Origin of the sequence: Bacteroides sp. AR29 (assembly GCF_900217715.1) — a bacterium.
In the GTDB taxonomy this organism is placed as follows: domain Bacteria; phylum Bacteroidota; class Bacteroidia; order Bacteroidales; family Bacteroidaceae; genus Bacteroides; species Bacteroides uniformis.
This window is the reverse complement of record NZ_OBMS01000030.1, coordinates 1-44,305: the sequence shown is the minus strand read 5'-3', so window position 1 is coordinate 44,305 and position 44,305 is coordinate 1. Positions and strand designations below refer to the sequence as shown.

Sequence of the window (44,305 nt, the reverse complement as noted above, 5' to 3'; positions counted from 1 at the left end):
AAAAATACAGCTTATCTTTGCGTTCATTAAACGAACGTTTATTGGACACTTTTATGAGTCTAATATCTTCTTTAATAGCTTATTATCATTGCAAAAGTGTACAATACGGTTTGGGTGGGAAAATGTCTCGTTCAAACCGCGAAGCGCACCCGGAACTGAGCTAATTCATTCGAAAGAAAATTTCTAAGTGACTGAACAACAGAAATATTGGTTTGCGGCTCGCACCCGTGACAAGCAGGAATTCACAGTCCGGAAATCTTTGGACCGACTTAAATCGGAAGAGCATTTGGAGCTTGACTATTATCTTCCCACGCGCTTTGTCATTTCTCAATTGAAGTATCGTCGTAAGCGTAGCGAAGTTCCGGTAATCCGCAATTTGGTATTTGTTCATTCCACCAAGCAGACAGCCTGCGATATTTCCAACATTTATAATGTCCCCCTTTTTTATATGAAGGATCTTGCCACGCATTCCATGCTAGTAGTACCGGATAAGCAAATGGAGGATTTTATGTTCGTGATGGATCTGAATCCTGACGGTGTCAGCCTTAATAGCGAAATTCTTACTGTTGGGCATAAAGTAAAAGTTATCAAAGGCGAACTCAGCGGTATTGAAGGTGAGGTTGCCATCGAAGCCAATAAAACATACGTCGTTATTCATATTAAAGACCTTTTGACGGCAAGTGTAAAGGTCCCCAAGTCCTACTTGAAAATCATAAAAGATAAATAGTTTTTTTGCCATCCTGAGCTTGTCGAAGGATATCCTCTCTTTGTCTATAAATAATAAAAACTTACTATAAAGATGAATTCTTTACTTTCCCGTGCTCTCGAGCTACAACATGCAGCCCGTGAGTTGATGTATTCTGGTGTGGACGGTAAGTCGGTCTATTCCGACACTTTTTGCCGGTTGAACAAAGAAATCCTCGTCAAGTGCGATTCTCTTTTTTTGACTCAGAGTTCCGATGTTGAGGAGGAAGCGAATTTGTGTCTCGCTCTTTTGATGGGGTATAATGCCACTATCTATAACGATGGTGATAAAGAGCAGAAGAAGCAAGCAGTACTGGACCGGATTTATCCTATTTTGGAACAACTTCCTGCCTCTTTGCTAAAGGCTCGTCTGCTGACTTATACGTATGGGGAGGTTTATGAGGAATCTTTGTTGAAGGAAGTTCATGCCATTGTAGATGGTTGGGATAAGTCAACCTTAATTGCAGAACAGCTGGAAGCCATGGAGGAACTGAAGAATATAGAGGAAAATCCTTATCCGTTTGAGGAGATATCTTAAAAAAATCTGCTTGAAGAAAGACGTATTTCGTCTGCATAAAAAGATTGAGCGTTAGCTGATTTCTAAAGTTGAGGTTTACGGATGTAGTGTTGAGGTTTAGAAATGTTGTATAGAGGATTATCAGGAGGTGCTGTACCAATGTTGGGGAAAGTTTCATTCTGGATTAGTTTAACTAACTATGACATGTTTTAATTAATGCTATATTAAGTACTTACCCTCTAATAAGTGTTCCCCCATCTTCTAAATAATATATTATTCGAATAATTACACAACCTTGTTATAATGAAGATTTTAGTTACTGGTGTTGCAGGTTTTATAGGTTCTTACGTGTGTAAACGGCTGCTAAATCGTGGAGATGAAGTTGTTGGGATAGATAATATAAATGCGTATTATGATGTAAAATTAAAATATGGTCGTCTTAGAATATTGGGTATTGAGAAGGAAGCTGTAGACTGGTATAGATTTGTGCAAAGCATTCTCTTTGAGAACTTTCGTTTTATACGTATGGATTTGAAAGACAAACAAGCCATGCAGATGCTTTTTGCCAATGAATATTTTGATAAGGTCATAAATCTTGCGGCTCAAGCTGGAGTACGTTATTCCATAGAGAATCCGTATGCTTATGTGGAAAGTAATATAGATGGTTTCTTGAATATATTGGAAGGTTGTCGTCATTACCAGGTGAAACACTTGGTTTATGCCAGTTCCAGTAGTGTTTATGGATTGAATGGAAAAGTTCCTTTTTCTGAAAAAGATAGTATCGCACATCCTGTAAGCCTTTATGCTGCGACGAAGAAATCCAATGAATTGATGGCTCATACTTATAGCCATTTGTATGGTATCCCTTCTACTGGCTTGCGTTTTTTTACAGTCTATGGTCCTTGGGGACGACCGGATATGTCACCTTTTCTTTTTGCGGATGCCATGTTGCGTGGTCGTCCGATAAAGGTTTTTAATAATGGTGATATGTTACGTGATTTTACCTATATTGATGATATTGTTGAGGGAGTTCTTCGTGTAATAGACCATATTCCTACTTCTGATATTAATTGGAATGCCCAAACTCCTAACCCTAGTTCTTCTATCGCTCCCTATAAGATATACAATATAGGCAATTCTCATCCAGTGAAACTTATGGATTTTATCCAAGCTATTGAGGAAGTAATAGGTCGTTCAGCTGAGAAAGTGTACCTACCAATGCAGCCGGGCGATGTTTATCAGACTAATGCGGATACTACGGCTTTGCAGAATGAATTAGGATTTAAGCCCAGTAAACAGATTAAAGAGGGAGTTAAGGAAACGATAGATTGGTATCGTTCTTTTTATCACTTATAATCAAAAGTATACAAAAGTAATATGAAAATAGCAATCGTTGGTACTGGTTATGTTGGTTTGGTGACAGGCACTTGTTTTTCAGAAATGGGCATTGATGTGACTTGTGTGGATGTACAGGAAGGTAAGATAGAAAATCTGAAGAAAGGCATTATTCCCATTTATGAACCAGGTCTGGAAGATATGGTACACCGTAATTATGCTGCCGGTCGTCTGAAGTTTACAACAGACTTGCAGGAATGTCTGGATGATGTAGAGGCTGTATTCAGTGCAGTCGGAACCCCTCCTGACGAGGATGGTAGCGCTGATTTGAAATATGTGTTGGAAGTCGCTCGGACCATTGGCCGTAACATGAATAAGTATCTACTGGTTGTGACAAAGAGTACGGTTCCTGTGGGTACTGCAAAAAAAGTAAAGTCTGTCATTCAAGAAGAATTGAACAACCGTAATGTAACGATAGAGTTTGATGTGGCTTCCAATCCAGAATTCTTAAAAGAGGGAGATGCAGTAGATGATTTCATGAAGCCCGATCGTGTAGTAGTAGGTGTAGAATCAGAAAAGGCAAAGATTATAATGGAACGTCTTTATAAGCCTTTTATGATGAATAACTATCGGTTGATATTTACAGACATTCCCAGTGCTGAGATGATAAAGTATGCTGCCAATTCTATGTTAGCTACACGAATTAGTTTCATGAATGATATTGCTAACCTTTGTGAATTGGTTGGTGCTGATGTAAATATGGTCCGTAAAGGTATTGGTGCAGATAGTCGTATTGGTAGTAAGTTTTTATACCCTGGCTGTGGATATGGTGGCTCTTGTTTTCCGAAGGATGTGAAGGCGTTGATAAAGACTGCAGAGAAGAGTGGCTATTCGATGCGTGTATTGAAAGCTGTTGAAGAAGTGAATGAGAGTCAGAAGAGTATTCTCTTTGAGAAGTTGTTGAAACATTATAATGGAGATTTGAAAGACAAGCAAATTGCTTTATGGGGTTTGGCTTTCAAGCCCGAAACGGATGATATGAGAGAGGCTCCTTCATTAGTGCTGATTGATAAATTGATAGAGGCTGGCGCAAATATAAAGGCTTATGACCCGATTGCGATGGATGAATGCAAACGTAGGATAGGGGATAGGATTGCTTATGCTACGGATATGTATGATGCAGTGTTGGATGCGGATGCATTGTTGCTGGTGACGGAGTGGAAAGAGTTCAGGATGCCGAGTTGGTCTATATTAGGGAAAACAATGAAAGATTGTGTTGTATTGGATGGTCGTAATATCTACAATGGAGAGGAATTGAGAGGGATGGATTTTATATATTATAAAATAGGATAAACCAAAGGAATAGATATAAATTATGGTTTTTATTCCTTTTTTCTACTTTTTACTTTTGTTTTTTTACATAATGAGACAGAATGGATGGGATGTTTGTGCTTATGTGGCTTTTCTATATGTTCTAACGTCCTTATTTTCTGTTTTAATTCATATTCTTGATTATCAGATTGTTGTAATGTATGAAGAGTCTCTGATTCCTACTATTATTTATTGTACTCTATTGACAGTTGCAATTCTCCCATTATATTTTTTTAAAAGTAATCGGATTGAAAAAGTAACATGCCGTAGTTCTTTATTTATTGATTGTTTGGTTTATTTTTACTTTATATCGTTTTTAGTTATGCTTTTAGCTTATAAAAATGATATCATTTTTCGTTTTACTTATGGAAATTTGAGAGAATTACGGGCACTTACATATCAAGGCGAAGGACTTGGATTTACTTCTTATCCAAAGTATATAGAATTATTTCTAATCCCGATGAGGACTTTTGCAAATATGTCTTATGTAATGATTTTTATTTTTTTCTTTAGTATTACATATCTGCAAAAATCAAGATATTATAATCTTATGGCTATAATAGGTTCATTGCCTTGTATATTAATAGGTATTATAGGAATTGACCGTTCTAGGACATTCTATTGGATTCTTTTTTTCGGTTTAGCTGGCAGTTTGTTTTGGAAAAATATGAGTAAAAAAACAAAAAAAATAGCTGTATCTATGACTGCCGTTTTTTTCCTTTTAATAGTTTCGTATATGGCAATTGTGACAATATCACGTTTTGGAGATACTGGTTTAGGAGGTGCAAGTAGTATAATTGAATATGCGGGGCAGGCTTATATTCATTTTTGCTATTTTTGGGACAGATATGATTCGCCAGAGGGATTTACAACGAAATATTTATTCCCTGCAATTCATCATTTTATTATAGGTGATTATGATGGCGGAACTGCATATCAGCAAGAGATGACCAGCAAGTCTCATATGGAATGTGGTGTCTTTTATACATATCTTGGGAATTTTATTATTAGTTCAGGGAAGATAGGACCTTTTATGATAACGTTTGTTTACTTATTTCTCTGTTCATTAGTAATGAGACGAAGAAGTTCTGTAGTTTCATTTGAAACTCTTTTGAAATGCTTTTTTGTAATGTTTATACCTGTAGCGGGTTGTATATCATATATATATACTTCATATAATGCTACGATGTGTGCTATTCTCTTAATTGTTGGAATGAATGTATTAAGGAGTAGGAAGCGTGTATATATAAAAAACCAGTAATTATTGCAGGTGCTAATTAGGTATGTTATTGCATTGATTATGAAAGTGGCAATTATAGGGTGTAGTTATTTTGGAAAGGAATTGAATGAGTTAGGAATTGCAACTCCTAATCCATATATAAATAGTGCTGTTTATAGAAAAATAATATTATTATTCTGTAGACTTGGTTTGCCATTTTCTTCATTTCTTTATAAGAAAAGATGGATTGAAGATTATGTGGATTATGATATGATAATTCTTTTTGACTCTATGTTGAATTCTGATAAAGTCGCAAGGCAGATAGAAGCTGGAGCAAATAGTACTTCACGGCTTATTTATTACTATTGGAATACAATTGATAAAACTAATTGTGCTCATTTGAAACTTGACACAAGATGGGAATGCTGGACTTTTGATGAAGCGGATGCGAAAAAATATAATCTAAAGTTTGCTAATACTTTTTATTTCCCTTCTTTGGCTCAATTGTCTGTTGATGAATGTTTTGATATCTTCTTTATAGGTTTGGATAAAAATAGAGGAAATGTATTAGATGAAATATCTATGGTATTATCTTGTACAGAACTGTGTACTTACATAAAGTGTGTGAAAAAAAATATTTTTGGGCAATATAGAAAAATTCCATATCATGAACTTTGTAAGTATGTAGCTCAATCGAAAGCTCTACTTGATATTCCTAAGATTGGGCAAGAGGGTTTAACCCTTAGAGTAATGGAAGCTTTATTCTACAAAAAAAAAATAATAACGAATAATGGAAATATAAAAAAGTATCCTTTCTATTCTCCAAACAATGTTTTTATATTGAATGATACTTTAGATAAGACAGCTATTTGTGATTTTCTGGCTACTCCAAGTGTTACTATACCTATGAAATTGATAGAACACTATGATTTTGAGCAGTGGTTAAATCGATTGATTCACTCTGTGGAAGCTCCATTGTAAAAGATATGAAAGGAATCATTAAGAATGCTTTTTATGCTACGTCTGCAAACTCTTTAAGCATGTTGGCAAGTGTTTTACTTTCATTTGTCTTACCTAAATTTGTTTCAATTGTAGATTATGGTTATTGGCAATTTTTTATATTATATTCAGGATATGTTGGTTTCCTTCATTTAGGTTTTTGCGATGGGCTGTATCTCAGATATGGAGGGAAAAAAAATGATTCTATAAATTTTCATGAATTGTCTATAATGTTTTCTTATTATTTGATATTCCAGATTTTAGTTTCTGCTATAATAATATTAATTGCTATTCTGTCAAAGTTGGATTTTGTATATAAAATTGTCTTAATGAGTATTGGGCTATATGCATTTATTGCAAATACAAATTCTTTTTTTACCAGTTTACTTTTGTCAACTAATAGAATTTTATTGTATAGTAGGGCTTTAGGCTTATCGAAAATATTGCTGATAGTTTATTCATGTATAATAATGTTTATTCCTATTGAGAATAAATTCTTATATATTATTGGAGGGTATTTGTTTACCTCAATTATTTCTGTTCTGCTTTTATTACCTAATTTTAAAGGCGTATTGTTTAATTTTGAGGGTTTTAGTGACGATAATAGAAGAAGTATAAAAACTATGAAATCACTTGTTTTTGTCGGATTTGTTTTAATGCTATCTAATGTGCTTTCTCATTTTATATTAGGTAGTGGACGTATGATTGTTGAATATGTATGGGATGTTGAAGCTTTTGCCAAACTATCTTTTGCTGTTTCTATTTCAATGTTCTTTTTGGCATTTGTATCGCAATTAGGAATGGTACTTTTCCCTTTATTGAAAAACATGAATAGCGAAACAGTGGTACGTGTTTTAAATAATGGTGACTTTTTGATTGGGTATATTATGATGTGGGGGTATTTTATGATTATACCAATCTCTTTTTTTATATATATGGTACTTCCCGCTTATGTAGAAAGTGTAAATTATATCTTAATATTGTTACCAACGAGCTTGTATATTATTAAATCTCAAATTTTGTATACAACCTATTTGAAAAGCATAAATATGCAAAATAAATTGTTGCTCATAAATATGCTTTCTGTACTTATTGCAGTAAGTTTGTATATATTGTCAGCACTATTTAGAAGTCTACAAGGTATGGCAATAGCCATGCTTGTCGGTTCATTTATGCAATATATACTTCAAAAGAGTGTAACAGATAACATATTGAAAATACATCATTGGAAGAATGTTCTTTTTGAGGCGTTTTTCTCTCTCTTTTTTATTGGTATATATATGAATACTTCTTTGACATTATTTATCATATTAATGTCAGTTACTATTTTAATCTACACATATTATAATAGATATATTATTTATGCTTCAATAAAAAAAGCATACTAATCTTTTATACTCATCTGCTTGTCATTAGATAGGTGAATTATTATTCTTAATTTATAGGTTGATGGTGAATGTAATTTTATTAGCTCCCTTGTACGGAAATGGTGGTATCGCTTCGTGGACAAAAAAGTATATAGATACCTTTCCGACAGAAGAATTTAGATTAATCCCTATTTCTTCTGTATTGTCATCAAAAAATATGCAAGCTCCAATTTATGAAAGATTAAGAAAAGGGGGACAGGAGGTAGGCTCTATAATTAAACAATTAAAAAAAAATATAGTAGAAAATGATGTAAAGATACTACATACTACAACAAGTGGGTCTTTAGGAACTTTCAGGGATTATCAAGTAGGAAAATTGTGTAAAAAATATGGTGTTAAAACAATTATGCATTGCCGGTATGGCTGTATTCCTGATATATTGGAGCATAATAATTTCATGAGATGGGCTTTGTTGCAAACAATGAAATATTACGATCAAATATGGGTTTTGGATAAATATTCTTTTAATGCTTTATCTGCAATACCGGACATTTGCGATAAAGTGAGATTAACTCCTAATAGCATAGAAGTAGATAGATTGGATTGTATTGCATCTAAAAGTTATACGAATTTTATTTTTATGGCGAATGTGTTACCTACTAAGGGCATTTTTGAATTAATAGAGGCTGTGAAAAAGGTGAAGTATAATATTCAGTTGCATATTGTAGGACCTGCAACGGAAAAGATGTTCTTTTTACTAAAAGAGTATGCTGCCAATCTGTGGGAGCAAAAAATATTTTATTATGGTAAATTGGAAAATCAACAAGCAGTACGGTTCTTGAAAGAGATGGATACTCTTATTTTACCGACATATTTTCCGGGTGAGGCCTTTCCTATATCAATATTAGAAGCTATGAGTTATGGAAAACTTGTAATAGCAACTCCTAGAGCGGCAATAGCGGATATGTTAACTGCATTAGATGGTACGCATTGTGGTATACTAATTCATGAAAAATCAGTAGAAAATATTGTAAAGTCTATTGAATGGGCTATAGAAAATAAAATATTGGCTGACGAAATGTGTATAAAAGCTTACGAAAAAGTGTGGAGTTCTTATAGGACTGATGTTGTATATGAATTATATCGTAATCATTATAGATCACTTCTATAAATAGTTTCTATATAGGTAATATAAATATTTATAATTATGTCTGTTTTTAATGACAAAGTTTTATTGATTACTGGCGGAACAGGTTCTTTCGGTAACGCGGTATTGCGTCGCTTTCTTAATAGCGGAATCAAGGAAATTCGCATCTTTAGCCGTGATGAGAAGAAGCAAGACGATATGCGGCATGCCTTGCAAAATCCGAAAATAAAATTCTATATCGGTAACGTGCGTGATCGCCAGTCCGTTGATGGTGCTATGGTAGGAGTGGATTATGTGTTTTCTGCCGCCGCCTTGAAGCAGGTTCCCAGTTGCGAGTTCTTCCCGTTGCAGGCTGTGCAGACCAATGTGATCGGCACGGACAATGTACTGGAATCTGCCATAGCGCATGGTGTAAAGAATGTGGTGGTGCTTTCTACCGACAAGGCCGCCTATCCCATCAATGCCATGGGTATCAGCAAGGCCATGATGGAGAAGGTTGCCATAGCCAAGGGCCGTGCGTTGGGTGAGGAGGCAGGAACGACCATCTGTTGCACCCGTTACGGCAATGTGATGGCAAGTCGCGGTTCTGTGATTCCCTTGTGGGTGGAGCAGATAAAGAACGGCAGGCCCATTACGGTAACGGACCCCAACATGACCCGCTTCATGATGACGCTGGACGATGCCGTGGATCTGGTAATCTATGCGTTTGAGCACGGGCATAACGGTGACCTGTTCGTGCAGAAGGCTCCTGCCGCCACCTTGGATGTACTGGCGCAGGCCTTGAAGGAAACATACGCGCAGGTTGATCCGAAATACGGTGAGACGGAGGTGAAGACCATCGGCACGCGCCACGGCGAGAAACTGTATGAGACACTGGTAACCCGCGAAGAGATGGCAAAGGCTGTCGACATGGGCGACTACTACCGCATCCCCTGCGACACCCGTGACTTGAACTATGACAAGTTCTTCACGGAAGGCAATGAGGATATTGCCCGTATAGAGGACTATCACAGCCATAACACCGCCCGCCTGGATGTGGAGGGCATGAAAAAGCTTCTTTTGAAACTCCGCTTCATCCGCGAAGACCTCGGGATGGAGGAAAAGGCGAAGAGCGCGGAAATCAAGAGCGAATAGTATAGCCATTGTTAACTTTTCCATCCTATCCAATCCCATTAGTTTATGAAAATCTTAGTGACCGGCTCCCGAGGGTTTGTCGGCCGGAACCTTGTATCCCAGCTGCACAACATCCGTGACGGGAAAGCCCGCAATTACGGCATTGCAGGTGAAGAACTTACCATTTACGAATATGACATGGACAGTGACCCTGCCGAACTGGATGTCTATTGCAGACAAGCTGACTTTGTCTTCAATCTGGCAGGCGTGAACCGTCCCCAGGATGCGTCTGAGTTTATGAAAGGGAACTTCGGCTTCGCCTCCACCTTGCTTGATACATTGAAGAAGCACGGCAATACCAGTCCGGTAATGATTTCCTCTTCCACGCAGGCCGCACTCGACAACCCTTACGGTGAATCGAAGCGGGCAGGGGAGCAACTGTTGTTCGAGTACTCCAGGGAAACGGATGCAAAGGTACTGGTGTACCGCTTCCCGAATGTTTTCGGCAAATGGTGCCGCCCCAACTATAACAGCGCGGTGGCCACTTTCTGCAACAACATTGCCCATGACTTGCCCATCCGGGTGAACGACCCTTCGGTGGTGATGCATCTGGTTTACATAGACGATGTGGTGGACGAGCTTATCTCTGCCCTGGGCGGCAGGGAACACCGCAACGGGGATTATTGCGAAGTACCCGTGGTGCATACCATTACCTTGGGCGGCATTGTGGAACTGATAAGGTCTTTCAGGCAAATGCCCGGTACCTTGTCCGTTGCCAGTTTATAAATGTATTATTGAAGTTTCGTAAATATACCTACTGATAAATGGGAATTTATCGCACAGAACGCAAGTGAAATAAAAGCCCACTTCCATAACCTATGGAGAGAGTGAAAGCCCATGGATTTCTATCTAAAACACAAGCATTACTTTACTTTTCGCCCTTTGTTTGTCCACTGTTGCATAGGGAATTAATAACGCCTAACGGCCATGAACAGCTCTGCTAATGGCCATGAAGCAATCGTTTAACGACCATAAGCAGGGTTGTTCATGGCCGTTAGGCGTCACTAACTCCAAGGCTTTTACAGATGAAGTACGTAGCCCGCGCCTATTGCGCACAAGGCACAAACGTATTGTACAGCAACTTAAAAGACATCAGACTCCACTATTCATAGTCGGGCAAACTCGAAAATGCAGGAAAACTACACTGACCGATTTATGTAACCCACGCGCGATATTATATTAAAGAATAATAAGTTACGACAAAACTCAGACGTTTTCGGCAGGTGGAAGCAAATTTTGCTTCCACCTTTTCAGGTTGCTTCCACCGCAGGGTAAATGCCGATGGATAGGGAGATACAGGAGGTGGGTGGAAGTGTGGAAGCAAAGCAGATGCAAATTTATGTTTCAGCAACACACCTCAAGTTTTAAAAAAGATGTAGTACAAAGGTATAAAATATAATAAGTGTTACAAATACACACTTTATGCCCCGACACTCTTGCAAATGTCGAAAAAGTCCGTACATTTGCAATGTGTTTTTCATAGTATTAGATTTAAGGTTAACAAAGGTTGGAGTACAGCGGTACTCCTTTTTTTATGCCCATACGTACCGTCCCGGTTCTCCAATAAAATTTTCACGTAAAATGCAAGGCAACTTTTTATATCCATTTAGTTTTTGGCTATCTTTGCACTGCTTTCGGCGGGCATAGGCACGCATAAAGCAGCTTAACTAACAATAAATCAATAATTAAAAACAGAAAATTATGGCAATGCATACATGGTTTGAATGTAAGATCCGTTACGAGAAAACAATGGAAAATGGAATGAACAAGAAGGTGACCGAACCGTACCTGGTGGATGCCCTCAGTTTTACGGAAGCGGAAGCACGCATCATCGAAGAGATGACGCCGTTCATTTCGGGAGAGTTCACCGTATCGGACATCAAACGTGCCAACTATAGCGAATTGTTCCCCAGCGAAGAGGAAGCTGCCGACCGCTGGTTTAAATGTAAACTGGTTTTCATCACACTGGACGAGAAAAGCGGTGCGGAAAAGAAAACCTCTACCCAGGTATTGGTGCAGGCTGCCGACCTGCGTGATGCAGTGAAGAAACTGGATGAGGGCATGAAAGGCACAATGGCCGACTATCAGATAGCATCTGTAGCGGAAACCGCCATTATGGATGTATATCCGTACAGTGCAGAGCCCGACGACAAACCGGAAGTTTAATTTGAGTGATGAGTTATAAGTTATGGGTCGCAATAATAACTCATAACTTATAACTCATCACTCATAACTCAAAAAAACGATGATTGCAGAGAATTTAAAACAAGTACTGAGCGAACTGCCTGAAAAGGTACGGCTGGTGGCTGTTTCCAAATTTCACCCCAACGAGGCGATAGAAGAAGCGTATCGTGCCGGCCAGCGTGTGTTCGGAGAAAGTAAGGTGCAGGAAATGACTGCCAAATACGAAAGTCTGCCCAAAGACATAGAATGGCATTTCATCGGGCATCTGCAAACAAACAAAATAAAATATATCGTTCCTTACGTAGCGCTGATTCATGGCATAGACTCCTACAAGCTGTTGGCCGAAGTGAACAAGCAGGCTGCCAAAGCCGAAAAAACTGTCAACTGCCTGCTGCAGCTGCACATTGCCCGGGAAGAGACCAAGTTTGGATTCAGCTTTGACGAATGCCGGGAAATGCTGGCAGCCGGTGAATGGAGAAAGCTCAATCATATCCGGATATGCGGATTGATGGGCATGGCCACGAATACGGACAATGACGAACAAATCAAAACTGAGTTTTGTTCTTTAAGTAGCTTCTTCAATGAAGTGAAAGCCAAGTGGTTTGCCGATGCAGAGTCATTCCGGGAACTGTCCATGGGAATGTCTCACGATTACCACGAGGCCATTGCAGCCGGGAGCACCTTGATACGTGTAGGAAGCAAGATTTTTGGAGAAAGAAACTATTAACCATAAAAAATCATTATCATGGCAACATTAGAAACTACTTTTGCAGGGCTGAAACTCAAAAACCCCATTATTGTCAGTAGCTCCGGACTGACGGACAGCACCGCCAAGAACCAGAAACTATCTGAGGCCGGCGCAGGTGCCATTGTGCTAAAATCACTCTTTGAAGAGCAAATCATGATGGAGGCTGACTGGATGGGAGACCCGAACATGTACCCCGAAGGCAGTGACTACCTTGTAGGATATATCCGCGAACATAAGCTGGGTGAATATCTGAACCTGATTAAGGAAAGCAAAAAGGTTTGCAATATCCCCATCATAGCCAGCATCAACTGCTATCAGAATGCCGACTGGGTGGAATTTGCCACCAAAATAGAAGAAGCTGGTGCAGACGCACTGGAAATCAATATCCTTGCACTGCAGACGGATGTACAGTATACATATGGAACCTTCGAGCAACGCCACATCGACATTCTGAGCCACATCAAGAAGACGGTCAAGATACCCGTCATCATGAAGCTGGGCGACAACCTGACCAATCCGATAGCTCTGATAGACCAACTGTACGCCAACGGCGCCGCCGCAGTAGTGCTGTTCAACCGCTTCTACCAGCCGGACATCAACATTGAGAAAATGATACAAGTATCCGGCAACGTATTCAGCAATGAAGCCGATTTGTCTAAAGCCCTGCGCTGGATAGGCATCGCTTCGGCAGCCGTAAACAAGCTGGACTATGCCGCTTCCGGTGGTATCCACTCGCCCGAAGGCGTTGTCAAGGCAATATTAGCAGGTGCTTCGGCCGTAGAGATATGCAGTGTGCTTTATCAGAATTCAGCTACCATCATTGAAGAATACATCCGCTTCCTCAACTTGTGGATGGACCGCAAAGGTATGGAAACCATCAGCCAGTTCAAAGGTATTCTGAACGTAAACGACCCGAAGGGAGTCAATACTTTCGAACGTACACAGTTCTTGAAATACTTCTCTTCACATGAATGAGACAAAAGGCTGACAAGAAGACAATAAAATTGAAAGGGTGATAACACTACAATGACGTTATCACCCTTTCATTTTATACTATACCGCTATCTTTTTATTTCTTCTTATCCAGCGCCTCAAAGCAGGAATTCTTGCTCACGAATTCCGGAACAATATCCTTCATGGCAGCAACAATTTTCATCTGGTCATAGGTGTAACTTACATCAATCAGCTTCTGGATACGCTCCTTCACCTCGTCATAGTCATACTCACGCACCGTAGCAATCATAATCTTCTCATGATAGGTGGGCTTTGTAAGCTCCTTCACATTCAAGAGTTCTTCGTAGAGCTTCTCGCCATGACGGAGACCGGTAAATTCAATCTTCACATCCGTACGTCCAGAAAGGCTGATCATACGCTTGGCAAGGTCCACAATCTTCACCGGCTTACCCATGTCGAAGATGTAGATTTCACCGCCGTTGCCCATACTGCCGGCCTCAAGAACAAGGCGGCAAGCTTCGGGAATGGTCATGAAGTAACGGATTATCTCAGGATGGGTCACCGTCACCGGACCGCCACGCTGAATCTGGTCGCGGAAACGGGGAATGACAGAACCGTTGGAACCCAGCACATTGCCGAAACGCGTAGTGATGAACTGAGTGGCATGGCCTCCCTCCTTCTGCAACTTCTTCGCAAGAGACTGCACATAAATCTCGCAAATACGCTTGGAACAGCCCATCACGTTTGTAGGGTTAACAGCCTTGTCCGTAGAAATCATCACAAACTTCTCGGCACCGTATTTCACGGCAAGATCGGCAACGGTGCGCGTGCCGAATACGTTCACCTGGATGGACTCGGAAACGTTGTCCTCCATCATCGGCACATGCTTGTAGGCGGCCGCATGGAAAATATACTGGGGCTTGAACTCCCTGAAGATATCCTCCATGCGCGTGGCATTGGAGATGTCGGCTATGATGGTCTCGGCATCGATGTCGCGCCAACGGTCCTGAAGTTCCAGACGGATGTCGTGCAGAGGGGTCTCGGCCTGGTCCACTAAAATAAGTTTATAGGGATTGAACGAAGCCACCTGGCGCATGATTTCACTGCCGATGGAGCCGGCGGCGCCCGTAATCATCACACGCTTGCCCTCCAGATGAGAGGCAACCTTATGGATATCTATCTCGATAGGATTGCGCTGAAGCAGGTCCTCAATCTGAATTTCCTTCAACTGTGTGCGGCTCAGCGCCTGACCGTTCCACTCGCTCAAAGGAGGCGCAGTCATCAGTTTGATGTTGTGCACCAGCAGGCGGTCAGCCATGTCGGACTTCTTCAGTTCCTCCATCTTGGCAGGAGAAATGATGATGGTCTGCACATCGCGGTCGTTCAGCACATCAATCAGCGTATCATCGTTGGGGAACACCCTGACACCCATCATCACCTTGTTGATAAGCTCAGGTTCGTCCGCAATGAATCCGCGCAGACGGTAGTGGTTGCGCAGATTGACACGCAATGCCTTGGCAATGTTGACCCCGGCTTCCTTGGCACCGTAAATGAACACATTGGCACTATGGGTGCCGTCGAAGTTCAGCGCCTCGAAGAAAGTCTTGACAATCACACGGGAGCATGCCATCATGGCAAAGCTGATGATATAAGACATGAACAGCACGCTGACCGGAGCCAGGTTGAACTCCAAATAGCTTTCCGTCAGGACGCTCGTTATCATCAGCAGTGCATACGACACCGTCAATGACACAAAAATGCGCATGATATCCACAAAGGAGGAAAAGCGCAACACATTGGAATACGTACGGAAAACACGGAAGAAAATCAAGTTGACAACAACCGTCCATAAAATGGTCTTGTCAATGGTAGAGGATTCCAAAAAAATGCTTCTGAAATCATATCGGAGAGCATAGGCCAACAGACTGGATATGACGATGATAAATACGTCAATTAATAGAATAGTCCATATCGGAAGCACTTTCGCGGAAAGATACCGATGAAAAAAATTTCGCTTCATTTCGCTTGACAGTTTTGTTTTAGGCGAGGCAAAGATACACTATTTTAGTCAAAACGGACAAGAAATCGATAAAAAAATATTATAATAATTATTTATCGTCTATAAAGAAACTATCCCGCCACCCTCGTTTTAACAGTTGGAAAGCGGGATGGAAATAATTTTACCCCAGAAAATGCGGTATCCGCTACATCAGATTACTTGCCAACTCGCTCAACTGGCTACGCTCCCCTTTCACCAGATTGACATGGGCAAACAAATTCTGGTCCCTCATGCGGTCTATCATATAAACAAGCCCATTGGACTGACTGTCCAGATAGGGTTGGTCTATCTGCTGAATATCACCGGTAAACACCATTTTTGTGCCTTCACCGGCACGGGTGATGATGGTCTTAATCTCATGCGGAGTCAGGTTTTGGGCTTCATCAATAATACAGTAGGTCTCGCTCAAACTGCGCCCGCGGATAAAGGCTAATGCCTCGATGACCAATTGTTCACTTTTTTGCATATCCTCCAAGCGTTTCACTTCAGAGGAATTGGCAGCGAACTGATGCTTGATTACATTCAAATTATCGAACAAAGGCTGCATGTAAGGAGCCACTTTCTCATTGGCATCACCGGGAAGGAATCCAAGGTCTTTATTGGATAGGGCCACGATGGGACGTGCCAGGAGAATCTGCTTGTAGTCGGTAAGTTTTCCCAATGCGGCGGCCAATGCCAGCAGGGTCTTGCCGGTTCCCGCCTTGCCGGTCAGGGCAACCAACTTGATGTTCGGGTCGTTCAGCACCTCAAAAGCAAAGCTCTGCTCGGCATTGCGCGGCTCAATGCCATAATTCTTTGTCTTGTGGACCCGGCAAATCGAATGGGCAAAGGGATTATAACGCGCAAGCACACTGCTGCGGTCACTCTTCAGCACAAAACATTCGTTGGGACGAATGATGTCCTTAAAATCGAACTCGTTGATGTCCAGTCCTTCTTTGGAAGAATAAATGCGATCTATCAGCGCAGGGTCAATACCCTCGAACACTTCATTCGACTTTTCGAATATATCCACATTGATTACCTTATCATTGATGTAGTCTTCGCACAGCAGACCGATGGAACGCGCCTTCATGCGCAGATTCACGTCTTTCGTGACAAGGATGGTTTTCATTTTAGGCTTTTTGGTGGAAAGCCAGTCCACTACCGACAGAATCTGATGGTCGGGGATGCGTTCGGGAAAGGAATCACGTACTCGGGGAGAGTCCACCATGCCTGCCACCACAAACAGACGGCCTAAGCCCTCTCCCAATGGCGCCCCTTTGGTGAACAGATTATCATCGGTAATCAAATCAAGCTCACGGACGAACTCACGCGCATTGAAATTAATCTGCTCATTACCTTTCTTGAATTTGTCCAGTTCTTCAAGGACTACGATGGGAAGATAAATGTCATTCTCTTGAAAATTCTTCAAACAGTTATAATCGTGAAGAATCACATTCGTATCAATCACAAAATTTTTCTTAGCTCCCATACACGTTAGATTTAAATTGTTAATACCTTTGCATAAGCTTAAGATAAGCTACACTGCAAGCAATTTCAAGCAAGCTTGATTGCGTTCGGTCTGCATTATCTTTGTCGCTTTTAAAGATAACAAATTAATAGGGAGAAAGGATTGCTTCTCCGTTAAATATTATAAAAGATGGATTATCAGGACACTTTAACTTACTTATATAACAGTGTGCCCATGTTTCAGCAAGTGGGCGGCTCAGCATACAAGGAAGGATTGGAAAACACTCTGACCCTGGACGCACACTTCGAACATCCCCACCGCAGTTTCCGCAGCATTCATGTGGCCGGTACCAATGGAAAGGGTTCCTGCTCGCATACGCTTGCCGCCATACTGCAAGAGGCAGGATACAGGGTCGGGCTCTATACCTCGCCCCATCTGGTGGATTTCCGGGAGCGCATCCGGATTAACGGACAGCCTATACCCGAGGAATACGTCATCCGTTTTGTAGAGCAGGAACGTGGCTTCTTCGAACCCCTCCATCCCTCTTTCTTTGAGCTGACCACCGCCATGGCCTTCCGCTACTTTGCCGATGAAAAGGTGGATGTAGCCGTAATCGAGGTGGGACTAGGCGGACGCCTGGACTGTACCAATATCATCCGTCCGGATGTATGCATCATCACCAACATCAGTTTTGACCATACCCAATTCCTGGGGGACACCTTGGCAAAAATCGCAGGAGAGAAGGCAGGAATCATTAAAAGCGGTATCCCCGTTGTAATCGGCGAGACCACTCCCGAAACGAAACCGGTATTTCTGGAAAAAGCACAGACAACGGGTGCTCCCATCTACTTTGCCGAGGAGAATGACCGTGAAGACTATCCCGGAATAGAATACGAACTGAAAGGGCTCTACCAGCAGAAAAATGCCCGGACCATCCTCACCGCCCTCCCGCTACTGAAAGAAGCCGGCTACCGGCTGGACGGACAAGCAGTGCGCAGTGGCTTTGCCCGTGTGGTGGAACTGACGGGCTTGATGGGACGCTGGCAAAAACTGCAGGACTCGCCCACCCTGATTTGTGACACCGGCCACAATGTGGGAGGCATCACCTACATTACAGAACAACTGAAACAACAGGCTTACCGCCAGCTACACATCATCATAGGCATGGTGAATGACAAGGATATACGGGGGGTACTGGCCCTGCTGCCCCGGGAAGCGACCTACTACTTCACCAAAGCCAGCGTGAAGCGAGCATTGCCCGAAAGCGAACTACAGGAGCTGGCCGCAGCAGCTGGCCTGAAAGGGCATTGCTATCCTGACGTACCCGCCGCCGTGCAGGCCGCACAAGAAAAAAGCCTCCCGGAAGATTTCATCTTCGTGGGAGGCAGCAGTTTCATTGTGGCCGACTTGTTAGCGAACCGCGATGCACTCAATCTCTACTAAGGCATCTTTGGGCAGCGCCTTCACTGCCACAGCCGAACGTGCCGGGAAAGCACCGTCAAAATAAGTGGCATATACCTTGTTCATATCAGCGAACAAGGACATGTCTGCCAGGAAAACAGTTGTCTTCACAATATTCGCCATACCCAGCCCTGCCTCTTCCAGGATATGCTTTATATTCTCCAAGGACTGGCGAGCTTGCGCTTCCGCACCTTCAGCCATCACTCCGGTAGCTGCGTCAATAGGCAACTGACCTGATACAAATACCATTCCGCCGGCTTCGATAGCCTGGCTATAAGGGCCTATGGCGCCCGGTGCCTTCTGGCTGCAAATCACTTTCTTCATGATTGTCAAAGTTTGTTTTTATTAATAATCGAGTCTATTTTCCTTTTTTGAAATAAAAAAATCCGAAGTATATGCAGTATTCCGGAAATCCACGCATTTTATAAATAAAACAACGTAATTTCACTCATAACCTGTTATACCTAGACTTAACTCATTTAACACGGGGGAGTTCCCCAAAACAGAGGCTCTGCTTGCGAAAGCAGAGCCTTTATTCTATCCCATCCCTTTACTTGCAATGCTTCTCAATCAAAGCATCCACATTGGGGTCACCCAATTCCTTTGCCTTGGCAAAGCTGGCACAAGCTTCCTTGTCCTTCTTCATCTGCAGCTGGGCGATACCCATCAGACGGTAGGCTTCGGCATATTTAGGGTCTTTCTCCAGAGCAGCCTTCAGCACATTCAACGCCTCCTCGTAACGTCCCACGCGAAGATTCACCACTGCCAGTTCGGCACGGTAGGTCAAATCTTCCGGATTCAGTTCGATGGCCTTCGCCATATCGTCCAGCGCACGCTGGTACTGCTTGGCCTTCAAGGCAGCCTGCTCACGGTAATAGTAGAACATGTCGTTCACTTTACCGTTCACGGCATTGTAATAGGCGTCATAATCCAGCATGGCATTACGCGCCTGGTCTGCATTCATACGGGCTTGGGCACGCTCCAGCAAGTAAGGGGCGGCTTCCTCCGTATAGGGCTGGGTAAAGCGGGCCACACAACTGTCCATCAGAGCCAGTACCTCTTCGGCAGGTGCCTGCATCAGTTCCTTGGTCTTGGCAGCACTGAAGAAGGTAGCCGGAGAGGCCAGAATGGTCTTATTCACTTTATCATAGCTGGTAAATGCCGACGGATAGTCCTGCTTGGCAAACAGGATGTCACCCTCCAACTGGACATAAACCGGAAGCTCGTCAATGGCTATCGCTTTCCGTACCTCGTCCAGAGCCTTGTCGAGCGACCAGTCCTTATAAACTTTCTCGGGCTTGCCCAATGCATAATTATAGATTATCTTGGCCCGGTTGTAATACACATCATCTTTCTTTGCCGCAACCTCCAAAGCCTTATCCATATCTGCGGCGACCTTATCCATGGAAGCATCTTCACGGGACATGAACAGATGCTGGGAAGCGCGGCGCAGATAACCGTCGGCACTGGCAGGATATTGTGCAATGAAATCGTTCAGAGTCTCCATATACTTCTCCGGAGACAGTTGGGAAGAAGCCATGTAGAGGAACACCAAAGCCTGCTCTTCGGTATCGGGCAATGCCTTCTTGATACCGATGCCCTTCAATGACATATCTCCATAAGACAATGCGGAGATATTCTGCGACATGGCGAAATTGGCATCAATGGCATAGCAGATGGTAGCCGTGTCTTGTCCGGAGGACTTCTGCGCAAGGCCGAAGACCTGCCCGTCCACAGTCATCAGCGGACAACTCACCATCTTGTCCTTCAAACGCATATCAAGTGTATAATAGGAATAGTTACCGGAAATCTTATCAGCTTCCTTTACTTTCCCGGCAGTGAAGGAACGGTCCTTCTGGGTGGAATAAGGCAGCAGATATACATCCGCACCGACGGCCGGAGCCACAGCAGCCAAAGTGAGTGCCGTGACTTTCTTTCCGGGGATGCCGACACGGAACTTGACAACATCGTACATGTCATCGGCCCCCATAATGGCCTCCACCGGCATCTGTGCCCCGTCCGAGCTCATCACAACGGCGCGCCGGGCACCTTTGAACAAGGTGTAGTCAGAAAGCGCAACGCCATCTTCAGTGACAAAAAAGCCGTTTCCAGTATTCAGTATCTTATCGTCCTGGTCGTAGGTCACCACCGAAAAAACGGCACGTTTGGCTTTGTCTACCCACTTCGGGGCTTGTGCCACACTCCACTGAGCCAATAAACAGAGAGTGAGCATCAACAGCAATTTCTTTTTCATATCTTAGTTGGTTCTTTGTTTTACCGCTTCATAAATCAAAATGCCGGCTGCAACGGAAACATTGAGGGACTCGATGGTTCCCAACATGGGAATCTTCACCCACTCGTCACACAACGCCAGGTTGTCATAGGACACCCCCTTGTCTTCGGCACCCATAATGATGCACATCGGACCGGTATAGTCGGCTTTGGTATAGTCGTAATCGCCTTTCTCCGTGGCTGCCACGATATGGAAACCACTATTCTTGAGGAATTGCAGGGTCTCTTTCAGGCTGTGTTCGCGGCAAACGGGCAAAGTGTGCAAGGCTCCTGCCGAGGTTTTCATGGCATCTGCGTTGACAGATACACTGTTCCGTGCAGGGATAATCACGGCATCTACCGCCGCACACTCGCAAGTACGGGCAATGGCACCGAAATTGCGGACATCCGTGATGCCGTCGAGCATCACAAACAGAGGATTCTTGCCCTGCTCGAAAAGGAAAGGTACCAAGTCCTCCGTCTTCTGGTAAGTGACTGAAGAGATGAAGGCAATCACTCCCTGGTGATTCTTCCGCGTCACGCGGTTGATGCGTTCCACCGGAACGCGCTGTACCGGTATCAAAGTCCCTTTCAAGACAGCGAACAGCTCTTTTGACAAATCACTCTGAATGTCCTTCTTTACCAATATCTTGTCTATCTCTTTTCCTGCCTGAATGGCTTCTATCACGGCACGAACGCCGAAAATCATTTCACTGTTATCAACCATATATGGGTATTTACTATTTGACGATTTACTATTTACTATTTGATACTTCCAGCAATGCTCTGGCATTGTTCAGTGCGGCTTCGGTCAGCTTAGCACCACTCAGCATATGGGCTATTTCTTCCACACGTTCATCGTCGGTCAGACGACGGATGTGACTGTTTGTTTCCGTCTCGTTGTCCTGCTTGTACACCTTATAATGGGCGCGTCCGCGGGCAGCAATCTGGGGCAGATGGGTGATACTGATTACCTGGCGGTCCTGCTCGCCCATCTCCTGCATGATATCCGCCATGCGGTCGGCTATCTCGCCGGAGACTCCGGTATCTATTTCGTCGAATACAATGGTAGGAAGCTTGACGGCACCGGCTATCATTGCCTTGATGGAGAGCATGACGCGGGCTATTTCACCACCCGAAGCTACGGAGGAGACGCTTTGCAATGCCCCGTTCTTATTCGCGGAAAACAAGAAGTTCACAGTATCCGCCCCGTGTATGCCCGGCTCTTTGCGGGCACCTATCTCTACCTGGAAACGGACATTGGGCATGCCCAACGGAACCAGCCGCGCAGCCATCTGCTTCTCCACTTCACGGGCAACGGCAGTACGCGCCTTGGTGAGGACGGCAGCCTGCTTTTTCACCTTATTATATAAAGCGTCGCAACGCGCTTTCAGTTCCTCGATGTGCTCGTCGGACGAAGTGATGGCGGAGAGTTTGGCGGCGTATTCATCCGTCAGCGCCAGAAGTTCACCGACAGTGGAAACGCGGTGCTTCTGTTGGAGCGTATAAATCAAGTTCAGACGTTCGTTCACTTCATCCAGACGTTCGGGGTTGAACTCTATTTCATCCTCCTTACCCGACACTTCCTGCGAAATATCCTTCAACTCGATATAAGTGCTTTCCATGCGTTCGGCAAGTTCCCCGGCAACCGGATAAACCCTCTGCAGGCCGAGCATCGTATTCAGGCATTCCTTCAGCCCGGACAACAAGCCTCCTTCGTCCGAGTAGAGCGTCTGCCCTACCCGATAGAGTCCGGCCTTTATCTCTTCCGCATGGCTCAGCGTATCTGCCTCTTGCTCCAGCTCCTCCTGCTCACCGGCAGACAAGTGTGCCTCTTCCAACTGTTCCAGTTGGAAACGGATATAGTCTTCGTCCGACTTATCCTGATTGGCACGGGCAACAAGGGCCTCCAAATCCTGCTGTGCCTGCTTCCATGCTCCGAAGATATGCTGGTAAGCAGACAAGGCCTCTTCGTTATGCGACAAGATGTCCAGTACATTCAACTGAAACCCTTCCTTGTTCAGCAATAGGTTCTGATGCTGGGAATGCACGTCAATCAGCTGTTCTCCCAACTCCTTCATCTGAGCCAATGAAGCAGGCGTGTCATTGATGAATGCCCGGCTCTTGCCCGAAGCGGACACCTCGCGGCGCAGGATGCATTCTTCCTCGTACTCCAACTCATTCTCCTCAAAGAAAGGCTGCATACCGTAAGCGGAAATATCAAAACGGGCCTCGATAATGCACTTCGAAGCTCCTACACGAATGGCTTTCACATCGGCACGCTGTCCCAGCAGCAGACCGATGGCACCCAGAATAATGGATTTTCCAGCACCGGTCTCACCCGTTATCACCGAGAAACCGCTGCTGAAGCTGATATCGAGCTTTTCAATAAGCGCATAATTCTGTATGTAAAGCGAACGCAACATAAGGATATTGACGATTTGACGATTTACTATTTACTATTTAAATCTTTCACCAGACGGTCTACGATGTCGGCAGCCACTTCGGCTTTGGACTTCAAGGGGTAGTCCGTCTTTCCCTGGTGGTCTATGATACTGATTTTATTGGTATCGCAACGAAAACCGGCTCCCTTGTCGTTCAGGGAGTTCAGCACGATGAAGTCCAGATTCTTGCGGTTGAGCTTGTCTTCCGCATTCATCTGCTCGTTATGAGTCTCAAGGGCAAAGCCTACGAGGAGGCGCCGTTGGTGCTCTGTATCGTTCTTCAGATTGCCTAAGAAAGCGGCTATGTCGCGAGTAGGTTTCAAGTTCAAACTCATCTCCCCGGTCTTTTCACGCTTGATTTTCTCATCCGCCACTTGTTCGGGGGTGTAGTCTGCCACGGCAGCCGTCAAGATGGCGGCATCGGCATGGACAAAGGCGGCGGATGCAGCCTCGAACATCTCCTGCGCCGACTCTACCGCATGGTACTGGTGCATCGGGAAGTAAGTGCCTTGCTGCACCGGACCGGCAATCAGTATCACCTTGGCCCCTCTGGCGGTACATTCATCTGCCAGGGCAAGTCCCATCTTGCCGGAAGAATAGTTGCCGATGAAGCGCACCGGGTCTATCTTCTCATAAGTAGGTCCTGCGGTTATCATCACTGTCTTGCCCACCAGGTCGCCATCTTTGGCAGCAAAGTACATTTCCAGGTGGCGGATGATATTCTCCGGCTCCTCCATACGGCCTTTCCCCACCAGATGGCTGGCGAGTTCTCCCGTAGCAGGTTCTATGATGTGGTTTCCATAAGAGCGGAGTGTATTCAGATTCTTTTGGGTGGAAGGATGGGCATACATGTCCAGGTCCATGGCAGGCGCCACAAACACCGGAGCTTTGGCGGAAAGATAGGTGGTAATCAGCATATTGTCTGCCACGCCATTCGCCATCTTGCCGATGGTGGAAGCCGTAGCCGGGGCTATCAGCATGGCATCTGCCCACAGACCGAGGTCCACATGGCTGTTCCAGGTGCCATCGCGTTGGGCAAAGAACTCACTGATAACCGGTTTGCTGGTCAGGGCAGAGAGCGTGATAGGGGTAATAAATTCTTTTCCGGCAGGCGTAATGACCACCTGCACCTCTGCACCACGCTTAATCAGTCCGCGAATAATATAGCATGCTTTATAGGCGGCAATGCTGCCCGTAATGCCCAATACTATTTTCTTCCCTTTCAGTATATTTGCCATTTATTTCTGAGTCATTTCACGCAGACGTATCTTGGTCAGCGTGGCTTTGGTATTCAGGGTAAAATCACTGTTCAGAATCCAGCTGTAATAGCCGGGATCGCGCTTCAGGACATCGGATACCGACATGCCCTTGTACTTGCCGAAGTTGAATACTTCCACACCTTTGTCATCGTAGACCATACGACCGGCAAAGTCCACATTCTTGTTGAAGCTGGAATAGTCGGCAAGGAAAGCCACGTCATTCTGCAACTCCGGATAGCGGTCCAACTGCGACATCAGCACTTCGTAGGTGGCACGTGTATCAGCCTCTGCCGTATGGGCGTCTTCCAAATTCTTGCCGCAATAGAATTTATAGGCAGCAGACAGCGTGCGTTGCTCCATCTTGTGGAAAATGACCTGCACGTCCACAAACTTGCGGCGACTCATGTCAATGTCCACACCGGCACGAAGGAACTCTTCCGCCAGGACGGGGATATCAAAACGGTTGGAGTTGAAGCCCGCCAAGTCGCATCCTTCAATGTCATTGGCAATGTTGCGCGCCACTTCCTTGAATGTGGGGCAGTCGGCTATATCGGCATCGTAGATGCCATGAACGGCAGATGCTTCGGCAGGAATGGGCATTTCGGGGTTGATACGCATGGTTTTGGACTCCTCATTCCCGTTGGGATATACCTTGAGGTAACAGATTTCGACAATTCGGTCTGAGTTGATATTGGTACCCGTAGTCTCCAAATCAAAAAAGACTATCGGATTTTTCAGATTCAATTTCATTGTTTTTTCGTTTTATAAGCTCTGGCTATGAGCTATAAATTATAAGTTTAACTTACAAGCCACGAGCTACAAGTACCGTGCGGCATAATTGCGCAGCCACTTGTAGCTCGTAGCTCATAATCCGATTGCTAATATTCATCAGTCATTCAGCATCATCGGCATCAGCAGCATCAGCAAGTCTTCGTTCTCTTCCTGCTCTACCGGAATAATGACACCTGCACGTGAAGGATCTGCCAGTTCGATAACGATTTCATCGGCAGAAATGTTATTCAGAATGTCAATCAAGAACGTGGACTTGAAACCGATGCTCATCGGATTGCCCGCATATTGGCAAACCAGTGTTTCTTCGGCCGATGTAGAGAAGTCGATGTCCTGTGCGGAGATGACAATCAGATTCTCCTGCATACGGAGCTTGATAAGGCTGCTTGCCTGCGAAGAGAAGATAGACACGCGGCGCAAAGCACCGAGCAGTTGCAGACGGTCTACCGTCACTTTATAAGGGTTGTTCTGCGGAATCACAGAGTTGTAGTTGGGATAGCGTCCTTCGATAAGACGGCACACCATGCGGTAGCTTTCCAATGTGAACACAGCGTTGCGTTCGTCGAACTCGATAGTCACCATGCCTTGCTCTTTCGGCAGCAGATTCTTCATCAGCGAAGCCGGCTTCTTGGGCAGGATAAAGGCGGCACGTTCGTTACCTTTGGCAGCCAGTGTCTTGCAGCGCACCAGCTTATGACCGTCTGATGCCACCATCGTGATGTCCTCCGTTGTAATATCGAAATAGATACCGTTCATCACGGGACGAAGCTCGTCATCAGCCGTAGCAAACACGGCACGGTTGATACCACCCAGCAACACTTGTGCATCCATTTCCACACGTACGGCATTGTCACCCAACATGGCAGACTGCGGGAACTCGTCCGCATTCTGCCCCATCAGGCTGTATTTACCGTTCTGATACTGTACCGTGATTTCAAGGGAATCCGTATTGATTTCAAAAGTCAACGGTTGTTCGGGAATTTCCTTCAAAGCGTCCAAAAGGGTTTTGGCTGTGACGGCAAAACGGCCGTCCATATCACTTTCATTCACTTCGACCGTAGTGACCATCGTCGTTTCACTGTCGGAAACAGTTGCAGACAAGGTTCCGTCTTGCAGTTCAAAGAGGAAACAATCCAAAATAGGCAACGCATTCTTCGAATTAATCACACGGCTGATAGCCTGCAAATGACTGGAGAGCGCAGTACTCGAAACGATAAATTTCATATCTTCTGTATATTTAAGTTTTTTATTTTGCTAACGTCTTAGAAACCGTTTTTATCTTTTTCAAACTGACGGACAAAGTTAAAAAAAGAATTCCCTACGACAAAGAAATAGCAAGAAAAAACAGCCGAATATTCGTCTCATATTCCTAAAAAATTGTAACTTCGCCGCATCATTTAAAAAGAAAACAATGGAATTTACAGGAAAAATCATCGCTATACTCCAGCCCAGAGGCGGAGTTTCCAAGTCAGGTAACGAATGGAAATCACAAGAATATGTGATTGAAGACCATGGCCAATATCCGCGCAAAATGTGTTTTGACGTATTTGGAGCGGACAAAATCGAACAGTTCAATATTCAGATGGGCGAAGAGCTGACAGTATCTTTTGATGTAGACGCACGCCAATGGCAAGACCGTTGGTTCAACAGTATTCGCGCATGGAAGGTAGAACGCGTAAGCACTGCCGCACCCGCTCCGGGCGCTCCCGTTCCACCGCCGGCTCCCACTGCCGCACCGGAATTCCTCGCAGGGGATGCAAAGGATGACCTGCCGTTCTAAGAATATGTTATAATTCACCACAGATTGCACAGATTAACACAGTTTATTCTAGAATTTTGATAATCAAGATTTTTTAGCTGTTTTAATCTGTGCAATCTGTGGTGAGTGTGTATTTTGACTTTCCTCGTGCTTATTTTCCCTCAGCACTCTACAGAATGACCGATTAATCACCCTTTATAAAGCAATACGATATTCGGATAAACCACCCCTTCTGTACAAGTGAATTGTACTGCAAGCATGAAATGACGGAAGAAGTTGGATTGACGGAAGAAGAAGTTCGGTATCAGACGCACATACGTTTCAGGCTGGCTCAGCATCATCTCCATATCCACCATCATCACAAAATTATATATGGGTGAAAGACTGCCTATGCCCTCTTCGTACACCGGTGTTCCGTCTAACACATCTCCACTCTCCACCGCCTCAATATAGGCCGAAAGGCTCAGTGCATCGGGAGCCAGCAACAGACTACCCCGATAGAAACAGGCAAAGGTATAAAGGGCAGACTCCGTGATGCCCGTCAGTTGGGTGAGCAGCGTGTTACGGGGCAACACATATTTAGGGAACTTCCTTGCTTTGGGATACAACGAATTATTTGAAACCACCTTCGGCATAAGCGGAGCATCCTCTTCCTTGGGGGTACTGTAAAGCAGAGACTGCAAGCGGCGTTCCGCTGCCAGTTCATCCTTGAGAGGGATACACATCACGGCGCAAGGCAGCTTGTCCAACGTGTCTTTAGACTGGAACAAGCAAGACATCACGCTCTCGCCCGCATGCTCATTCAAGTAAGCAATCCACTCCTCGTCGCGCTGCTTGATATAGTCTGAATAGGTGGCCTTGGCATACTCCTGACTGGCAGTAAAGCCAAACCAGGAATTTCTGTCAGACATTGCCCAGCGATCGTAAAAAAAAGTGGAAGACGGAAGCAGAGCCCCGGAAAATCCGTCCTCTACCGGCTGCTGCACCCGCAAGGCATTGATAAACGTCTGTGTGGAATCCGACCCATGGCTGATGCCGGAGCAATAAATGGCATCTTCATTGAACTTCATGTCAAACTCCGCCCAACTGCCCAGCTGCGTCTGCGAACGGATACCGTCCGTAGGCTTCCCCATATCCACTCCTTTCATACGCACATAGACCGTGGCAGCCACGTTACTCTGCTTGCCCGCGTACATAGTGCGGAAAGAAGGGAGGTTCATCAGGGACTTTTTGCTGCGCCGCGCATCAATCACATGTTCTATCAAACGCTTCTGGAAACTTACAACCAGAAAATCGGGAGTGAAGTAGGCAGCCAGAAAACGACCGTCTGCCATGGGATAGATACGTATCTCCTCTCCCTTGTAATCGAAATACTTGGAAGGAAACGAACTGGAGCAGTACTTCTCCACAAAAGACTCCACCAACTCATAATCACCCGAACCCAAACTGCAATACAATACTTGGTTCATCGGTGTATCCGGCTCGTGAAAGCTAATCAGCATCTTGTTCATCTGTTTACTCAGTCCATGCGGAGTATCCTCCACCAAAGTATACAAATATTTCTTCAAGTAAACAAAAAGCTCCGATACGTATAGAAAATGATTGTCTTTGCTGCAATTCAGTTCATTGATATCCTCCACGAGGTCTGCCATACGGTCAGTTTCGAGTATGGCTGTGGCATCTTGCGGCACCAAAGTATAAAGATTGAAATCCTGCCGGTTCTCCACCGAATTCAACCGCAGGAAGGAATACACGCCAAAACCGGTACATAGCAGCACTATGGACACAACGACAGCTATCTGTATGAGGAGTCGGAGTTTCATGGCATTTATTCATCAACTTTTGGCAAAAATAGCATTTTCTACTAATAAAACAAAACAAATGTTTCAAAAAGTTTAGAAATCTATTTCAAGTCCATCGTAGGCAAAGTGTACATGGGGTGGCAACAGCTTTTCGATGTCGGCATGAAGCCCTGCATGATGGCTCATATGGATAAAATAGGTCTCTTTGGCACCAATACGTCCGGCAGCCTCCAACGCCTCCGAAATACTCTGGTGCGTAGGATGCGGCTTTGGCCGTAAAGCATTCATTACCAAAACGTCCAAGCCCTTCAATTGTTCATAAGATTCTTCAGGCATCATGTGCATATCCGTAATATATCCCAGCCGGCCGCCAATGCGGTAGCCCAGGATGGGAAGCCTACCGTGCATCACCCGTAAAGGCAGCACCTCCGTCCGGTTGATGTGGAACGCCTGCCCCGCCTCCACTTCCTGCAGATAGATACGCGGAACTCCCGGATATACTTTATCGACAAAGCAGTAAGGCATCCTTGCCCGCAGATGGGCAGCAGTGTAGGCATCGGAATAGATAGGGATATCGGCAAAACGGCCGAACGGGCGCAAATCATCCAGACCGCCCACATGGTCATAGTGTTCGTGTGTCACCAGTACGCCGTCTATCTTCTCAAAAGAAGAGGCGCGCAGCATCTGTTCCCTAAAGTCAGGGCCACAATCTATCAATATCACCGCATCATCCGTATGCAGCAGGGATGACGCACGCAAGCGGTTGTCCCGCGGGTCAGTGGAAGTGCAGACCGGACAAGTACAGCCTATCTCAGGCACTCCGGTCGAAGTTCCGCTTCCTAGTATTCTGAGTTTTCCCATTGACTAAATCAAATAAATTTCTAAAATCAGGTTATATACAACGATGTTTGGGTGCGTCAAAACTCTCTTACTATTTTATCAAACAAACTTCCGGGTGAATGTCAATGCCGAATTTCTCGCGGACAGAAGCCCGCACGGCATCCGAAAGAGCAACAATATCCGCTCCCGTGGCACCACCCGAGTTCACCAGTACCAACGCCTGCCGGCCGTGCACCGCAGCAGGCCCCAGCGCCTTCCCTTTCCAGCCACACCGGTCTATCATCCAGGCAGCCGGTATCTTTACCCGGCCGGCATCCACATCATAGTGGGGCATATCCGGATATTCCCGTTGCAAAGACTCGAACTGCCGACGCGGCACGATGGGGTTCATAAAAAAACTACCCGCATTGCCCAGCACCTTCGGGTCGGGCAACTTGCTTTGACGGATGTCTATAATCACGCGGCGCAAAGTTTCCAGATTCAGCACCGGATATTTCTCCAGCTCCTGCCGGATAGTACCGTAATCCAATGTATAATGTTCCCGTTTACCCAGGCAGAAGTTCACGTAAGTCACAAACACGGTCTTCATCTCCGGTTGCTTAAACAAGCTCTTTCTGTAGGAGTAGCCGCATTCGTCCACCCCGTAGATACGCTTCTCCCTTGCCATGTTTATGGTTTCCACGGATGTTATCAGGTCCTTTACTTCCACACCATAGGCACCGATATTCTGTACTGCGCTCGCCCCCACCTCACCCGGTATCAGCGAAAGGTTCTCGGCACCATACCAATGCCGCTCCACACAGTAGGCCACAAAATCGTCCCATACCACACCGGCGCCCACACGCACCGACACGTGCTCCTCATCCTCTGACGTCACCTCCAGGCCACCGATACGTGAATGCAGTACCGTGCCTTCATAATCCTTAATAAAGAGTAGGTTGCTCCCTCCACCGATATGCAGCCAGGGCGCAACGACCTGTCCTGCTGCAATCAGCTCCTGCAGTTCATCCTCCGAACCGTATTCCAGAAATCTTGCAGCAGTAACGTCAATTCCAAATGTATTGGGTATCTTCCTCAAACCTTTCCTCCTTTATTTTAAATGCTCGTGTCTTCATATTTGTACAGCTCCCATCCCTTACTGCGTTTGCGGAAATAGAAGATATTGGAGTATCCGTTGCCTATGCCATTTACCTTCAGTATTTTGGTATCCGACAAGTCCTCATTCTTCTGTCCGTAATTGATATTAGACAATCTGTCGGTAGGCATTACCGGACGAAAGGCATACCACTGGTCCACATCCAAAGTAGTTTCCAGAATAGAAAACTCGTCATCAGGGTCTATGGTGATGAATTGTAGCGGATGGCTGATATGCTTGCTCTGATAGACACTGTCCGTCACAAAACGGGTATAGAATTCCACGAAGTCCTCATTTTCGCCTTTCTCCATCTCGCGCAGGTTGATGGCTTCGAGCATCCACATTCCCCGCTTCTTCTCAAAATAATAACGCTTCATCATACGCGTTTTCAAGAAAATCCACTCCACTTGTACCGATGTCAGCGTAGTATCGCCCACCATGTCCATATCCTCTTCCTTATCAAAAAGCAAGGTGTAATAGTTCTGCTTGGTAAACAGATAATCGTGCTTCCAGAAGTCCGCCTCTATCTTCAGCGGAGTGTCACGGTCATAATAGGGCAAAGGAAATACCGTCCTCTGCCTTTGCAGGGCATCATCCGAAGCATAATTGAAGATAAAATCATCAAACAGCTCGTCTGCCTCCATCGGCTTCGGTTCTTCCTTCACTTCTGCTTCCAGCAGCGTATCGGCCTTGTGACCGGCCGAATCCACCATTTCCGTAATGGTAGCAAAGGGATCCATTTTCGCCTTTTTGTTTCCGCACGAAATCAAAAAGGTGAACAACAAAAATCCCAATAAAAGTTTTTTCATTCTTTACGGACCGCTTACGGTCACTTGTTTAATTTAGCTCTTAATTTCTCAAGCATGTCTACGGTCATGGACTCCAGGTCGTACTGCGGCATCCAGTCCCATTCCTCGCGTGCACAAGAGTCATCCAGAGAGTCGGGCCAGCTGTCGGCAATGGCCTGCTTCAGCGGATCAATCTCGTATGCCATCTCAAAATCAGGCATATGCTTCTTAATTTCCTGATAAATCTGTTCCGGGTCAAAACTCATGGAGGCGATGTTGAAAGCGTTGCGGTGCTTCAGCCTTGCCGGTGCCGCTTCCATCAGCGAGATGGCCGCGTTCAGTGCGTCGGGCATATACATCATATCCATATACGTGCCGGCCTTCACCGGACATACGAATTTTTCTCCCTTCACGGCAGAGTAGAAAATATCCACCGCATAGTCCGTAGTGCCGCCACCCGGAGGGGTCACGTTCGAAATGATTCCCGGAAAACGTACCGAGCGTGTATCCACACCATATTTTGTATAGTAATAGTCACTCAACAATTCAGTCGTCACTTTTGTCACCCCATACATGGTACGCGGACGCTGGATAGTGTCCTGCGGTGTCTTCACATGAGGCGTAGCTTCGCCGAACGAACCGATGGAACTCGGAGTAAACACGGCACAATTGTACTCACGTGCCACTTCCAGTACATTCCACAACCCGTCGATACCGATTTTCCAAGCCATGGCCGGACGGCTTTCGGCAACTACCGAGAGCAAGGCAGCCAGGTTGTAGATAGTATCAATCTTGAACTGACGTGCCACCACCTCGATGGACTGACGGTCTGTCACGTCGGCAATGGCCGAAGGGCCGGATGCTTTCAATTCTCCCTTGGGCATAGCACTCGGAATGTATCCTGCCACAACATGGTCATCGCCATAACGTTTGCGCAACTCCAGCGTGAGTTCCGACCCAATCTGTCCGGTAGCTCCAATTACCAAAATATTCTTCATACGAGTTATTTATAAGGTTTCGTTATTATATATGGTGCAAATATACATACTTTTTTTTCATATTTCTGCCATATTGATATTGTTTATTCCAAGAAAAATGATGTTCTTTGTGGGAAATGTAATGACAACGTATTACCTAAAAAATAAAATGCTATGTACGGTAAAATGAAAGACCATCTCAGCAAGACACTTGCTGAAATAAAAGAAGCCGGACTCTACAAGGAAGAGCGACTGATTGAGAGTGCACAACAAGCTGCCATCAGCGTAAAAGGCAAAGAGGTGCTGAACTTCTGTGCCAACAATTACCTGGGACTGTCCAACCACCCGCGGCTGATTGCCGCCGCCCAGCAGATTATGGAACGCCGCGGATACGGCATGTCGTCCGTACGCTTCATCTGCGGAACGCAGGACATCCACAAGGAGCTGGAAGCAGCCATCTCCGACTACTTCAAGACTGAAGACACCATTCTCTACGCCGCTTGTTTCGACGCCAATGGCGGTGTGTTCGAGCCCCTCTTCACCGAGGAAGACGCCATCATCTCGGACTCCCTAAACCATGCTTCCATCATTGACGGCGTACGCCTCTGCAAAGCCAAACGCTATCGCTACGCCAATGCCGACATGGCCGACCTGGAAAGATGCCTGCAGGAAGCCCAGGCACAGCGTTTCCGTATCGTAGTTACGGACGGGGTATTCTCCATGGACGGCAACGTTGCCCCGATGGACTGCATTTGCGACCTTGCCGAGAAATACGACGCGCTGGTCATGGTGGACGAATCACACTCCGCCGGCGTGGTAGGCCCTACGGGACACGGCGTAAGCGAACAATACGGCACCTACGGACGCGTAGACATCTATACCGGAACTTTGGGCAAAGCCTTTGGCGGCGCTTTGGGAGGATTCACTACCGGACGCAAGGAAATCATCGACCTGCTACGCCAACGCAGCCGTCCGTACCTCTTCTCCAACTCATTGGCTCCGGGCATCATCGGCGCCAGCCTCGAGGTATTCAAGATGCTCAAAGAGAGCAATGCCCTGCATGACAAACTGCTGGAAAACGTGAACTACTTCCGCGACAAGATGACCGCCGCCGGTTTCGACATCAAGCCGACACAAAGCGCCATCTGCGCCGTCATGCTGTATGATGCCAAACTCTCCCAGATTTATGCCACCCGCATGCAGGAAGAAGGCATCTACGTCACCGGCTTCTACTACCCCGTAGTGCCCAAAGACCAGGCACGCATCCGCGTACAAATCTCTGCCGGACACGAAAAGGAGCATCTGGACAAATGTATCGCTGCATTTATTAAGGTGGGGAAAGAGCTGGGAGTGCTGAAATGAGTGATGAGTTATAAGTTATTTGCTTGTGCTTTCCCTTGCGGATATAAGCCCTTCATCAACAAATAACTCACAACTTATAACTCATAACTAAAAAAAATCCCGCGACTAAAATTAGCCGCGGGATTTTTTTTAGTTTCTCTCTTATCTACGTTCTCCCAGTTTTGAGTCAACGAAGAAGATTCCGGCATCACCGGCTTTCTTTATCATATCTACAATGCCGTCGGCAGTAGCTTCTTCTTCTACCTGCTCGCGCACGAATCCCCAAAGGAAGTCTTGTGTAGCCTTATCTTTTTCGGCAGAGGCAACATCTACCAATTCATCAATCATTTTGGAAACACGGCGTTCGTGCTGGGCTACCTGCTCGAACACTTCCAGTGGAGTACCGAAGTCATTGGGAACAACATCAATCTTGTCCAGTTTGGCCTTACCGCCACGCTTGATGATATAAGAAGCCATTTCACAAGCATGAGCTTTTTCTTCAGAAGCCTGCTTCTTCAACCAGGAAGCCATGCCGTTATAACCTTCTTTCTCCATATAGAAAGACATTGCCAGATAAAGGTTGGAAGACCACATCTCAGCCGTAATCTGCTCATTAATTGCATTCTGTAATTTTTCTGTAATCATAATCGTATTTATTTAAATTGAAATCATTACAAAAGTAACAAGAAACCTTAAAAGTTGTTCACGCAATAACATTTTTTATATAAAAACAGAAGCCTTGGTATAATAAATGCTTCGCCATTCATGCAACGCATCTCCAGCCTCTCTATACCAGCTCGTCCGACGTATATCCTTGAGGCAGCTCACGGCAGTTATAGCCCGAAGCCATAATTTCGCCATAAGCCCCTGCCGAACGGAGGGCGATAAGGTCGCCACGCTTCACCCCATTCAAATCAATAGCCTTACCGAATACATCAGAAGACTCACAGATGGGCCCTACGACATCATAAGCCTGAACCGGCGCATCCGAAGTGATATTCTCTATCTTATGGAACGCTTGGTAGAGTGCCGGACGAATCAAATCCGTCATGCCGGCATCCAGAATGGCAAACTGCTTGTTGGTGCCCTGCTTCACATAAAGCACCTGCGAAATCAATGAACCGCATTGTCCCACTACCGCACGTCCCAGCTCGAAGTGGAGCGTCTGGTGGGGACGGAGTTTCAGATGGCTGTTGTAAGTCTCGAAGTAGCTTTTGAAGTCGGGTATCGGCTGACGATTGGGGTGACCGTAGTCAATGCCGAGTCCGCCCCCCACATTGACGTGCTCGATGCGGATATGGCGAGCTTCCAGCTTATCCTGCAATTCGTTGACGCGGTTACACAAAGCCACGAAATCGCCCATATCCAATATTTGGGAACCGATGTGGAAATGCAGTCCGATGAATCTCAGGTTCTTCATATTCTGCGCAATGTCTATCACATGGTCCATATCCTGCATGCTGATACCAAACTTGTTTTCGGCCAGCCCAGTGGTAATATTGGCATGGGTATGGGCACCTACATTGGGATTGATACGGAAAGCCACATTGGCCACCTTACCTTTAGCGGCAGCCAGCTCGTTGATAATCTCCAGCTCGGGGACAGACTCCACATTAAAGCAGAAAATGTCATAATCCAGCCCCAGATTGATTTCCCAATCAGCCTTGCCCACCCCTGCAAAAACAATCTTGCCAGTGGGAAAACCTGCCTTGATGGCTGCACGGATTTCACCGCCACTTACACAGTCGGCACCCAAGCCGTTCTCGCGGATAATGGCAAGCACCTTGGGATTGGCATTGGCCTTCACAGCATAATGCACCGAATAGTTGCCATATCGGGCAGCTTCCGTACGGATGCACGAAAGTGTGTCGCGCAAGACCTTTGTGTCGTAGTAATAGAAGGGAGTACGCAATTCGCGGAATTTATGGATAGGGAATGTTCCTTTCATATAATAATCGTAATCTTTGTTTAGTTTAAAAAAAGGAAGATGAAAGAGGTGTCTACAAATAATTTTTCAGACGCAGATGACGCAGATTACACAAATAGGAAGCAAAAAGAATCTGCGTCATCTGTGTAATCTGCGTCTGAAAAATATCAAGAGTTATTCCTCATTGAACAGCGCATCACTGAGTGACTGCAACGCAGCCTTCTTGTCGCACTCGCGGATGAGGAAAGAAATATTATAGTTGCTACCACCGAAAGAAATCATACGTACCGGTATGTCGCGCATGGCATCCAATGCCTTGGCTTCGAAACCGACGTTTTCCCATTCGAGGTCGCCCACCACGCAGATGATGCACATGTCCTTGTCCACCGTCACTGTGCCATACTTCTTCAAGTCATCCAGAATTTCATTGAGATGCTTCACATTATCGATAGATACGGACACACCCACTTCTGAAGTACAAATCATATCGATGGAAGTCTGGTAGCTCTCGAATATCTCGAAAACCTTACGCAAGAATCCGTGAGCAAGCAACATGCGGCTGGATTTTATCTTGATGGCCGTAATGTTGTCCTTGGCAGCCACCGCCTTAATCTTACCCTTCTCCGTATCATTGGAAATCAGCGTACCCGGAGCAGTGGGGTCCATCGTATTGAGCAGACGGACGGGGATATTGGCATACTTGGCAGGCTGGATGCAGGTAGGGTGCAGAATCTTGGCACCGAAGTATGCCAGCTCGGCGGCCTCTTCGAAATGCAGATGACGCACCGGCGCAGTCTTGTCCACAATACGGGGGTCGTTGTTGTGCATGCCGTCGATATCCGTCCAAATCTGGATTTCGGAAGCGTTGATGGCAGCACCAATCAGCGAAGCCGTATAGTCGCTTCCGCCACGCTGCAGATTGTCTATCTCGCCGTAGGCGTTGCGGCAGATGTACCCCTGAGTGATATAAATCTCAGCATCCGGATGCAGTTCCAGCTGAACCTGGAGCTTGTCCTTGATATAGACCGGATCGGGCTCGGCATTCTTGTCCGTACGCATGTATTCTAAAGCCGGAAGCAACACAGACTTCACGCCGCATTCCTGCAGATAGTAGTTCATCATGGCGGTGGAAATCAACTCGCCCTGAGCCAACACCACTTTCTCCTCAAACAGAGTGAAGAGGTCTTTGGTATAAGAACGGATATAGTCAAAATGTGATTTGATGAGTTCCAGGCCTCTCTGTTTATACTCCGGAGTAGCAAAGAGTTCATCAATGTGCTGGCGATATTTACTTTCCAGCTTGTTGATAATCTCGTTGGCACCTTCCGGATTCTTCTTGTACAGATAGTCCGAAATCTCAACCAATGTGTTTGTGGTACCCGACATGGCAGAGAGAACCACAATCTTACGTTCACCATCGGTAATCAATTTGGCCACTTCCTTCATTCGCTGAGCCGAACCTACTGAAGTACCTCCAAACTTTAAAACTTTCATTTTCGTTCCTGTATTAATTAGTTTATAGTTACAAGCTACGAGCTACAAGTAGGCAGCTGCGGAGCTTTATCGTTAATTTCTGTTCTTTATAAGAATCAGTAGTTAGAGATAACTACTTAACTACTAATCATTGGTTATTGCAGGGGCGTATTCTACTGTAACATCAGTCATCAGATGGTCTGCGCACCGGTACACCTTGCCGGGAAACTCTCGCAGCAGCTGCAGGTTGTGCGTGGTCATCACCACCAGTGCGCCGGCTTCACTGATGCCGTGCAGAAGTTCTGCAATGGCATGTCCGGTTTCCGAATCCAGGTTTCCGGTAGGCTCATCCGCAAGGATTATCTCCGGAGAGTTGAGCACTGCACGCGCAATCACAATGCGCTGTTGCTCACCACCCGACAGTTCATTAGGCAGCTTATATCCTTTGTTGCTCATCCCCACCAGGTTCAACACCTCTTCTATTTTGTCCTTAATCTCCCCTTTGCTCTTCCAACCGGTAGCACGGAGAACAAATTCAAGGTTATCGTACACCGTACGGTCTGTCAGCAACTGGAAGTCCTGGAATACGATTCCCAGCTTACGGCGCAACTGCGGGATGTGCTTACGCTTAATATGGAGCATGTCATACCCCAATACTTCAGCCTCGCCCGATGCAATATCCAGTTCGCCATAGAAAGTCTTGAGCAGGCTCGTCTTGCCGGAGCCCACTTTACCTACCAGGTACACGAACTCCCCTTTGTGAAGTTCCAAATTCACATCGTTCAGTACGCACAACTCCTGCTGGTGTATCTCTACGTCCGTATATCTTATCAGCGCCTCACCCACCCCCATTTTAATTATTAATTTTTAATTACTTAATGTTTCTTCCACGTCGCACTGTGACGTTCCTCCAATTCACGCGCAAGGTCTTCAATGCGGTATCCTTTGGATGTGAGCAGCACGATGAGGTGATACAACAAATCAGCTCCTTCATAAATCAGGCGTTCGTCCGTACCGTTGCAAGCCTCAATGACGGTTTCCACAGCCTCTTCGCCTACCTTCTGTGCCATTTTGTTGATACCGGACTGGAAAAGACTGGTCGTATAGGAACCTTCGGGCATTTCATCATAACGCTTACAGATGAAATCCTGAAGAAGCTTTAGAAACATAACCGGCTGTTCGTTCTTCTCACCCCAGCAAGTATCTGTACCGGTATGGCAAACCGGGCCTACGGGATGTACCTGCACCAGTAACGTATCCCGGTCACAGTCTTCCTTCATGGAAACCACATTCAGGAAGTTGCCACTCTCCTCGCCTTTCGTCCAAAGACGGTTCTTGGTACGGCTGAAGAAAGTCACCTTTCCAGTTTCCACCGTCTTGTCATAAGCCTCCTTGTTCATGAAGCCAAGCATCAGCACCTTAGCGGTATCTGCATCTTGTATAATCGCCGGAACGAGTCCGTTCATCTTGTCAAAATCCATTCTATTTACGATTTAGCTATTTACTATTTACGATTGATATTACTTTAAGTGACTGGAGACTTATGATTTGCTTGAGTAATCCCAATCGTAAATCGTAAATCGTCCAATCGTAAACTCACCTTCATCTTCTCATCGCAATTCCTTGGGCACAAAGATACGATTTTAATTCGGGAATTTTGATTTCTCCGAAATGAAAAACACTGGCTGCCAGGGCAGCATCTGCTTTTCCCTGCAAAAAGACGTCACGAAAATGTTCTTTGGCACCTGCCCCTCCCGATGCAATGATGGGGATGGACAATCCGTCGGCAAGGCTGGAAAGCGCTTCATTGGCATAACCGGTCTTGACACCGTCGTGATTCATGCTGGTGAACAATATCTCGCCCGCACCACGTTCCTGGGCTTCTTTTGTCCACGCAAACAGTTCCTTATCCGTTTCCACACGACCACCGTTCAAGTAGCACCGCCATCCCTTCTCTGTCTGTTTGGCATCAACTGCCAGTACACAAACCTGAGAACCGAAGTTCTTCGCAATCTCGTCTATCAATCCGGGACGGCGGATAGCTGAGGAATTGATGGAGATTTTATCGGCACCTGCATTCAGTAGCCTATCCACGTCACCCAGTTCATGAATGCCTCCACCTACAGTAAAAGGAATGCTGATATTCGCAGCTATGCGTTTCACCAATTCAGTGAAAGTCTTACGGCCTTCAAAACTGGCTGTGATGTCGAGAAAAACCAGTTCGTCGGCACCCTGCTCACTATAAGCACGCGCCAGTTCTACCGGGTCGCCCGCCTGGCGGAGGTTCACGAAATTGGTACCTTTCACTGTCTGCCCATCTTTAATGTCGAGGCAAGAAATGATTCTTTTTGCTAACACGGCGGTTTGAGTTATAAGTTATGAGTTATAAGTGATTAATTTTCAATTTTCACCTTTCAACTAACAAAGTTTTCCAGTTCTTTGAAGGTGATGCGGCCTTCGTACAAAGCCTTACCGAAAATAACGGCAGGTATGCCGACAACTTCCAAATGGCGTATATCATCGGCACAGCTTACGCCTCCACTGGCTATCAGATAGAGTTCAGGATGGTGCTCCAGTATCTCCTTATACAACGCTATCGATGGTCCTTGCAGCATTCCGTCACAACTGATATCAGTACAGATAACCTTACGGACCCCCTTCTCTACATAGTCTTTCAAGAACGGAAACAGTTCGCAGCCACTCTCATCCTTCCAACCATTGACGGCTATTTTATGCTCTTTCACATCAGCGCCAAGAATAATTTTCTCGGAACCATACATTTGAAGCCATTTGCAGAACAATTCGGGATTCTTCACAGCAATGCTGCCACCGGTCACCATCTGCGCACCGTTCTCAAAAGCTATCACCAAATCTTCATCACTCTTCACCCCACCTCCAAAATCAATAATAAGAGACGTACGCACAGCTATCTGTTCCAACGTACGGTAGTTTACCACATGATGGGAAGCCGCACCGTCCAAATCGACCACATGAAGTCTGCGGATACCATGAGCCTCCAGCTCCAGGGCCACTTCCACGGGATTTTCGTTGTACACCTTCTTGCTGTCATAATCGCCTTGGGAAAGGCGTACACATTTTCCGTCAATAATGTCAATAGCGGGAATCAGTTCTATCATTTTATTTACAATTTGACGATTTACAGTTCCAGGAAATTCCGCAAAATACGCTCTCCCACACTTCCACTCTTTTCCGGATGGAACTGTGTGGCGTAGTAATTGCTTTTATGCAAAGCGGCACTGAACGGATGAATGTAATCCGTCACGGCTGCCGTACAATCATTGACTGGCACATAGAAACTATGTACGAAATAAACAAACTCTTCTTTAGTAAAGCCTTTAAAAAGTCCGCTATTCGTCCGGGCAATGGTATTCCATCCCATATGAGGTACTTTATCCTCGTGCCTCTGCGAAATGAAACGTTTCACATCAGTATCAAAAATACCCAGGCAATCCACATCCCCCTCTTCAGAGTGGCGGCACATCAACTGCATGCCCAGGCAAATGCCCAATACCGGCTGGCGTAACTCCTTTATCAGCCTATCCATACCACCGGCACGCAAAAAGTCCATAGTGGTTTCCGCCTCTCCCACACCGGGAAAGATAACCTTATCGGCAGCACGTAGCACAGCCTCATCTGCCGTAATCACTGCCTCTACTCCCAGACGCTTCAAAGCATAATCCACCGAACGGATATTGCCTGCATTATATTTGACAACTGCAACTTTCATTTTTTTAATTGAGAATTGACCATTGAAAGGTAATAATTGAAAGGTAATGACAAGTTCCCCACCATCAACTATCAATTATCAACTATCAACTAATTAAATATTACCGTTTTGTTCTTATATGCCAACACCTTGCGTTCAATATGCTTCTGAACAGCACGAGAAAGCACAATCTTTTCCAAGTCCTTACCCTTGTTCACCAAATCCTGCACAGTGTCCTTGTGTGTAATACGCACCACATCCTGCTCTATGATGGGACCGGCATCCAACTCTGTGGTAACATAGTGGCTGGTAGCTCCAATAATCTTCACTCCACGTTCAAACGCAGCATGATAGGGCTTCGCTCCCACAAATGCCGGAAGGAAAGAGTGATGAATGTTGATTATCCTATTGGGATAAGCGTTTATCATTTGCTCGGAAATGACCTGCATGTAGCGCGCCAGCACTATGAAAGTTATCTTATGCTTTGCCAGTAACTCCATTTCCTTCTTCTCTTGTTCCTCCTTTGTCTCTTTGGTAATGGGGAAAAGATGGAAAGGAATACCGAAACGCTCGGCCACGTGCTGCAAATCGGGATGATTGCTTATAATAAGAGGTATCTCCACATTCCACTCACCAGCGGTGTAACGCGCCAACAAGTCGAACAAGCAATGGGACATCTTTGAAACAAAGATAGCCATACGCGGTTTTGTATCGGAGAAATAGAGACGGAAATTCATCTCATATTTCTGTGCATACAAAGTGGCAAAATAATCCTCAATCTTTTCCTGAGGCACCAGAAAATCTTTCAATTCCCATTCAATACGCATAAAAAAGATATTCTCTACATGGTCTACATACTGATCCAGATAGATAATATTACCTTTATTCACCGTTATAAAGTCTGTTACTTCTGCCAATATGCCTGGTTTGTCAGGGCAGTGTAGCAACAGTTTGGCTGTTTTCATCATCCTAAAATGTTTTTTATCATTTTTCAAATTACAACATTCTCTTTTTGAGTTCGCAAAAATAACGATTTATTGCAAAACAACGAACTTTTCGAGCAAGAAGTTTAAAACAAGCTCCGAAATGTTTCGTTTTCTCCAGGAAAGGTTTTCATATCAAGAATAAAACAGTGCATAAACGTATTTCTAAACAGTTGTTAAATTTACTTTTCTCTTATTTTTCCAATCTTCTCAATATGAGGATATAAAGCAAATACAGCACAAAACGCTTGGAAAAAAGTTCGCCATAGCTATTGCAGATATCAAAGAAATGCCTACCTTTGCAACCGCAATCAAGAGAGATAGCAACGAAAGAATGAAATAATGGTGCGTTAGTTCAGTTGGTTAGAATACATGCCTGTCACGCATGGGGTCACGGGTTCGAGTCCCGTACGCACCGCAATAAATATTGAAAATCAATAAGTTATAAAGCAAGCACCCGATTTTACACCCAGTAATGTAAAATCGGGTGCTTTGATTTAATAGCAAAGTGGGAAATACAAATAGAAAGGACAACTTACTTGTAAGGTAAATAATCCTTTCTACTATTGAAATATTTTATTTCTTCAAATTTAGGCTTTCGTCCATTACGGATGGGGTAATAACGACTGTTAGCGGTGGATATATCAAGGTTACCAATCGTTCTAAATCGTCATTATTTAGTCGAATACACCCTTCTGTCGCTCTACTTCCGATACTTTCAGGGACATGTGTTCCATGAATTCCTATTCCTTTATGTCCGGGTACTTTTAAACGTATGAAATATTTCCCATATGCTCCCTCTATTTCTCCTTTTCCGTCATGAAAATCATGTGTCCATTTTGACGCATTTTGAATATCAACGACTTTAAATACTCCTTCTGGAGTACGCATGTCCCCTTGTTTTTGCTTATTTCCGTATGCCTTCCCTACTGCGATAGGAGCGCAAAACAATGTGTCTCCTTTGTAGTTGATTAAATTTAGCTGCATATCCTGCTTGGATATAACTATAATGTTAGCGTTTTCAATTTTAGAGATAATCTTCTGATTGTGATAACTACATGCCAGCCATGTACAGAAGCAACACGCCAGTAATAAAAATATTCTTAATATAGTCCTCATGAAAGTTTAAAATTGATAGGGACAGTGTACCTAACCCTTACGGGTACACCTTTCTGTTTACCGGGCTTCCATTTGGGCATACCATTTAAAACCCGCAGTGCTTCTTTATCTAAATATTTATCCACACTTCGTATAATACGGAAATCGGTAGTACTGCCGTCTTTATTTACTACAAATGACACAACAACTCTGCCTTGCACACCTGATTCTTGGCAGATAGTCGGATATTTTAGATTTTTGCTGATGAAGTTCATCAAACCAGCCGTTCCGCCACTGGGATATTCGGGCATTTGTTCAACAGTTTCATATATACTATTATCAGCTACATTTTCTTCTTTATCATCCCTCACATTTTCAGAAGTTACTGTAGGGGGAGCAAATTGTACTTTTATTTGCACTGAATTAGAAGTTATCAGGCTTCCATTAGCGGTAATAGTCGCAGGGGGAATAACGAATGTTCCCACCTTGTTTGCTTGCAAAATGTAAGTATAGATAATGCTTTCATCTTGCTTGTTTTGCCCTTCTATCATATAAGTTTTCTGCTGGGTCGAACGAAACGGTCCTGCCAATACTTCGAAGTCCTTTATGTAGCTAACACTTGAAAAGGGACCCGGAACAACATTTAAAAAGTGCCCCACCCATGGGTATGTTTAACCGAACAAAATTGGTATATTCATAAAAACCAATGGCGTTCATAATATGTACCACATGGAAGAAAGAGATTCCATAATTCTCGCCTATAGGCGTGACGGATTGAGCATCCGTGAGATCGCCCGTCGTAACGGCATGAGCCGCAAGACTGTACGCAAGTATCTCCGGGCTTTCGAACAAGCGGTCGGTGACAACCCCGATGCGGAAGCAATGGACACGTACCTGCAGCAGCCGGTGCGCTATGACAGCAGCAAACGTGTCCGCAGAGTGATGAACCAGCAGGTGATGGAGG

41 protein-coding genes, 1 tRNA gene and 1 pseudogene are annotated in these 44,305 nt (G+C 45.1%); 18 read left to right on the top strand and 25 right to left on the bottom strand.

All coding sequences use genetic code 11. The features are described 5' to 3' along the window. The first annotated feature begins 187 nt into the window (after positions 1 to 187). The 13 genes and pseudogenes from CSD97_RS16980 (at position 188) to CSD97_RS16915 (ending at position 13,779) form a co-directional block, all read left to right on the top strand. On the top strand, positions 188 to 727 hold the full coding sequence (locus tag CSD97_RS16980; RefSeq protein ID WP_098032776.1) for a UpxY family transcription antiterminator: 540 nt from the start codon (positions 188 to 190) through the stop codon (positions 725 to 727). Positions 728 to 799: 72 nt separating this feature from the next. Continuing rightward, positions 800 to 1,282 carry a UpxZ family transcription anti-terminator antagonist gene (locus tag CSD97_RS16975; protein ID WP_098032775.1) on the top strand — a complete coding sequence of 161 codons (483 nt, stop codon included), beginning with the start codon at positions 800 to 802 and terminating at the stop codon, positions 1,280 to 1,282. A 282-nt stretch (positions 1,283 to 1,564) separates the two neighbouring features. After that, entirely contained in the window at positions 1,565 to 2,617 is a 1,053-nt protein-coding gene (locus CSD97_RS16970) for an NAD-dependent epimerase (RefSeq protein WP_098032774.1), read from the top strand. 21 nt (positions 2,618 to 2,638) lie between these two features. Next, complete coding sequence (locus CSD97_RS16965; RefSeq protein ID WP_098032773.1) at positions 2,639 to 3,949, top strand: UDP-glucose/GDP-mannose dehydrogenase family protein; 1,311 nt, start codon at positions 2,639 to 2,641, stop codon at positions 3,947 to 3,949. Positions 3,950 to 4,019: 70 nt separating this feature from the next. Continuing rightward, positions 4,020 to 5,228, top strand: a complete 1,209-nt coding sequence (locus CSD97_RS16960) for an O-antigen polymerase (protein ID WP_143272438.1) — start codon at positions 4,020 to 4,022, stop codon at positions 5,226 to 5,228. Between the two features lie 39 nt (positions 5,229 to 5,267). Next, the gene (locus CSD97_RS16955; RefSeq protein ID WP_143272437.1) at positions 5,268 to 6,167 is read left to right on the top strand and encodes a hypothetical protein; all 900 of its coding nucleotides are present in this window, start codon (positions 5,268 to 5,270) and stop codon (positions 6,165 to 6,167) included. Between the two features lie 5 nt (positions 6,168 to 6,172). After that, entirely contained in the window at positions 6,173 to 7,573 is a 1,401-nt protein-coding gene (locus tag CSD97_RS16950) for a hypothetical protein (protein ID WP_098032770.1), read from the top strand. Positions 7,574 to 7,634: 61 nt separating this feature from the next. Continuing rightward, positions 7,635 to 8,723 carry a glycosyltransferase family 4 protein gene (locus CSD97_RS16945; protein ID WP_098032769.1) on the top strand — a complete coding sequence of 363 codons (1,089 nt, stop codon included), beginning with the start codon at positions 7,635 to 7,637 and terminating at the stop codon, positions 8,721 to 8,723. A gap of 36 nt (positions 8,724 to 8,759) precedes the next feature. Continuing rightward, positions 8,760 to 9,833, top strand: a complete 1,074-nt coding sequence (locus CSD97_RS16940; RefSeq protein WP_098032768.1) for a polysaccharide biosynthesis protein — start codon at positions 8,760 to 8,762, stop codon at positions 9,831 to 9,833. 45 nt (positions 9,834 to 9,878) lie between these two features. Next, positions 9,879 to 10,586 (top strand): annotated as a pseudogene (locus CSD97_RS16935) (NAD-dependent epimerase/dehydratase family protein); the annotation flags it as partial. Positions 10,587 to 11,573: 987 nt separating this feature from the next. Next, on the top strand, positions 11,574 to 12,038 hold the full coding sequence (locus CSD97_RS16925; RefSeq protein ID WP_005831367.1) for a DUF4494 domain-containing protein: 465 nt from the start codon (positions 11,574 to 11,576) through the stop codon (positions 12,036 to 12,038). A gap of 79 nt (positions 12,039 to 12,117) precedes the next feature. Continuing rightward, a complete protein-coding gene (locus CSD97_RS16920; protein WP_098032766.1) occupies positions 12,118 to 12,783 on the top strand; it encodes a YggS family pyridoxal phosphate-dependent enzyme in 666 nt (221 codons plus the stop codon). Positions 12,784 to 12,801: 18 nt separating this feature from the next. Continuing rightward, complete coding sequence (locus CSD97_RS16915; protein WP_098032765.1) at positions 12,802 to 13,779, top strand: dihydroorotate dehydrogenase-like protein; 978 nt, start codon at positions 12,802 to 12,804, stop codon at positions 13,777 to 13,779. Positions 13,780 to 13,873: 94 nt separating this feature from the next. Here CSD97_RS16915 and CSD97_RS16910 read toward each other — a convergent pair whose 3' ends face one another. Then, positions 13,874 to 15,778 carry a nucleoside-diphosphate sugar epimerase/dehydratase gene (locus tag CSD97_RS16910; RefSeq protein ID WP_005831372.1) on the bottom strand — a complete coding sequence of 635 codons (1,905 nt, stop codon included), beginning with the start codon at positions 15,776 to 15,778 and terminating at the stop codon, positions 13,874 to 13,876. A gap of 184 nt (positions 15,779 to 15,962) precedes the next feature. Beyond that, positions 15,963 to 17,288, bottom strand: coding sequence for a PhoH family protein (locus tag CSD97_RS16905; protein WP_005831374.1), 1,326 nt, complete (start codon positions 17,286 to 17,288; stop codon positions 15,963 to 15,965). A 168-nt stretch (positions 17,289 to 17,456) separates the two neighbouring features. On the opposite strand from CSD97_RS16905, the gene CSD97_RS16900 reads away from it, so the two are divergent. After that, complete coding sequence (locus tag CSD97_RS16900) at positions 17,457 to 18,710, top strand: folylpolyglutamate synthase/dihydrofolate synthase family protein (protein ID WP_098032764.1); 1,254 nt, start codon at positions 17,457 to 17,459, stop codon at positions 18,708 to 18,710. Here the strand turns inward: CSD97_RS16900 and CSD97_RS16895 are convergent. The 7 genes from CSD97_RS16895 to dnaN all read right to left on the bottom strand — a co-directional run bounded on the left by CSD97_RS16895 (position 18,678) and on the right by dnaN (position 26,715). Continuing rightward, entirely contained in the window at positions 18,678 to 19,052 is a 375-nt protein-coding gene (locus CSD97_RS16895; protein ID WP_005831379.1) for a RidA family protein, read from the bottom strand. The genes CSD97_RS16900 and CSD97_RS16895 overlap by 33 nt on opposite strands. A gap of 226 nt (positions 19,053 to 19,278) precedes the next feature. After that, complete coding sequence (locus CSD97_RS16890; protein WP_016274346.1) at positions 19,279 to 20,982, bottom strand: serine protease; 1,704 nt, start codon at positions 20,980 to 20,982, stop codon at positions 19,279 to 19,281. A gap of 3 nt (positions 20,983 to 20,985) precedes the next feature. Beyond that, positions 20,986 to 21,726 carry a 23S rRNA (guanosine(2251)-2'-O)-methyltransferase RlmB gene (rlmB, locus tag CSD97_RS16885; protein ID WP_005831382.1) on the bottom strand — a complete coding sequence of 247 codons (741 nt, stop codon included), beginning with the start codon at positions 21,724 to 21,726 and terminating at the stop codon, positions 20,986 to 20,988. Positions 21,727 to 21,754: 28 nt separating this feature from the next. Next, entirely contained in the window at positions 21,755 to 23,425 is a 1,671-nt protein-coding gene (gene recN / locus CSD97_RS16880; RefSeq protein ID WP_098032763.1) for a DNA repair protein RecN, read from the bottom strand. Positions 23,426 to 23,451: 26 nt separating this feature from the next. Then, entirely contained in the window at positions 23,452 to 24,681 is a 1,230-nt protein-coding gene (gene coaBC, locus CSD97_RS16875) for a bifunctional phosphopantothenoylcysteine decarboxylase/phosphopantothenate--cysteine ligase CoaBC (RefSeq protein ID WP_098032762.1), read from the bottom strand. Next, positions 24,682 to 25,452, bottom strand: a complete 771-nt coding sequence (locus CSD97_RS16870; protein ID WP_005831385.1) for a 3'-5' exonuclease — start codon at positions 25,450 to 25,452, stop codon at positions 24,682 to 24,684. A 138-nt stretch (positions 25,453 to 25,590) separates the two neighbouring features. Next, complete coding sequence (dnaN, locus tag CSD97_RS16865; protein ID WP_005831387.1) at positions 25,591 to 26,715, bottom strand: DNA polymerase III subunit beta; 1,125 nt, start codon at positions 26,713 to 26,715, stop codon at positions 25,591 to 25,593. Between the two features lie 187 nt (positions 26,716 to 26,902). On the opposite strand from dnaN, the gene CSD97_RS16860 reads away from it, so the two are divergent. After that, a complete protein-coding gene (locus tag CSD97_RS16860; RefSeq protein WP_005831391.1) occupies positions 26,903 to 27,271 on the top strand; it encodes a DUF3127 domain-containing protein in 369 nt (122 codons plus the stop codon). Between the two features lie 167 nt (positions 27,272 to 27,438). Here the strand turns inward: CSD97_RS16860 and CSD97_RS16855 are convergent, their stop codons facing one another. The 5 genes from CSD97_RS16855 to CSD97_RS16835 form a co-directional block, all read right to left on the bottom strand. Further along, positions 27,439 to 29,073 carry a DUF3352 domain-containing protein gene (locus tag CSD97_RS16855; protein WP_005831393.1) on the bottom strand — a complete coding sequence of 545 codons (1,635 nt, stop codon included), beginning with the start codon at positions 29,071 to 29,073 and terminating at the stop codon, positions 27,439 to 27,441. Positions 29,074 to 29,145: 72 nt separating this feature from the next. Next, complete coding sequence (locus CSD97_RS16850; protein ID WP_034529604.1) at positions 29,146 to 29,913, bottom strand: MBL fold metallo-hydrolase; 768 nt, start codon at positions 29,911 to 29,913, stop codon at positions 29,146 to 29,148. Between the two features lie 70 nt (positions 29,914 to 29,983). Continuing rightward, the gene (gene murB, locus CSD97_RS16845; RefSeq protein ID WP_098032761.1) at positions 29,984 to 30,970 is read right to left on the bottom strand and encodes a UDP-N-acetylmuramate dehydrogenase; all 987 of its coding nucleotides are present in this window, start codon (positions 30,968 to 30,970) and stop codon (positions 29,984 to 29,986) included. Between the two features lie 17 nt (positions 30,971 to 30,987). Then, positions 30,988 to 31,836 (bottom strand): DUF4348 domain-containing protein, encoded by an 849-nt coding sequence (locus tag CSD97_RS16840; protein WP_098032760.1) that lies wholly within the window; start codon positions 31,834 to 31,836, stop codon positions 30,988 to 30,990. Positions 31,837 to 31,856: 20 nt separating this feature from the next. Further along, complete coding sequence (locus CSD97_RS16835; protein ID WP_005831407.1) at positions 31,857 to 32,813, bottom strand: NAD-dependent epimerase/dehydratase family protein; 957 nt, start codon at positions 32,811 to 32,813, stop codon at positions 31,857 to 31,859. Between the two features lie 153 nt (positions 32,814 to 32,966). On the opposite strand from CSD97_RS16835, the gene kbl reads away from it, so the two are divergent. Further along, positions 32,967 to 34,154: a glycine C-acetyltransferase gene (gene kbl / locus CSD97_RS16830; protein ID WP_057089478.1), complete on the top strand. Its 1,188-nt coding sequence runs from the start codon at positions 32,967 to 32,969 to the stop codon at positions 34,152 to 34,154. 141 nt (positions 34,155 to 34,295) lie between these two features. Here the strand turns inward: kbl and CSD97_RS16825 are convergent, their stop codons facing one another. The 9 genes from CSD97_RS16825 to purU all read right to left on the bottom strand — a co-directional run bounded on the left by CSD97_RS16825 (position 34,296) and on the right by purU (position 42,228). Beyond that, complete coding sequence (locus tag CSD97_RS16825; RefSeq protein WP_005831414.1) at positions 34,296 to 34,778, bottom strand: ferritin; 483 nt, start codon at positions 34,776 to 34,778, stop codon at positions 34,296 to 34,298. A 142-nt stretch (positions 34,779 to 34,920) separates the two neighbouring features. Continuing rightward, positions 34,921 to 36,081, bottom strand: coding sequence for a diaminopimelate decarboxylase (lysA, locus tag CSD97_RS16820; RefSeq protein WP_005831416.1), 1,161 nt, complete (start codon positions 36,079 to 36,081; stop codon positions 34,921 to 34,923). 153 nt (positions 36,082 to 36,234) lie between these two features. After that, positions 36,235 to 37,554, bottom strand: a complete 1,320-nt coding sequence (locus tag CSD97_RS16815) for an aspartate kinase (protein ID WP_098032759.1) — start codon at positions 37,552 to 37,554, stop codon at positions 36,235 to 36,237. 123 nt (positions 37,555 to 37,677) lie between these two features. After that, entirely contained in the window at positions 37,678 to 38,385 is a 708-nt protein-coding gene (locus CSD97_RS16810) for an ATP-binding cassette domain-containing protein (RefSeq protein ID WP_173675122.1), read from the bottom strand. Positions 38,386 to 38,408: 23 nt separating this feature from the next. Continuing rightward, a complete protein-coding gene (gene hisIE, locus CSD97_RS16805; protein WP_009038209.1) occupies positions 38,409 to 39,014 on the bottom strand; it encodes a bifunctional phosphoribosyl-AMP cyclohydrolase/phosphoribosyl-ATP diphosphatase HisIE in 606 nt (201 codons plus the stop codon). A 121-nt stretch (positions 39,015 to 39,135) separates the two neighbouring features. Continuing rightward, positions 39,136 to 39,891, bottom strand: coding sequence for an imidazole glycerol phosphate synthase subunit HisF (gene hisF / locus CSD97_RS16800; protein WP_005831425.1), 756 nt, complete (start codon positions 39,889 to 39,891; stop codon positions 39,136 to 39,138). Between the two features lie 56 nt (positions 39,892 to 39,947). Next, a complete protein-coding gene (gene hisA, locus CSD97_RS16795; RefSeq protein ID WP_005831427.1) occupies positions 39,948 to 40,670 on the bottom strand; it encodes a 1-(5-phosphoribosyl)-5-[(5-phosphoribosylamino)methylideneamino]imidazole-4-carboxamide isomerase in 723 nt (240 codons plus the stop codon). Between the two features lie 20 nt (positions 40,671 to 40,690). Beyond that, entirely contained in the window at positions 40,691 to 41,281 is a 591-nt protein-coding gene (gene hisH / locus CSD97_RS16790; protein ID WP_022402026.1) for an imidazole glycerol phosphate synthase subunit HisH, read from the bottom strand. A gap of 89 nt (positions 41,282 to 41,370) precedes the next feature. Then, positions 41,371 to 42,228, bottom strand: a complete 858-nt coding sequence (purU, locus tag CSD97_RS16785) for a formyltetrahydrofolate deformylase (RefSeq protein ID WP_005831431.1) — start codon at positions 42,226 to 42,228, stop codon at positions 41,371 to 41,373. Between the two features lie 359 nt (positions 42,229 to 42,587). On the opposite strand from purU, the gene CSD97_RS16780 reads away from it, so the two are divergent. Further along, positions 42,588 to 42,661, top strand: a tRNA-Asp gene (locus CSD97_RS16780). 158 nt (positions 42,662 to 42,819) lie between these two features. Here the strand turns inward: CSD97_RS16780 and CSD97_RS16775 are convergent. Then, entirely contained in the window at positions 42,820 to 43,362 is a 543-nt protein-coding gene (locus tag CSD97_RS16775) for a L,D-transpeptidase (protein ID WP_227238900.1), read from the bottom strand. Beyond that, entirely contained in the window at positions 43,359 to 44,000 is a 642-nt protein-coding gene (locus tag CSD97_RS19215) for a TonB family protein (protein ID WP_098032758.1), read from the bottom strand. The genes CSD97_RS16775 and CSD97_RS19215 overlap by 4 nt, the downstream gene beginning before the upstream one ends. Before the next feature lie 70 nt (positions 44,001 to 44,070). Here CSD97_RS19215 and CSD97_RS16765 point away from each other — a divergent pair. Next, positions 44,071 to 44,305: helix-turn-helix domain-containing protein (locus tag CSD97_RS16765; RefSeq protein ID WP_143272436.1), on the top strand; the 235-nt coding region annotated here is incomplete at its 3' end.

Excerpts from the sequence above, each read along its gene's own strand:
- recN (WP_098032763.1), bottom strand. The coding sequence starts at position 23,425 with ATGTTGCGTTCGCTTTACATACAGAATTATGCGCTTATTGAAAAGCTC.
- dnaN (WP_005831387.1), bottom strand. The coding sequence starts at position 26,715 with ATGAAATTTATCGTTTCGAGTACTGCGCTCTCCAGTCATTTGCAGGCT.
- CSD97_RS16910 (WP_005831372.1), bottom strand. The coding sequence starts at position 15,778 with ATGAAGCGAAATTTTTTTCATCGGTATCTTTCCGCGAAAGTGCTTCCG.
- CSD97_RS16870 (WP_005831385.1), bottom strand. The coding sequence starts at position 25,452 with ATGAAATTGAATCTGAAAAATCCGATAGTCTTTTTTGATTTGGAGACT.
- coaBC (WP_098032762.1), bottom strand. The coding sequence starts at position 24,681 with ATGGCAAATATACTGAAAGGGAAGAAAATAGTATTGGGCATTACGGGC.
- CSD97_RS16965 (WP_098032773.1), top strand. The coding sequence starts at position 2,639 with ATGAAAATAGCAATCGTTGGTACTGGTTATGTTGGTTTGGTGACAGGC.
- CSD97_RS16775 (WP_227238900.1), bottom strand. The coding sequence starts at position 43,362 with ATGAGGACTATATTAAGAATATTTTTATTACTGGCGTGTTGCTTCTGT.
- CSD97_RS16925 (WP_005831367.1), top strand. The coding sequence starts at position 11,574 with ATGGCAATGCATACATGGTTTGAATGTAAGATCCGTTACGAGAAAACA.
- hisH (WP_022402026.1), bottom strand. The coding sequence starts at position 41,281 with ATGAAAGTTGCAGTTGTCAAATATAATGCAGGCAATATCCGTTCGGTG.
- CSD97_RS16835 (WP_005831407.1), bottom strand. The coding sequence starts at position 32,813 with ATGAAGAATATTTTGGTAATTGGAGCTACCGGACAGATTGGGTCGGAA.
- CSD97_RS16860 (WP_005831391.1), top strand. The coding sequence starts at position 26,903 with ATGGAATTTACAGGAAAAATCATCGCTATACTCCAGCCCAGAGGCGGA.
- kbl (WP_057089478.1), top strand. The coding sequence starts at position 32,967 with ATGTACGGTAAAATGAAAGACCATCTCAGCAAGACACTTGCTGAAATA.
- lysA (WP_005831416.1), bottom strand. The coding sequence starts at position 36,081 with ATGAAAGGAACATTCCCTATCCATAAATTCCGCGAATTGCGTACTCCC.
- CSD97_RS16855 (WP_005831393.1), bottom strand. The coding sequence starts at position 29,073 with ATGAAACTCCGACTCCTCATACAGATAGCTGTCGTTGTGTCCATAGTG.
- CSD97_RS16940 (WP_098032768.1), top strand. The coding sequence starts at position 8,760 with ATGTCTGTTTTTAATGACAAAGTTTTATTGATTACTGGCGGAACAGGT.
- CSD97_RS16905 (WP_005831374.1), bottom strand. The coding sequence starts at position 17,288 with ATGGGAGCTAAGAAAAATTTTGTGATTGATACGAATGTGATTCTTCAC.
- CSD97_RS16895 (WP_005831379.1), bottom strand. The coding sequence starts at position 19,052 with ATGAAGAAAGTGATTTGCAGCCAGAAGGCACCGGGCGCCATAGGCCCT.
- hisA (WP_005831427.1), bottom strand. The coding sequence starts at position 40,670 with ATGATAGAACTGATTCCCGCTATTGACATTATTGACGGAAAATGTGTA.
- CSD97_RS16900 (WP_098032764.1), top strand. The coding sequence starts at position 17,457 with ATGGATTATCAGGACACTTTAACTTACTTATATAACAGTGTGCCCATG.
- CSD97_RS16945 (WP_098032769.1), top strand. The coding sequence starts at position 7,635 with ATGGTGAATGTAATTTTATTAGCTCCCTTGTACGGAAATGGTGGTATC.
- CSD97_RS16950 (WP_098032770.1), top strand. The coding sequence starts at position 6,173 with ATGAAAGGAATCATTAAGAATGCTTTTTATGCTACGTCTGCAAACTCT.
- CSD97_RS16810 (WP_173675122.1), bottom strand. The coding sequence starts at position 38,385 with ATGGGGGTGGGTGAGGCGCTGATAAGATATACGGACGTAGAGATACAC.
- CSD97_RS16975 (WP_098032775.1), top strand. The coding sequence starts at position 800 with ATGAATTCTTTACTTTCCCGTGCTCTCGAGCTACAACATGCAGCCCGT.
- CSD97_RS16815 (WP_098032759.1), bottom strand. The coding sequence starts at position 37,554 with ATGAAAGTTTTAAAGTTTGGAGGTACTTCAGTAGGTTCGGCTCAGCGA.
- CSD97_RS16970 (WP_098032774.1), top strand. The coding sequence starts at position 1,565 with ATGAAGATTTTAGTTACTGGTGTTGCAGGTTTTATAGGTTCTTACGTG.
- CSD97_RS16920 (WP_098032766.1), top strand. The coding sequence starts at position 12,118 with ATGATTGCAGAGAATTTAAAACAAGTACTGAGCGAACTGCCTGAAAAG.
- hisIE (WP_009038209.1), bottom strand. The coding sequence starts at position 39,014 with ATGGATTTTGACAAGATGAACGGACTCGTTCCGGCGATTATACAAGAT.
- CSD97_RS16960 (WP_143272438.1), top strand. The coding sequence starts at position 4,020 with ATGAGACAGAATGGATGGGATGTTTGTGCTTATGTGGCTTTTCTATAT.
- CSD97_RS16840 (WP_098032760.1), bottom strand. The coding sequence starts at position 31,836 with ATGAAAAAACTTTTATTGGGATTTTTGTTGTTCACCTTTTTGATTTCG.
- rlmB (WP_005831382.1), bottom strand. The coding sequence starts at position 21,726 with ATGGTTGATAACAGTGAAATGATTTTCGGCGTTCGTGCCGTGATAGAA.
- CSD97_RS16850 (WP_034529604.1), bottom strand. The coding sequence starts at position 29,913 with ATGGGAAAACTCAGAATACTAGGAAGCGGAACTTCGACCGGAGTGCCT.
- CSD97_RS16825 (WP_005831414.1), bottom strand. The coding sequence starts at position 34,778 with ATGATTACAGAAAAATTACAGAATGCAATTAATGAGCAGATTACGGCT.
- CSD97_RS16915 (WP_098032765.1), top strand. The coding sequence starts at position 12,802 with ATGGCAACATTAGAAACTACTTTTGCAGGGCTGAAACTCAAAAACCCC.
- CSD97_RS16955 (WP_143272437.1), top strand. The coding sequence starts at position 5,268 with ATGAAAGTGGCAATTATAGGGTGTAGTTATTTTGGAAAGGAATTGAAT.
- CSD97_RS16890 (WP_016274346.1), bottom strand. The coding sequence starts at position 20,982 with ATGAAAAAGAAATTGCTGTTGATGCTCACTCTCTGTTTATTGGCTCAG.
- purU (WP_005831431.1), bottom strand. The coding sequence starts at position 42,228 with ATGATGAAAACAGCCAAACTGTTGCTACACTGCCCTGACAAACCAGGC.